This is a genomic window from Zhongshania aquatica (assembly GCF_027257955.1).
Taxonomy (GTDB): domain Bacteria; phylum Pseudomonadota; class Gammaproteobacteria; order Pseudomonadales; family Spongiibacteraceae; genus Spongiibacter; species Spongiibacter aquatica.
The window spans coordinates 115,343-173,013 of record NZ_JANZNQ010000008.1 but is presented as its reverse complement, the minus strand read 5'-3'; the positions used below and the strand labels follow the sequence as shown (position 1 = coordinate 173,013).

The window sequence follows — 57,671 nt, the reverse complement described above, 5'->3', positions numbered from 1 at the left end:
GTTCGCGCTGGTTTCCGGATGCGCCCATTACCAGCGCCAATCGCCTTCGGTTACGCGAGCTAACCGGCCGCTCTCAAGTGCCTTATTTAATTGACCCTAATACGGGGGTGGCGATGTTTGAGTCCAAAGACATCATGGCCTACCTAAACACGCAATACGGCCGCTAGATGCTTTGGCCCTGCTGCATAAGCAGGGTTTTCGCTCTGTAGCGGCTAATCCTTGAAGTTACTGGCAAAATAGCGATAATTGACCGCAAAATTAGCTCCGTCACCGCAGTTTTGGCGAAACTTTTTTGGCGGTCACCACTCCCGCTAATCAGAATATCTCGTCTGGCAGTGCAAGGGGTCGCGTTGATCTACTCTAGCGCTGCGCTAGCCGCACGGTTGTGTTTTCATTAAGGATGTTATGAACCCAATTCCGGTAACAAGCTCCCGGCTTCAGCGCGTCTTCATTGATTTGGCGGTGGTCAATGCTGAGTTCAGTAGCAAGCAGTTTGCAGATAAGCTCGGTGAGTTAATTAGCTTGTCCGACGCGATCGTACTGGCTGAGTCCCTGCGGAGTTTGAAAAAAAAGCCCTTTGTGGCGGCGTCGAGCACGGAGCAGCCCACTGAGTTATTTATGCAGGCGCGCGCGGGGATGCTGGCATTTATAATCAATAGTTTTGTGTTGGAAGGCGACGAAGCGCCGGGTGAAAGCGCGTCGGTGTTTATACTGCCGCGCCCCAACCGCGACACATTAGATGACCCGGACGCAGGGTTTGTCGCCTATCAGCGGTTTTATTCACTGCACCAAAGTGAAATGGATCATCGCGTGGCGACGCTGCGACGGCAGTTACAAAAGATCATGCAGGGTGCGTCGCCAGAGCTTGCCCAGTTAGCAAGCTTAGACGGCAGTATGGCAGACACCATGGCCGATTTTAGCCGGCGAGCTTTTGCGGGTGTTCCGCACTTATTGGCAAAGCGCTTTTATTTTTTGAATCAGCAGTACCGTCAAGCGCGGGCGGAAAATAGCCAATTCAATGAGGCGATTTCGAACTCGGTCCAAGACGAAACCGCACGTTGGTTGCAAAAAGGCGGGTGGTTAGATCGCTTTATTCGCGAGATGCAGGCGGTACTGCTAGCTGAGTTAGAATTGCGCCTCATGCCGGTTATCGGCTTGATAGAAGCGTTAGAATTTGAAGTAGAGACGACATAATGACAAGAATGATTTCGGTGGCCGCGTTTGCCATAGGCGCAACGGTAGTGCTGTGGATGGGGGCGGCTTTTGTTGCTGGCAATATGCTCGCGCTGGGCGTCACGGTATTGATCGCCGTGGCCTATACAGTGGGGTTTGTTGAGCTTCTGCGTTATCAGCAGGCGAGCACAGCGTTGAGCGCGGCGATCGCAAACGTGGACGACTCGCTGCAGGATCTAGAGAACTGGTTGGCTGAGCTGCCTAGCAGCCTGCGCAACGCCGTGCGCCAGCGTGTGCAGGGCGAATATATCGGTTTACCCGCGCCGGTGTTGAGCCCCTATATCATTGGTTTGCTAGTGATGCTGGGCCTGCTCGGCACCTTCATCGGCATGGTCGCCACGCTAAAAGGCGCGGTGGTAGCGCTAGAGGGTACGAATGAATTAGAGGCGGTGCGAGCGGGCTTGGCCGAACCAATTAAGGGCTTGGGCTTGGCCTTTGCGACCTCGGTGGCGGGGGTGTGTGCCTCGGCGATGCTAGGCTTGATTTCAACCCTAAGTCGCCGCGAGCGGCTATTGGTGTCTCGTCAGCTCGACACCAGTATGAGCACGGTACTCAAACCTTTTTCATTGAGTCAGCAGCGTCGTCAAAGTTATCAGGCTATGCAGTCGCAGGCCGAGGCACTGCCTGTTGTTGCGCAACAGCTCACATTACTGGCTGATCGTTTAGGGCGTATGGGCGACGACATGGCGGCGACCCTTGTGCGCAACCAGGAGCAGTTTCACGCTGCGGCGCAAGGCCAATTTCAAGCGCTGGCTGAATCAGTGGACGCGTCTTTAAAGCAAAGCTTGGCCGACAGCGGCCGTATTGCCGGCGAGAATATAACGCCGGTCATTTCCCGTTTTGTCAGCGATATTCGCGAAGATATGAAAGCCAGTCAGCAACAATTACACAGCGCGGCAGCGGCGCATTTGCAGAGTTTAGACGAGCGCTACGCCAGCACATCAGACGATTTTACCCGCGCTTGGCAAGGCGCAGTGACTGCGCAACAGGCGGGCAGTGAGTCATTACTATCAACAATGGATAAGCGCTTCAGCGAGTTGCTTGCGCAATTCGCCAATAGTTCACAGGCTATGGTCGGCAGTTTTAATTCTCTCAGCGACGACTGGTTAGAGAAGCAGCAGTCCGCCGAGCAGGCGCGTCTTGCTAATTGGTCTACTGTGTTTGAACAAAGTGCGGATTTGCTGCAAAGCAATGCCGAGGCCTTAACGAGTAATGCTCGCGCCGGTAGCCAAGAGCTGATAGCAGAGTTCAGCAAATTAGTGGCGGCCTCTGAGGAGTTGGTTGCGGCCCGAGCGCAAAGCGAAAGTAGTTGGCTAGATAGTTATCAGGCGCGCATGAGCGAGATGACGGCGGCCATAAAATCAGAATTGCAAAGCCTATATACCTTGGAAGAACAGCGCGGCGACGCGGCGGTAAACCGGTTGAATGAATTACAGGCTGCGGTTGCCGAACACCTGGCCAGTTTGGCACATGCGATTGAAGAGCCGATGGGGCGTCTTATCGAGTCGGCCTCTGAAACTCCGCGCATTGCCGCTGAAATCATGACTAAATTACGCGCCGAGATGAATGAAAATATCGAGCGTGACAATAGCCTGCTCGACGAGCGTCGCGAGTTGATGAGCCAGTTAAATGCCTTGTCGGAATCTTTGCAGGTGTCGGCGGCAGGGCAACGCGAGGCGGTAGAAAGTATCCTCGGCAATTCCTCAGAATTGCTTGCGACTATCAGCCAAGGGTTTGCTGACAGCGTCAATATTGAATCTAGCAAGCTGTCTGATATCGTTGCCCATTTCGAGGGAAGTAGCGCAGAACTGGCGAGTTTGGGTGATGCCTTTGCTACAGCCGTTAGTCAGTTCAGCGAGGCAAACGGCAGTTTGATCGAGACCTTGCTCAAAGTGGATTCGGACTTGCAGGGCAGTGGTGAGCGCAGCGACGAGCAAATGGCGTATTACGTTGCGCAGGCGCGGGAAATTATTGACCACAATATGCTGTCTCACCAGGAAATCATGAACCAACTGCAGAGTCTGGCTAAAGGCGTTGTGGCTTCTCGTGAGGAAGCGTCGGCATGAGTGTGTCGGAACTGGATAATGGCTTAGATCAAGAACCGCCAATTTGGGCGATTTTCGGCGACCTAATGACCGGGCTGGTCGGCGTGTTTGTGTTGCTACTGGTGTGGGCGCTGGGTTTTCAACTTGAGTTATCGCAGACCCTAGAGAAAGAAATTCAAAAAAGAGAAGTCGCTGAGCAACGCCGTTTGGCCCTGGAGCAGGCTTTGGCTGACCCTCTTGCTGCCGGCCGAGTCACCCTGCGGGATGGCAAAATTGGTATCAGTGGCAACGTTTTGTTTTCTTTAAATTCCGCCGAATTGCAGGACGAAGGCCGAGAACTTTTGCATACCCTGCGAGCGCCCCTGCAAGTGTATCTTGGTGACAATGAGCAATTGCTTATGGTCAGCGGTTTCACCGATGATCTCCCCATTCAAAAAGGCAATTTACATTTTCGCGATAATTGGGAGTTGTCTGCTCAGCGGGCGCTTACCGTCACCCGCGCACTTATCGAAGAGGGCATGCCCGCAGATATGGTGTTTGCCGCCGCCTTTGGCGCGCAGCAGCCGGTGGTGGAAAATAATGATGCTGATAGCCGCTCGCAAAATCGTCGCGTAGAAATGGCGCCAGTGCCACGGGCGCAAGCGGCAGCAGAAAAGGCACCCTAAGCTATGCTGGCAGAGTTACAGCAGGATATAGCGCTATTGCGTGAAGAGATGGGCCATCTCTACGATCCCGCGCGTTTCCGCTTTATTGAATCAATGTCTGAGCGGGCGGCTGATTTGCGCGCACCTGCACAAGAGATTCTGCAAACAAAAATTGCCGATGCCTTAGCGCGCTATCGAATTGATCAAGAGGCTAAGGCCCAGCGCATAGCGACGTCACTGGCCGAGCTTGGTGAAAGTGACCGCGCATTGGCCGAGGCGCTGTTAAACAATGGCGATGAGTTCGCTTTTAAAAAATTACTTCTCACTCATCAAAACAATACGCGCCCAAGCGATAAAGCTATTGCCCAAGTAATGGCCCTGCGGGAATTGCTGGATGAGAAGCCAGTGAGCAGTGATGCGTCGGCGTCTGCCTTAGAGCGGCAATTGCGGGAGCAAGAACGTCAAAGCTTGAGCGGTGCAGCCTACACCGCCGATATAGCGCTTAGCCAAGGTGATACCGAGCTGATGTCGGATCAGCGGCCCTTGCAGGCCAGCCAGAAAATGCAGGTTTTTCAGCAGCGCACCGCAATCGCCAAGCGGGTCGAAATCGCTATACAGCAAGGCCCTGAAAGCCCAGGGCCACTGAACCCACAGATGCTCGCGCTAAAAGCCTTAACGGCCATGCGCGATCTCTCCCCACAGTATTTACATCGCTATGTGAGTTACCTGGATGCGCTGTTCTGGATCGATCACGTTACCGAGCGACCAGAACCGGCAAAGCCCATTAAGAAAACGCGAAAAACCACTCGGAAAAAATAGAGTACGATTTTTTATAAGCTGTGAAATGTCTGAGAACTTTTGCATGTTTGAGGGAGTAGTCGCAATAGCGGTCAGCTGCCAAACTCGTATTCGACAGCACGGCGCTCACTAATTCTGAGGAAATTCGCTTAAGTAATTGATTTTTCTTGATAAGCGATTATGCTCATGGCTAAGGGATTCCACATCGAATGCAGGACGCACACAAATGGAAAAATCATTTCAGGTTTTCTATCACCCTGATTCAAATAGAATTTCCTGTTTAATCACCTCAAAGCTTCGTTTCGCCGTGCACACGAGTTATAAAGCGGAACGCATTTGAATTTGCTGTTAGCCTCCAAAAGGATCGAGATGACTGTAAGGATATCGTTATCAAAAAAAATAAGGTTCGAAGTCTTTAAAAGAGACTCGTTTACTTGTCAATATTGTGGCAATAAGGCGCCTGATGTTTTGCTTGAAGTTGACCACATTAAGCCTGTAGCGCAAGGCGGCACAAACGATATTCTGAACCTGATTACCTCATGCTTTGATTGCAACAGAGGAAAATCAGACAGGGAGTTATCTGATAATACTGTCATCGAAAAACAAAGGGATCAATTAGAAGCGCTACAAGAACGCAAAGAACAGATTGAAATGATGTTCGAGTGGCAAAAAGCACTCATGGACCTCGATGATGAGGTTGTCTCTCAGTTGTCGGATTTTTGGTCTGAGGTTATTCCAGGTTATTCCCTTAATGAGAATGGCCGTAAGTCCCTAATAAAGCTCAATCGAAAATACGAGATAGATGAAATTATGTGCGCAATGAAAATTGCGTCTGAGCAGTATTTAGTAGTTGAAGATGATTCACCTACTAGTGAATCCGTGGAGATGGCATGGAGAAAATTGTCAGGAATTTGCGCTAACAAACGATTAGAAAAAGACAACCCTAATTTATCACGGCTGTATTATATCCGTGGCATCCTAAGAAACAGGATGAGCTACTGCAATGAAGGTGTAGCCCTTCAACTGCTCAAAGAGGCTTTGGAGCTAAACGCAAGTCTTGAGAGCCTGGAAGAACACGCTAAAAGTTCAAAAAACTGGACACAGTGGCGGCAAGGAATCGAATCTTTCATTGGTAGCCAATTAGAAGAAGATGATAGTGCCACAAACGAAGGCTAACAAGCGCATGTTGGCGGACTGGTTTTCCGCTGCGCTCCAAACTAGCCGCAAATGCGAGCGTTGAGACTGTATAAAAACCTACAAACCTCTATCTATCTTGCGATTTTTGACCGCTAGCTAATTGCCAATAGATGCTCTATGCAGTGTTATTTGAGGAAACGCAGCCGTCGCGAAAATGTTCTACTATGTTTTATTTAATATTTTGTTGGTATCCGTATGACAAAGCGCGCTGCGTGTGCAGATTGTGAACGACCTCTAAAAACCTGCCTCTGCGATGTACTTGTCAGCATGGCTTGTCCTTATCGTGTCGTCATTTTGCAAGATGAAAAAGAGGCCAAGCATGCTCTTTCTTCTGCACCAATTCTAGAGAAGTCTATTGTCGGCGCGGTGCGACTGGTTGGTGAGTATTTCGATCCACTGTCGATACTCGGACCTGATTGGCGAGCGGAGGCTGTGCTGGTGTTTCCCGCAGAAAATGCCGTTACTGCCGATCAGCTAGAGCGCAAAGATATTAAAAATATTATTTTATTGGACGGTACGTGGCGAAAGGTCGCACGGCTAATGTATTTAAATTCTTGGCTGGCTGAATTGCCTTGTGTAGCGATTCAAGCGACAAAGACATCGCAATATAAAATCCGAAAATCGCCACGACAAGACGGCCTGTCAACTATTGAAGCGGCGGTCGCAGCGCTTAATGGCTTGGTGCCAGAATCGGATTACTCCGCCATTTTACCGGCGTTTTATAAAATGATTGATCTACAGATCGAGGCGATGGGGGCCGAGACCTATCAAAAAAACTATCCCTCCTGAATCCCCCATTCTCAAGGCCTATTAGTAAATCGTCGCGGTACTCAATTAATTCTCGTGAGTATCTGCGCAAATTCGCCTGTCACAACTAACATGGATGCTCGTTGAGCTGCGAGTGAATGACGAACAGGAGGAAGGCGAAAATGCAAATTGAAACAATTGGCAATGTGGTTGCGTGGTCAGGTGAGTTCCACCGTAATTTCGCTGCTTTTATCGAGTCTAGTGTTGCGGCGTCTGACGATGAACGCACAAAAATGCTTAGCGGCTATATAGCCGATCATGAGCGCCAGCTTGCTAAAACGGTGTCTACTTTTGACCATATTGAAAGTGATAATGCCCTAGGGACGTGGTGCACTGAGTTTTTGAATAAACAGCCTTTGCCAGATACGTCGACCAAAGACGAAGAGTGGGCGACACTCTCGGCTAATCAACTTATGGATCGGGTTAGGGATATCCACGAGCAGTTGATAGCGCTTTATAGTTACTTACTTAGCCGCTGTGGGACGACGCCCGCTGCCGACATGCTGGAACAGTTACTTGATGTGGAGGAGCATCAGCTGATGTTGATGACGCACTCAGCGAATCGCTTAGAGGATTTATAACCGCGCTTGAAAGACTGTTTTGTAAGCGTTTTGAGTCGTAGGGTTTAGATTGCTAATCGTGATGTTGACTCTGACCTTGTCTATTTGTGCCAATATTACGATTAAGAAAAGCTTGCGTAGATATATGCTCTTCTCCTATAGTCGAGGGGTTTTCACCGATTTAAAACGGAAAGTCAAAAATCATGTATTCACTTTGTCCTGTCATGTTTGCTGCAGCCAAACGCAATCTCGCATTGCGCTGGGTGGTATGGCGTGCGGCAGAAAAATGATGCATTGATTTAAAAACGCAAAATTTCTCAAAGGCCGCAGACACTCTCTGCGGCCTTTTCGTTTCTGGCCACAGATAAATGTCTCGGCAAGTATTCAGGTAGACGATCATGCTTGTAAGGTTGACCTATGTATTGGTCATATTTATTTGGGCCACAACGCCGCTAGCAATAAAGTTAGGCGGTGATTCCCTGCAGCCAATTGCGGGTCTAACCATGCGAATTGCGTTGGCCTTTGGCGTGGGCAGCATTATTTGCACCATTGGCGGCTTTGCGGGGCTAGCGATTCGTCGACACTGGAAGTTGTATTTTGCGGCGTCAATCAGTCTTTTTCCGAATATGGCATTGGTGTATTTCGCTGCCGAGTATCTGCCGTCTGGCCTTATTGCTTTGCTATTTGGTTTGACGCCATTTTTTACCGCCGTACTTGCGGGGCCTATTTTGGGTGAAAATCTATTGCAGCCGCGCAAGGTATTTGCGATTGTTTTGGCCGGTTTGGGCCTGCTGTGCATTGTATTTGACGATGTGAGTGTGACGGGAGATAGCTATATCGGCATTGGGCTGATGCTACTGTCCAATGTGCTGTTTTCGGCAAGTGCATTGTGGGTGAAAAAGCTAAACGCAGAAATGGCGGTTGAACCCATTGAACAAGCACTTGGCGCAATGGCATTTGCCTTGCCGGGAATGGCGCTGAGCTGGGTGTTTGTCTTTGGTGTTGAGCCTATTTATATTAGCTCGCAGTCCCTAGGGTCGTTATTGTATTTGTCGCTGTTTGGCTCATTGGTGGGCTTTGTCGCCTACTATTCAATACTGAAACACATGGCTGTTGAGACAGTGTCTCTGATTCCATTGATTACGCCAATCCTGGCAATAATATTAGGTGTGGTGTTGGCAAACGAGACCGTGTCTGTGGCGATTTTGCTGGGAGCGGGTTTGATTTTTCTCGCGCTGGCAATTCATCAGGGCTTTTGGCGTCGAGCCAAAGTGGCGCAGGAGGCGTCAGTGGCGTCGCCTAGTCATTGATCTGAGGCGTGTTGCTTTGTCTGCAGTTTAGATGTTGCCTGGCGGTGCCCTAGGTTTCGCGCGTGCGGTAATCTATTGATAGAGTGTATGAGTGCGGCGATCAATTTAACTAACAAGATTGATTTTTGATATTTAGCAGGAGAATCTTCCAATGGCAGACTTTAATACCTACACGCCACCGGCGGTGTGGAAGTGGGACAATCAAAGCGGCGGCAAATTTAGCAATATCAATCGGCCAATATCTGGTGCTACCCACGATAAAGTATTGCCGGTAGGGGAGCACGATCTGCAGCTTCATTCACTGGCCACCCCCAATGGGGTGAAAGTGACAGTGATGTTAGAGGAGTTATTAGAACTCGGTATTAATGCGGCAGAGTACGACGCCTACACGATCAATATCAGCGAGGGGGATCAGTTTAGCAGCGGCTTTGTGGAAATAAATCCCAACTCCAAAATCCCCGCCTTACTTGATCGAGGTGTAAGCCCGCCGATAAGAGTATTCGAGTCGGCGGCCATTCTGCTCTATCTGGCTGAAAAATTTGATGCTTATTACCCCAAAGATCCTGCTGAGCGAGCTGCTTGTCAGTCGTGGTTAATGTGGCAGCAGGGTAGCGCTCCGTTTCTCGGCGGTGGATTTGGACATTTTTACGCCTACGCGCCAGAAAAGTATCAATACCCCATTGATCGCTACACGATGGAGGTAAAGCGACAGCTAGATGTATTGGATAAGCACCTGTCGCAAAACACCTATTTATGTGGTGACAACTATACAATTGCAGATATGGCGACTTTCCCTTGGTACGGTGCGCTGGCGCAAGGTCGTTTATACGATGCCGCTGAGTTTCTTGATGTTGCCTCTTACCGTCACGTTGTACGGTGGGCAGAATTGATTGCTGAGCGACCAGCGGTGCGGCGTGGGCTTCGTGTGAACCGTCCCTGGGGTGATGAGAAGACCCAGGTAGTTGAGCGGCACAGTGCGGCTGATTTCAAATAGTGCTGCTCAGCGTAGGGGGATGTGTGGCTAGGAATGACGCCTGCGAGTTGCTTAGTTACTGGCTTGCCGCCACAATTTACGAAAATGGGCCGGTGGTTGTAGCTTTGCTTTAGCTTGTGGCGCGCTGATTTACGGGTGAAGTGCGCTAAAAAGGAGTATTAGGCTTAGGATGTTTAAGTTTAACAGTTTTAACATACTTTCATTAGTAGACTCATTTCATTCTAAAACCGGTGGCGGCAATGCGAGGTTGTATCGTCATCGTTTTGTCGCCAGTTTAATCCTTAGCGTCCTGTTTTATGTCTCGCTTATTATTTTTGTTGCCACATATTTTCTTCCTTTGGGAGAGCACAGCGTACATATACTAAGGGTGTTCTTCATCTTCATTGGTGTTGGCGCGCTGCTGTCGATCTATATTTTACGCACATTGAATCAGCGCGTTTTAGCAGTGAATACGCTTATTGCCTCTCTAGGTTTGGCTTTAATCTATCTCGCGATCATGACCGGCGGGATTGAATCTCCGGCGGCTATTTGTCTGATTATTTTCCCTGCCGTTGCTACGCTCAGTATCGATTTCAAGGCGGGAATAATTTGGGGGCTTCTCGCGACGCTATCGTGGTCGCTGCTGTTCGCAGCGCCTTACTTAGGTATTCCGATACAAAATGCGATGCCCGATGTCGATGATGGCCTTGCTTTTTTTGTTAGCATTTTTACCACCCATTTTTTTATTGCCTTTGTTGCGCTTTATTACAATAAAACCTCTAAAAGCTTGCGTACTAAGTTATTGAAAGAGCGGCGCGAATATCATTACTTAGCCAATCACGACGCCCACACTGGGGTGATAAATCGCCGTCATTTTTTGGAATTACTAAAATCAGAAATTTCTCGCTGTGAACAGAGCGGAAGTACATTCTGCTTATTCTTTATTGATTTAAATGATTTTAAGAAAGCGAATGATCAATATGGTCATCATTTTGGCGACGAGATATTAGAAGTGTTCAGTCGTCGTTTGCGGCATCGAGTTCGGGAAATTGATACGGTGGCGCGTATAGGTGGTGATGAGTTCTGCATTATTAGCCGTGACATGGGGAATGAAGAGGACGCGAAGCGAGGAGAGCGACGGATTGAGGAGATCCTGAAGGAACCGCTTTCACTCAAGGAAGGGAAATACACGCTGAAGGCGAGTATCGGCTGGTCTATTTACCCACATCACGCGACAGATTATGAGGCCTTACTTAAATACGCTGATCAGCATATGTATGAAGTGAAGCGGTTAAAGAAGGCAGCGCAAAAATAAGTGTCTTGAGTTTGACGCTGCCTTAATTTTTGAATTACCTATATCGATCAGAGCTTGCTAAGCGAGTTATTAAGCAAAAGTTAGACACGAGAAATTCGGCTCAATACGGCTTTTAAATAGCGCGTTTCAGGTATTGCCGAGTGAACTGGATGGTCGGCTCCCTGCATACCCTCCGCAAGAATTTGGGCGTGGCGATCAATATGACGGGCTGAAGCGCGGACTAAATCTAGCATTTCCTCTCTTGGCATATGCATTGAGCATGAGCCGGAAATGAGAAAACCGTCGTGATTCAACAGTCGCATGGCCATTTCGTTGATACGGCGATAGGCTAAAATGCCTTCTTTCTGATCTTTTTTACGTTTTATGAACGCCGGTGGGTCTACGATAATGACATCAAAGCGCTCGTCAGCTTCTTTCAATGATTTAAGCGTTGTAAAGGCATCACCCTGTACGGTGCTAAGTTTGTCGGCAACACCGTTGAGCTCGGCGTTTTTGTGCACCATATCAAGTGCGGATTCGGAGATGTCGGCGCACCAAACATCGCTTGCGCCAAAAACCGCAGCTTGCACACCAAAGCTGCCGACGTAGCTAAACACATCTAGTACGCGCTTACCTGGCGCTAAGGTGCGCAACCACTCCCGGTTGGGGCGTTGGTCGTAGAACCAGCCGGTTTTTTGACCCGCTGCGAGTGGCGCGAGAAAACGCACACCGTTTTCAATCAGTTCGACTTCATCTGGAACCTCGCCATAGGCAGTGACAACCTCTAGCTCCAGCCCTTCAAGTTTACGAACTGCGGCATCGTTGCGTAACAGAATTGACTGCGGCTGCAGCATGCGCACAAGGGCTTCAATGATAATGTCGCGCATTGCATCCATGCCGGCGGTATTGAGCTGTACTGAGAGGTGGTCGCCGAAACGGTCGACAACGAGGCCCGGCAGTAAATCACTCTCACCATAGATAAGTCGGTAGCAGGGATGTTCATACAGCGTTTCGCGCAGCGCGAGGGCAGATTTGATCCGCTTTTTTAGAAAGTTCACATCGATAGGCCGCTCATCGTGACTCATGAGTCGCGCGCAGATTAGAGACTGCGGGTTTACATAGGCGACGCCCAAGCTCTTGCCCTGTTGGTTTTCTACTACAACGTGTTCGCCCGCTGAGAAATTGCGCAGTGGTGTCGCGCTGGCGTCTACCTCATTGCTATAAATCCATAAATGACCGCTGCGCAGACGTTTGTCTTCGTTCTTGGCGAGGCGGAGGCGTTGAAGTGTCATGAAGGAATCCTAGGATAGTCGCGCTAAAAGCGGGCATTATCTCCGATTGCTGCGTGGCGCGAAACACGTCTGGCAAACTAGTTGTGCGGGTTTGCCTTAAGCACGGCGTTTTGTTGCGCGAATGAACAGGTTTCTTGGCGTAAGTGAGGTGGGGCAAAACTCGCTTAGCCTGCACTCGTATTCATGTTCTTCTAGAAACAAGATGCTGTCGAGCACACAGCGTAATTCTATGGCGCGTCGAAAGGCCATACGGACAAGGTCGATACGCTCGGCAATGTATAGCTGCTGCCAGCCTCGCGCTTCATAGTCATTAATATTGTCGGGAATGGTTATTGTCAGCGGTTTGAGTTTTAGTATGTGGCTTAGCCAATCTAAAAACTCTACTTTACTCCACTGCTGGGGCACGGAAGGCAATGTCGTATTGGCGGCTTGCCCTTGTTCATCTAGCAGAATCCGCAATGCTAAATACCTGGCTTGAAGTTGGCGTCTCGCGGTGATTTCGCCACTGCGCGCTGTACTAGTTTGTCTGACTGCGGTACGTAGATCTTGATTATTTAAGACTAAACCGCTGTGTTTCAATGTATTTGAAAGGCTTCGATACTCGCCATTGTTAAAGCGATGATAGCAGCACGGTGAAAAGCTTAGCTCAGGGCTATTGCTGGTAACGGCGACGTGTAGCAAACGTTGATGAAGTCCGCCGCAGGCATGAAGTGCCATTAATTGTGTTGAGTGATCAATTTGTGCGAATACGGCGTCGCTAAGTACATCGCAAAGAATGATTTCATGGTCGACGTCTGTCGATGCGGCTCTATGATTGCCCGCTGTAACGAGTGATGAGTCTATTTCAAGTCCGACGCTCTTTAGTTGATATCGCTTTGCTGCGGCTTGGCCCAAGTAGCCTTTGCCACTGCACCACTCGATTATCTTTGTCTTGTGGTGAGCATCGCAAGTCGTGTTTTCTTCTGCAGTCTGTAGGGAATTTGCTTCTATATAAGCTTGTATTTGCTGCCATTTTCGACCCGGTATGCCACTAGGCGGCTCGCTGTATCCGTATGATGGGGGGGAATTTAAGGTGATGAGTTGGTGTAGCTCATCTGCAGCGTGAAAGTAGGGCGTTAAAGTCGTCAGCAAGTATTGATCATTCCGTTGCAGTTCGACGACCGCTTCGTCAGAAAGCGCTAGTAGGAAGGTAAGGAGTGCCGGATGCTTGTCTAAATGCGGGGTGCCTAATTCGCTATACGCATTGAATCGCCAAAATGACTGGTGTTGTTCAAGTAATGTATCGAGTTTGAGCGCCCGCTGTGAGAAGTTCATGGTGCGTAGCTATGGCTAGGGTTGCGGCTATTATAAAGTGCTATTACTGCGGGGCGCTATTTGATTAGTTAGATTAATTCAGTCTTGGATGACGCTGTTTCAGTGTCTTGTAAATAGCTCTCAAAGCAGCGGGTGAGGTTTTGGCAGTGTGATGTAAAGTCATGATATAGCTTATTTACTGCTGCACTGTCTCCGGAAGAGGCAGCTTTTTCTAGCTCTGCAGCACATTTATGAAGTTGCATGCCATGGAGCTGTCCTGCGCTACCTTTTACCGCATGAGCAATTGATGAAATCTCATCGAGATTAGACTTTTCATAAGCAAGATCGGCCTGCTTAATTTGCGATTCTATTTGCTCGCAAAATAGATGAAGTAATTTCTTTAATACATCGGGTCGTCCCATTGCGCTATCTAATGCTTTAGCACTTACCCACATAGGTATATCGCTAGACGACTTCGTCAGATCGGTGCTTGCTTTGGGTGGAGTCTGCGCATCTAACGAAATCTCAGGAAGCCATTTTCGAAGTATTTCCACTAACTCATTTGGTGTGAATGGCTTGGAGAGGTAGTCATTCATGCCTGCGCTCATGCATTTCTCTTTGTCACCAGACATCGCGTTTGCGGTAAGTGCAATTACTGGAACATCGCGATAGATATCGCCTGCGCGGCCTTTACGAATATATTTACATACTTGATAGCCGTCCATTTCTGGCATTTGGCAATCCAGAAGAATGAGTGAATAGGGGTTTAAAGTGTCGGTATTGTTGAGCATTTCCAGTGCTCGGCTACCGTTTTCAGCGATATCTGCAGATACTCCAAGTTCATCGAGCGTGCAGCGCCCCACTTCTTGATTTACCGGATTATCTTCAACCAGAAGCACTCTGTACTTGCTGAACTCCTCGTGTTTTAGCGTATTTTTATGAATATTTCTTTCCGTATTGCCCTTAGCTTTTTTATCCTTGGTCTTCGTTAGCGCACCGATACTTCGTGGTGACTTAAAGGTTTTCGTGTCGGATGTAAGTATTAATGTTTCCGTCAAATCAATGTAAGAAAGCGGTTTTAAATAGCATGCATTTACCTTGTCTAATATGTCTATATTGATATTCGCAATATCGATGTTGCTAGCTAAAATGATAACCGAATTTTTGAAGACGCTGTGCTGACGGAGTTGACCTATTAGTGATTCAACCGTTTGAATTGAATGTTTTCTTACGCCGAGGATAATGATGTCCGACGTCGCTGCGTCTGATGCTGAAGGTATTTCTCTAAGTAATTCCTCGCTGTGTTCTATAGGGCTAATATTTACCCCCCACTGCTGCAGTTGTTTGCCAATAGCGGCAGTGAATTCTGTATTTTCGTCAATAATAAAGTAACGTCGCTTGCCCATTGAAGATGGTGTTTGCTCTATGCGCTCCTTACTGTTCCCTTCTTGCAGAATGACACTAAACGTGAATGTGCTGCCTTCGTTATAGGTACTCGCGACCGAAATACTCCCGCCCATGAGTTCACACAGGTTTTTGCATATCGATAATCCCAGACCTGAACCACCAAATTTTCGAGTAGTGCTTGCATCAATCTGAGTGAAAGGTGTGAAGAGTCGCTTCATCTCGCTATTGGGTATGCCAATGCCGGTATCAGTAATAGCGCAATTAAGAAGCAGTTGACCGTGTTTAGATCGCAGTCCGGCGCGTAAAATGATATTACCTTCGGAGGTGAATTTAATCGCGTTGGCGAGTAAGTTGGTAATGATCTGGCGAAGTCGGGCGGGGTCGCCAGATACCCAGCTTTGATTAATTGCCGATTGATCAATGATTAATTCCAAATCCTTTTCTTGTGCATTTAGTGCTTGGCTAGCGGCGATGTCATCAAATAAATTTCGGATATTAAAAACGATATTCTCCAGTTGCAGTTTTCCCGCATCGACTTTTGAAAAGTCGAGGATATCGTTTATTAAATTTAGCAGTGATTGTGCACTGGTTTTAGCAATGTGTACTTTGCGATTTTGATCAGTATCGAGCTTCGAGTTTTCTAATAGATTGAGCATGCCAAGTACGCCGTTCATTGGCGTGCGTATTTCGTGGCTCATTACGGCTAAGAATTCACTTTTTGCGTGAACAGCAGCTTCGGCTTTTTCTTTGGCGTCAATGAGCTCGTCGCGTACTTTTCGGCGGCTGTCTATGTCTTGTGTAGAGCCATAAACACGGATACATTTATTTTGACTAAACTCAGCTTGGCCGGTGATTTGTATCCATGTGTCATGACCGTTTTCTGTGCGAATTCTTATTTCTTCACTAAAGGGCACTCCGTCGGATATCGCTTCTGACATTGCTCTATTGATTCGTTGAAGTGTTTCTTTAGTGTGATAGAACTTCTTAAGGTTTTCATGGCTAGGTATGAAGCTATCGCTGACTTTGAATATTTTTCTTGTCATTTCAGACCAATAGGTTTTGTCCGCACCGACAATATATTCCCACGCACCAACTCGCGCTTGAGCTCCCATTGAGCGCATTAGGGATTGCTGACGCTGCATGATCTCGGCGGTTTTTTTCTGTGCTGAAATGTTTTCGATAATAGACCAAACAAAGGATTTACCTGAGTCATCGCGTATGAGAACACCGCTTAGCCTAACAGGAAACTCGGTTCCGTCTTTGCGAATATAGTTGCGTTCATAGGGGCCGTAGCGACCGTTCTTCAGCAATGCGCGAGTTTGATATTGCTCCGCTTCATCTTTGTTCGTTGCACTGAGCTGCCAGTAATTTAAGGTAATGAATTCCTCTCGTGTGTAGCCAGTGCTGTTTAGTAGTGCGTCATTCACCTGTAAAAATGCGCCGTTTGAGAAATCGCTGAGTGCTATCCCGTTGGGGGATAAATCAAATAGGCTGCGAAGCAGAAGATTGTTTCTTTGCCGGCGGTTTATTTGATGTGATATCACGATAATCATCGAAAAGATGGTTATGCCGGCGAAGATCAGATAAATACGCAGTGTACTGGCGTTTTTGGCGAGCAATGGCCAGCCATTTTTAGGGATTGCCGCAAGTTCCCATTTGTCGCCTGACGGCATTTGTATTGCGGTTATGACTGGGTGAGATTCTGCGTAGAATCCGTTCATATTGCCGAAGAAAACGGCTGAGGAATCTTCAGTTATTTTTCGAATGGCAATATTGAGATTGGTTTTTGTTTCTAGTAGCCCACTGGCGTCGTAGAGGCTCTGCAAGTCGATAACGGCAGAAATAGTCCCCCATAGTTCTGCGGTTTTATCGGTTGAATTCTCAAGTACTACCGGCAATCGGGCGATAAGCCCTTGTCCACCTTGGATTAATTCGAAAGGTCCAGAGATGATAGCTTTACGTGACTGGCGAGCTCTTAGAAGGTCTTTTAGTTGGTCCGCTCGATTTCGATAGTCAAAGCCGACGGCGCTCTCGTTACCCTCTAGTGGGTACATATACAATAATTTAAGGTTTCGAGTGCCACTTATATTCCTAAGTTGCGCACTGCCATCGAACAGGGGTTTTGCGAACTCAGCAAAACCGGCTTGATCAATGGCAGGGTTGACGTTTACCGCTGAGACCATGGCTTTTGCAGTTTGTAGGTTGCCGAGAATATTTCCTTCTAGGCGTGCTGCAATAATTTTAAGTGAATTATCTGCCTGAACTCGCGCTTGAGCTTGGTAGTTGTGATTGTTGAGTTGATCGATGTAGGCGGCAATCGCGATTATTGCGACGGCGGATACCATCCATACCGTATTTCTCAGCCACTCTATTTTGTTAAAGTGCAGGCGATGGGGCGTATTGGGGTGGTCACTGCCTCCCTTTTCATCTTCGTTGCTTGTTAATCGCGCAAAAAGATCCTTCATGCGACAGATCTCTGCATCATTTGACGCTCATCGTTGTTTTTGCAAAGTCCTCAGTCTAGGCGAGGCTAACTAGGGCTGATATTCGTACTTTCCCTAGGGCGGTTCGGCAAGGTGGTAGGATGTGCCTGTTAATTCTGTTGTCTCGTTTAAATCCTGTCGAGAATATGCCTATTCTGTGAGTCGTTCTCTCGATCTCCCAGTCTTTTGCCACGGCATATTGCATGAGTACATCCGACGAGCAAATCGCTACAATACGCAGTGGCTTGATAATACCTGATGGTTTTGGGGAGTGGTGAGGTGACGGTGACAATTTGGGTGGATGCTGATGCCTGTCCTATGGTGGTTCGGGAGATACTGTTTAAGGCCGCAGAACGAACCGGTGTATCTTTGACGCTGATCGCAAATCAGGCGGTGAGGGTGCCGCCGTCGCGATATATTTCAGCGGTGCAAGTGAGCAGTGGGTTTGATGTGGCGGACAATGAGATTGTGCGTCGCGCTGTCGCAGGAGATTTGGTGATTACTAGTGATATTCCACTGGCGGCTGAGGTTATTGAGAAAGGCGCCTTGGCGCTAAGTCCGCGGGGGGAGTTACTTACTTCAGATAATGTGCGTGGGCGCTTGATGATGCGTGATTTCATGGACACCATGCGTTCGTCTGGTGTCCATAGTGGTGGTGGTGCTGCAGCATACTCTGCGACAGACAAGCAGGCATTTGCGAACCAATTGGATCGGTATTTGGCCCGGCAGCGTTAAGACGCTATTTTAAAGGTTCAATAAAGCAGCCGTATTCTTTGTCTAGCTCGATGCTAAATCGATATTGTTGCGGTGCAACGTTAACAATATAACGCCGGAAACCAGGGAGTACATTGATCGAATTTATGGTGGTGTCAAGGGCAAGAGGGATGTCGAGATTTGTGTCGAGCAATCGATTATATTTTCTTATTTTTACCGTGCCAGCCTGTAACCCCTGACTAAAACAATCTAGTGCCTGTAGGGAATTCTTGGTTTGCGTTTCATCAACGCTTTTGTCGTCCGTCGCGTTGTCAGTATCGATGGTTGCATCGTGATATTTGATGCGCCGCCCTTCGCTAGCTTCGCAGGCAATCTGTTCTGTACTGCTATTTAAATCGCAGCTAACCATTCGGTAGTAGGTGAACTTTTCGTCCTGTTCGTGGGCCGCTAGCTTGATGAGGCGTTTTGCGCCGGGGCCGCTTTCGCAGCTGTAAATGGCTTGGCTTGTGGCTTTAGGGCCATAGCGTGAAACAAGCTGGCTCACCGCATTGACGAGTAGTTTTTCGTTAAATATATCTGTGTCTTCGCAGTCTGCTGCATTAACGAACGCGGGCATGGCTGAAAATAGTATGAGAAGGACGCGAAGTTGCATATAAGACTCTGTGTTAGCGCAATTTAAAAATAATTTTTCGCAGTCTAATTATTTGCCTATTGTCTTCGGGCGCTGCGTCGCCGTGCGAGGACTAATACTATCAATATTATGCAGCATATCCCAACGGCAAATGGGAAAAGCACAGTTGCTATGGAGTAGTGGCTTAGCGCCGCGATGACAAGTGCGTTCCGCAGAGCGAAGATGCCAAAAAAAGTGAGGTTTTCATCTAGCGGATGTTGATAAGCTTTACGCAGGGTGGGGCCGAAACCAAGTAAGTCAACACTCGTGAGAATGATCACCGCAATGGTTGGGTCTGAAGCCAAATACCATGCCGGTATCGAAGAAAGTGCGAATAATAAGAATAGCCAGTCGCTGTTAGTAATGTTGATGTCGGCTTTGTGCCTATAGGCTAACAAGGCAATATAAAAGGTAATGGCGGCCGAAATACCAATAGCAATAACACCGCGGCCGCCGTTTGCGCTGAGTTGCGCAAAGAAAACGACGCTTGTTGTAATACCCCAAATTAGCCAAGAGAACATATGGGGGCGGGTATGGCCCCGGTAAATTGCTAGGATGTAGGGCGCGAAACCAATGATGGTAAGGGCAATCGCTAGAAGGCTAAGTATGTCTTTTATTGGCATGTATAGTTGTGTGCTAGTGGTTGGAAGCCATGCTTGCTAGTGTATTGGGGGTTTCGGTAATGTACTAGTTTGGCGTGCTGACAATTACACAAAATAATTATTTGTGCATATGCTGTGAGGCTAAGCAAAGCATCTGTATTCTTGGCACTAAATTTGTTAGATTCGCCACAAACTCGACGGCTCTTTACGAGACTTTTAAGCTCTTGTGGATGTTAAGTTTTAGGGATGTTAGGTGCCACGGATGATACAGAATACGTTTATATTTGCCTTGTCATTGGTGTTTTTACTGTCGCAGCCGCTTTTTGCAGACGAAGCCGCACCTAGCACAGTTGTTGATTCCCTTCAGCCTCCCGCTTTATCGCTTTATGGACATTTACCCAGTCTTGATATGGTTGCGCTTTCCTCATCTGGGCGGCAGCAGGCAATGTTGGCGACGATTCAGGATCGTCGCTTATTAGTCGTCGGTGACGTGGGTAAGGAGATCGCTATAAAAGTCGATATGGGTGACATTAAAGCGCGTGATCTATATTGGGTGGGTGAGCGTTATGTAGTCGTTATTACCAGTTCTACGCAGAATCTGGGTATGTTTTACGGTTATAAATATGAGCTGCTTAACCTCGTTATTTTAGATACCAAATCCAAAGACTTATATTGGCCCATGTCTAAGTCGACCAAGGTATTGAATGCCGCATTCGGCATACACCCGCCAGTCATGTCAGACGAAGGCTGGTTACAATGTATTGATACGTTGCCCTTAAGCAGGAATGCATTTTCCCGGGAATCTTGGATTTCGGGTTTTGAGCTTGAGGTGAGCTGTATTAATTTGGATAAGCGTCGATTAACGGTCATCGCTAAAGGTCGCAAAGATGGGAGTGGTTGGTTGGTGGGGGCTGGTCCGACGATTTTGGCGCGAGAAACCCAAGATAATATCCGCACCGATTGGGAACTGTACGCGGGGAATCACGGTGATCGGCTATTTAAATCTAAAGATCCCTTTGGGCGTAACGGCATTGTTGGGCAGGGGCGCACAGAGGGTACCGTACTTTTTGTAAGTCATGATAGAGATGGCGCTGGCTACTTGTTGGAAATGCCTTTAGACGGTAGCTCGGAGCCAGTGGAGCTGTATCCTGAGGTAAATGTTGATAGGTATGTTTTTAATAAAATAACGGGTCTGTTTAGCGGTGTGGTGATCAGTGGCGATAATCCTCGCTTAGAAATGATAGATGATAAATTAGAGGCACGGGTACGGGGAACACGTAAGGCATTTCCGGGATTAAACGTTAATTTTGAAGCGGCGAGCGATGACTTAAGCCGTATCGTGGTGCGAACTGATGGCGCGGGGGATACCGGCACGTGGTGGTTGGTTGATATTGCCAAGGGCAGTGCGGTGGAAATTGGCTGGCGCTATCCCGGTTTTAAAGCGAGCCAAATTGGGCCGGTAACAAGTTTCCATTACGCGGCTGCAGACGGCTTGGATATCCCAGCGGTTTTAACTTTACCTCCACATCGTGAGGCCAAGAATTTGCCCGTGGTGATATTGCCGCACCGGGGCCCCGAGTCGCGAGATTACCCCGAGTTTAATTGGTTGGCGCAGGCTTTTGCCAGTCGAGGTTACGCGGTGTTGCAGCCAAATTTTCGGGGTTCTAGTGGTTATGGTGTTGGTTTTCGCAATGCGGGCTTTGGTGAGTGGGGCCGCAAAATGCAAACCGATCTTTCTGATGGCGTTGCCGCCTTGGCGAAGCAGGGAACAATTGACCCAAATCGTGCCTGTATTGTTGGTGCTAGTTATGGCGGCTACGCGGCGCTGGCTGGGGTCACCGTGCAACAGGGGGTTTATCGCTGCGCCGTGGCTATCGCGCCAGTGTCGGATTTGAATCTTTTTCTAAGAGATAAGCAGTTTGAGAAAAAACGTAATTCGCTGCGTTACTGGAAGGAGTTTATGGGTGCGGACAGTACTAGCGATGATCGGCTGGACGCCATTTCTCCCTACACGCTTGCAGAGCGCGCTGACGCGCCAATCATGCTAATTCATGGTGATGACGATACCATCGTGGAAATTGTTCACAGCGAGCGGATGGCCAAGAAATTACATGCGGCGAAAAAGCCTTACGAATTTATCGAGATTAGCGGCGCTGATCATTTCATGTCGAAGGAGGTAACGCGACAGCGAATATTGGCTGAGTCAGTGCGATTTGTAATTAAGCATAATCCGCCGGAACTTGAGGCGATACGTGACTGGTCGGGGGAGGAGTAATGCCGTTTAGTTATTCATCTAAACCTCTGTTTTCTATTAAAAGGCTGGTTATTATTTCATTTTTCTTGGGTTTGGCCGCATGCGGAATCGCACCCGTTTCGGAAACCCACTCAAGTGATTCGGCTGTCGCTGCTGATGTCTCAGCTGAAGAAACGCTCATGAAAGACGGTTTCGACGCCCTTATGAACTTTGATCCGCGGGCTGCGATTAGCCATTTTGATACGGTAATTGTGCAGTGTGATCGGCGGTATAGGAATTCGTCGCAAAGGGTGTACGCCTCTCGTAGTCTGATAGAAACTCTTTACTATATGTCCTTAGCGGGGGAGAGCAAAACTGATGCGATAGCCGTCGACTCCCTGTGTTCGCAGGCGCTGTATTTGAAAGCCTATGCGACTATTGAAATGGACGATGTGGATGGGGCTGCTGAGTTGCTGGAACAGGCAATCGCTCTGTCTCCCGCCAACGCGACGTATTTATCGGAGTTGGGGCATGTTTATCACATGAAGGGGAATTGGCAGAAATCCTTGGTCTTGTTTCAAGAGGCAGAAGATTTTGCTGAACGATTTTCGCCGCCGGATGTGCAGTTAAGTGAATTGACGCGAGCGAAGCGGGGCGTGGCGTACAGCCTAATTGAGATGGGCGATTTGGCGGGTGCTGAAAAAAAGTTTAATGAGTGTCTGACGCTAGATCCGAAGGACGATATATCGCTGGGTGAATTGGAATATATTCGACGGCTTCGTGCCGGTGAGCTAGTGGATTAAATTAAAAAGCAGCGACCTGGCGTTAATGCCTCCAGTCGCTGCTCTTGCGGAAAATGAGCAATCAAATTGTCGTTAAACCAGTGTTTAGACTCGATCAGGTAGGGTGATGTTGAGTTCTAACACCGAGCAGTTACCGTTGTTGTCGAGTTGCACTTCCACTTGATCTTGATCGACGTCGACGTATTTTCGAATCACCTCTAGCAACTCCTGTTGTAGCTTAGGCAAATAGTCGGGCTTATTTCGCTGATTGCGCTCATGCGCCACAATAATTTGCAGGCGTTCTTTGGCAATTGATGCGGTATCTTTTTTCGCGCTGCGGAAGTAATCGAATATGCTCATGCGCTCCTCCGAAACAAACGTTTGAAGAGTCCCTTCTGCTCTACACTCATGAAGCGGTGTTCAACTTCTTCGCCAAGTAAACGGCCGACTGCGTCGGAGTAGGCTTGACCCGCTGGACTTTCGATATCGTGAATAACCGGAATACCTTGGTTAGACGCTTTAAGCACCGTTTCTGATTCGGGAATAACACCCAGCAATTTTGTTGCGAGGATTTCTTCCACGTCAGTAACACCTAGCATTTCGCCCTTGGCGACTCGCTCGGGGTTGTAACGGGTGAGAAGCAGGCATTCTTCAACTCGTTCGCCACGCTCTGCACGGCGTGATTTACTTTGCAGAATACCGAGTATGCGGTCTGAGTCGCGTACCGAAGACACTTCGGGGTTGGCAACCACAATGGCCATGTCCGCAAAGTACATGGCCATAAAGGCGCCGTGTTCAATACCGGCTGGTGAGTCGCAGATGATGTACTCAAAACCATCGGCCGCAAGTTCATTTAAAATGCGCTCTACGCCTTCTACTGTGAGTGCGTCTTTATCACGGGTTTGCGAGGCGGGCAAGATATACAAATTTTCTGCGCGCTTATCTTTAATCAAGGCTTGACGAAGATTGGCCTCGCCATTGATGACGTTGACAAAGTCATACACCACGCGGCGTTCACAGTTCATGATGATATCGAGGTTGCGAAGGCCGATATCAAAGTCGATAACGACGGTTTTATGACCCCGCATGGCAATGCCGCTGCTGATCGCGGCGCTAGTGGTGGTTTTACCCACACCGCCTTTTCCTGAGGTAACTACAATTATTTTGGCCAAGGGTTTGATCCTTTTTTGGTCGTTGCGTGTTAAAAATTTATGTGGCGTTCAGCTGTCTCTTAAACAAGCGGAGTAATACACAGAGTGTGCTCGTCGAGGCTGGCTTGAACGGCTGATTTCCAATGATCTTTGCGAAGATCTTCATCGACTTTAAAGTTGCCAGCGATGGAAACGAGTTCTGCTTCCAAGCTCTGACAAAAAATACGTGCGGAGGTGTCGCCGCGAACCCCAGCGAGGGCGCGGCCGCGCAAGGCTCCGTAAATATGAATGTTGCCGTCGGCTAATACCTCGGCTCCGGCAGATACCGACGCCATAATAATCAGGTCGCCGCCCGGAGCGTAAACTTGTTGTCCTGAGCGAATGGGCGTGGTCACGGTTTTTGTTGGGCTGTGGCTAAACTCACTTCGCGCCTCCGCTGAGCGGGCGGCGTTCGGCTCGTCGGTGTCTTCGTTTTTCTCGGCAACACTTGTGTTTTCTGGGGGCGCGGTTTCGGGTTCTGCTTCCGTTACGTCTTTACTTGGTTTAACTCGGCCCACCGGCATAATGGCTAAATCGATATGCTTGGCCTGTGTTTGTAATTCTGTGTTGCTGTTGCGTAAGGCGACCGGTAACAGGCCTTGGGCTTTGCAAATATTGACTAGTTCGCCCAGCGGTAGTGTGCTTATATCGCCGTCGAATTCTTCAAAACTGAGTACGACAGGTGTTTGATTGAAAAAAATCGGCGCTTCGGCTGCCTTGTTTGTTAACTGTTGTTCGAAATCTGCGCGCTCGTAGTGGCTGATTTCTAGCAGTGTAAGCGGGAATAGGCCTCCCTTTAAGCGAAAGGCTGATTTAGATGCTGATGGCTTTTTCGATAAGGATTTTAAAAGTGGCAATCTGCTGTCCTAAGTTATTTGTGATAGCGCTTACTGAGTAAGGATGGCGCAAGTTTACGCGGTTCACCGTCGAGAGTGCGAATTAAAAATGATGGGGCTTAGAGTAAGGGAACGCTAGGATTGTTCAACTGTTTTTCTCATTGTTGGGCGATACTTTTAATGTATTGATGTTTCCTTGGGGCCTTCATTGGCGGTAACCGTATTACCTACCTCTTTTTTACGTGCAGCATTAGGCAAGTAAGTACGCGTTGATCATCTATATGGTAGCGAATGTCCAGTATATTGCGGTCATTGTGCAACACATGAAGGGCTGGATCGAAGCGAAAGCTGAGTATGTTGTTGTCGCTATCGATTGTATGTAATTTGGCGGCGTTGAAGCCAAAATACTGCTGGATCTGTGGGTACAGCCCTTTATAGATAGATTCTTTTGCCGAAAAGCACAGGCTGAGCCCTAGGGCGGCTGACAGGCTACTCTCTGAAATGAGGCGTGACTCAGCACTGTCGATGATACGGGATTGCAGGCGTTCGGCGCGCTCCTCATTGAGGATGTCTTGGGCGTCAATACCGAGCGCTGAGATCTCAGATTTTTCGGCGGTAATACAGGCCGCATAGTTATCGGTGTGGGTGATGCTGCCCACCAGTGTTTTTGGCCACTGCGGACAGCGCTTGGCGTCAGCAAGGAGTTTGAATTGGTTTACTCCGAAGTGACTCATGGCTTGATCGGCAAGGTAGCGACCAACGAAATATTCAGCTTGGCGTTTACGGCTGGCGCGAACCATTGATGGTGGGTAGTAAATAGCCTTTTGCGCGTACATGGCCGGGTCGAAATCGGTGTTGTTAAATTCTCCACTCATCATTGCCGCCGGGGCGTAAAGAGTAAGGTCTTGTTTGGCTTGGATAAATACGTCCATGCTAAGGCTGGGGGACTCGCTCATGACTCGGTTGCCAAATAGAGCTGATGTTGCGGGTTGCTGTACTTATTGGAATTCAATGAATTAAGCATTAAGTGGTGATGCCCGTTTAGACGACTTTAGTGATCTGTTCTCAGTTTGCCTTAGCAGAAAGCGGCCCGCAATGTCTTATGGGTCACATCTTAGGCGTTGCGAATTTGACCCTCGTGGTCCGTTGTCACAAAATGTCGACACTTGTGTACTAGGTAATATAAAAATAATGAGAATGGCGGTATGAATCCTAATCAGGTATTGATTGGCCCAGACGGCCAGCCGACGTATGGCCTATTTGAGGACGGAATTCAGTACATCAATTTTCGGGATTATGACTTGCGTTCGCCGATGGACCGTAAATTAGGACGCCTAGCCAAGCATTTCAAGTTTAATCAGTTTCAGTTTGTTGCACTTGTGAGCCCAGAGTTGATCGTGGGTGTGGCGATTGTTGATTTGAAGTGGGTGAGCAATGCCTTTGTCTACTTATATGAGCCGAAGAGTCAACGGTTTGAAGAGTTCAGCTTTATGCAGCCCTTGGCCAGAAAGACTGATATTGGGCTGCGGCCTGAGAATGGCGCCGCTTCTTTTCACAGTGGCAGAAATAGCATTTCCATCTCGGCAGGATCGGGGCGTCGTGCGCTAAACGTCTCGCTAAGTAATGGTGTCGATATTGCCGCAGTGATTGATGAGTCTGGTTCTTCACCCCTAGCCATGTGCAGTCGCGCGGGGTATCAAGGCTGGGTGTATACCCGAAAAACAGCGGCTCTACCCTGCAAGGGACGTGTTTTGTGGGCGGGGGATGAAATCGATTTGACCCAGATTAAGGCCTTGGCGTCGGTAGATTGGACCGCCGGTTATATGCGCGGCGAAACCTTCTGGAACTGGGGGAGCATGTCGGCGACGTTGGCTGATGGTCGCCGTTTGGGAATGAATCTGGCCGCTGGCGTCAATGAAACAGGGTTTACCGAGAATGCACTGTGGCTAGATGATCGCCTGATTAAGGTAGACATGGTGAACTTTCAATTTAGCCGTTACTTGCCCAATAGTCCGTGGCGAATGCAGTCAGCGGACGGCATTGTGAATTTGCGATTTACGCCGATGGGGCAGCGTAAAGAGAAGATCAATGCACTGTTTATTGACTCTAATTTTACTCAGCATTTTGGCGTATTCGACGGCGAGATTCGTTTGGCGGGCGAGCTTATTCACGTCGAAAATTGCTGGGGCTTTGCAGAGGATCATTATGCGCGTTGGTAGCTAAAACACATTTTGTGCAGTTTGGTAAGTCCGTATTGCTGTTCACTTAGCTGAGCGTTTTCACGTATTTTGAGTTGGTGCAAGGATGTCTTTAATGGTTGGCAGCGAATACCTAAGGGCTGGTCAGTGCAGGGAATGAATAAGGCAGTTTCAATAAATTCGAATAAATGAATAAAAAAAGGTGGTAGGGGTATGGCAGTAATATTACGTGGGCGAGTATTACTCGGCAGTTTAATCATAGCGTCAGTGTCGGCATGTGGCGGTGGCAGTGGCGGTGGTTTAGCGGCTGTTGTCGATGAGGTAGACGCGCAAGTAAGTGCGGTAGAAGCATCGGTGTCAGATGGGCTTACCGCCGGTGAGCCTATTGATGGCCAGTATATTGTTCTGCTCGATAAATTAGATTTGCCCCTCGTTTCCACTTTACCCTTGGGCGACGTTATTAGTGACCTGCTAAATAGCGTGGACGGCGTTTTACTCGGTAGTTTTGAGCACACCGTGCGCGGTTTTGTGGCACAGCTTAGTCCCGAGGCGGCGGCATTATTGGCGCAAAACCCCCTGGTTAGTTTGGTTGAGCAAGATCGCACAGTGACGATTGCTGCCACCCAAAGTGGCGCGACCTGGGGATTAGATCGAGTTGATCAGCCGAGTTTGCCCTTGGATGGAAATTATCAATATGGCAGCAATGGCAGCGGCGTACATATATATGTAGTCGATACTGGCCTGCGAACCAGTCACCAAGAATTTGTTGGTCGTGTTGGTAGTGGTCGCAACTTTGTATCTGGCGGCTTTCTTTTTTCTAGCACCGATCCTGCCGATATCGACGACTGTAATGGACATGGGACACACGTTGCGGGAACTGCTGCGGGTACAACTTGGGGTGTTGCCAAGGGTGCGATAGTGCATCCAGTGCGTGTATTGGGCTGCAGTGGATCGGGCAGTAATTCGGGCGTTATCGCTGGAATAGACTGGCTTGCGGGTAATCATATTAAGCCAGCGGTTGCTAATATGAGTTTAGGTGGCGCTGTCAGCGAGGCCTTAGATCAGGCCGTTAAAGCGGCTATTGCTGCCGGTGTCACTTTTGTAGTAGCCGCCGGCAATGACAATGTCGATGCATGTTCAGGTTCGCCTAACCGCATTGCGGAAGCAATCACAGTGGGCTCGACTAGCTCAAATGATGCGCGCTCGTCGTTCTCTAACAAAGGAAGCTGTGTCGATATTTTTGCCCCCGGCTCTTCAATTACCTCGGCGTGGTATCAGAGTAATAATGACTCCAATACTATTAGCGGTACATCGATGGCATCGCCCCACGTTGCTGGCGCCGCAGCATTAATACTCGGTCAGCGGCCTTCCGCAAATCCCGCCGCAGTATTTACACAGTTAGTTAGTGAAGGTGTTGCGGGTAGGCTTAGTAGTATTGGAAGCGGTTCGCCGAATTTACTGCTGCAGGTCTCGGAGGCCGGCAACGGCAACCCAACAGATTTTCCACCTAGCGCGTCCTTTACCTACAGTTGCGCAGATTTGAGCTGTAGCTTTGATGGCGCAAGTTCGAGCGATGATAATGGTATTGCGAGCTATCAGTGGAGTTTTGGTGATGGCGCTACGGCGAGTGGTATTGCGCCAAGTCATGACTTTTCTTCATCGGGCAGCTACACCGTCGCGCTCACGGTCACTGATACCGCAAACCAGCAAGTAAGCGGTGCTCAAACCGTGAAAGTAATATTGCCAGGTAGTGGCCCCTGTCCGGAGTGCGATCAAACAAGCGGGGCGCTGACGGGCACTAACGCACAGTTTTATGCCCCTAACAGTAGTGGCTTTAGCAGTGGCGCTGGCGAATTCCGCGGATTCTTACAAGGCCCGGCAGCTGCAGACTTTGATTTGTATCTAGAAAAACTCGGCGGCTTTATATTTCAGAGCTGGTCGGTGGTGGCTTCCGGAGCAACTAATGGCTCAGAAGAAACAGTCACCTATAATGGGAGTTCAGGTACTTATCGCTGGCGTGTGAAGTCGTATAGCGGCAGTGGCGAATTTGTTTTATACACCGATAAGCCCTAATATTTTCGCTTAACAACTCATCTTGTATCGCAAAACGGCACTTTTATAGTGCCGTTTTTATTTGACCTATTTTTATATCTGGTTTAAGTGACGGAGGATTGCGCTATTTTGGCGTTGCTCCCAGTATGTGAATATATTGGCTTTGCTTGATCCGGTCGCTAAAAATAACCTTGGTGTGCACAAAATTGGTTTGATCGGTGTTGTCATTGACAACATGACTAAATCGCTATTCAATCGTCTTTAAGACACTTTTTTCTAATATAGTGTAATTGAGTCGAACAACAATAATAATGACGCTAAAATTCATAAAATACAGCTAAATTGCTCCATTTGACGTATAGCCTCGAGTGGTTTTGTTGGGTAATTTAAGAAAAGACAAGTTATTGACCGAGCCGCCTTACACCGTCTAATGATGATGTTATGTGCATTTTGACGCGGCAATTTACGTGATTTGATTAACCCAGAACAGAGAAGGATCGGCGGAATGAAACGACTAGCGCTATTGCTGTGTGTGGTGTTGGCAGCATGTAGTAATGACAATGTCCCTGATGTTAGCAGCGAGAAAGCCGCAGCTGATGCCCTGCAAGTATTGCAGCAGTCTTCCTCTGCCGATGGCAAGGCGCTCTATGCGGCCTGCGCTGCCTGTCACGGTGCCAAGGGCGAGGGCAATGTAGCGTTAAGTGCACCCTCCCTCGTTAATCAGCAAGATTGGTATTTGTTTCGCCAGCTAAACGGATTTAGAAGTGGTTTACGCGGTAGTCACCCGCAAGACGGCTACGGCGCTCAAATGCAGGCGATAGCGAAGACACTTCCTGATGAGGCGGCGGTGAATGCTGTCGTTTCTTACATTGCGAGCTTTAGCGCTGAGCCTGCGGCTAAGACCTTAGATGGCAATATTAAGCGCGGCGCTGATTACTACTCGAATTTGTGTGGTGCCTGTCATGGTCCTGCCGCCGAAGGTAATGACAAACTTCAAGCGCCAGCATTGGCGGGTGTCGATGACTGGTATTTACTAAAGCAGTTCGACCACTTTCGCGATGGTATTCGCGGTGCCGATGAAGCGGATCGTTACGGTTATCAAATGGGCATGATGGGTAAGACTTTGCCCGATGCCGAGACAGCAAAAGATGTCATTGCCTATATCCAGTCTTTGGCTGACTAAGTATGCGTAGACGGATTCTCCCGCTTCTGGTTTTGCTTTTGGGCATTGCATCAATGCCCACCGACGCAGACACAGAGTGGAACTTGAGCGAGGTTTGTCCCGCGGGCTTTCATCTAAAAGATGGCGCCTGCTACTTGCAAAGTTTTTACAGTGATTATGTTTCCTTGCAATCATCGGGGGTTGGCGGCTTAAAGACGGGGTTGCCACTACTGCGTGAGGGTTTTAGCGCTCAGCAAATTGATCTTGGCCGTTTGCTGTTTTTTGACCCGATATTATCGCTTGATGGCGACATGGCGTGTTCGTCATGTCATCAACCGGCGCGAGGCTTTGCCGACGGTTTGGCCGGGAGCATAGGTCGGCATGGTGAGGTAATGCATCGTTCGGCACCCACGCTTTGGAATGTGGGTTTCTTGCGGCAGTTATTTTGGGATGCGCGAGCGTCTTCACTTGAAGAGCAAATGCAGGGTCCTTTGTTTTCGCAAGAGGAGATGGCGAATACTCCGACGCAATTGTTAGCAAGTTTGCAGCAAAACGACAATTACCGGCATTTGTTTAGGCTGGCATTTGGTGAGTCAGAAATTGATCTACAGCAGGTATACACGGCATTGACGGCTTTTGAGTCGTCGCTGGTGTCATTGAGTAGTCGTTACGATTTATACGCTAATGGCTTTCATGAAGTGCTCACACAGCCAGAAATAGAGGGAATGAATGTGTTTCGCTCCTTTGTTGCACGCTGCGCGGAGTGCCATACGCCGCCGGCATTTACCAATCAGCAAATTGCAGTCATTGGAACGCCTGAGCCAGATGGCGTTCCGCTGGATGCCGGCGTGCAGGCGATTACCGGTGATGCGTCGCAGCGCGGTGGCTTCCGTGTTCCTACGTTAAGGAATATAGAGCTAACTGCGCCGTATATGCATTCCGGTCGATTTAAAACACTACGTGAAACCGTGGCGTTTTATACCGGTGGTCGCGGCCATGCGGTGCCGAAAGGCGAGCACTTAAGTTTGCATTGGCATATCTGGGAACCGAACTTGACCGATCATGAATTGGATTTATTGGTGGCGTTTTTAAAGACCTTAACTGATCAAAGTTTTACGCCAGTACTACCGACAAAAGTGCCCTCGGGCCTGCAGCCCGTGGCAACGCAAATATTGACGCATTAATCGTCCAGTCTCTGGATATATAGGAGCACAACAATGAAGAAAATAATCCCCATGGGGCTGTTGTGGCTTGGCCTACTGTTGGCTGTGCCGAGTTTGATGGCGGCTGAAATCTCAGTGAAGGATGGAGATTCGATTCAGAGCGCGGTGAATAAAGCTAACACTGGCGATGTCATTCTAGTGTATCCCGGTACGTATAAAGAGAGTGTTTACGTCGATAAGGATGGCATCACTATTCGCGGTGTCGTCCAGGACGGTGAGTGGCCGGTAATGGAGGGCGAGGGGGTTCGCAACGACGCCATTCTGTATTCTGGTAACGATTTTACCGTTGAATGGCTGACCATTACCCACTACAAGGGTAACGCCATCATGGGGCAGGCCGGTAATAATTTCGTGATTCGGTATAACAAAGTTATCGATACCGGCGTGTACGGCATTTTCCCTCAGTTTGGTAAAAATGGTCTTATTGAATACAACGTATTAAGTGGTATCGAAGACGCGGCAATTTATGTGGGAATGTGCGACAACGTTGATGTTCGTCATAACGAAGTCTTCGACAATGTCGCCGGTATAGAAATCGAAAATACCCGTCATGCCTTGGTAGAAAATAACTATGCCCATGACAATACTGCGGGCTTGCTGGTGTTTATCACACCGGGCCTGCCGATCAAAACAACCTATGACGTGATACTCCGCAATAACTTTGTGGTTAACAACAATACCGCTAATTTCGGTGCGGCGGGTTCAATTGTTTCTAAAGTGCCACCGGGCATCGGCATTGTGGTGATGGCTGCCGACGACGTGATTGTCGAAGGCAATATAGTCTCTGGCAATAAAACCGCCGGTATTGTCATTACTGATTTGGCGTTTATTACGGATATTTCTAGCGATCCAGATTCAGAGCCCAATCCAGATCGCATGGTATTCCTTGATAACTTAATGTTCGATAACGGCGCAGATCCCGTTGCTGATGTTAAGGCCTTAATGTTGACCCAGTTCAGTCGCCGTGGCCCTGATATTCTTGCTAACTTAGGTTCGGCACAAGAGCCTGATAATTGCATTATCAATCGCGAACGCTATACCCGTTTTGGTGTAAAAAAATGGAGCGAATGTGAGCGCAAAGATACCTCTGATATTTTGACTATGCGTATTCCCGGTGGCGCGCCGAATGAAGTGGTAACAACCGAAAATCGCACCAAATTGCTATATCAAGGTATCTGCGCGGGCTGTCACGCTTATAACCTACGAATGATTGGCCCTCCGACATTAACGGTACAGGCGCTATATCGCAACGATGCTCAGGGTATTGCTGATTATATTGCCGCACCGCATAAAGTACGGACGGATTACCCCGCCATGCCGCCGCAGGGGCATTTATCTCCTGAGCTTCGTCGTGAAGTGGCCGAATATATGTTGGGCGTCACCAAGTAAGTTGCTTGGTGTTGCTAATATGTGTAATGCGCCGGTTTGGGTATTGCGTTGATTGTGTGTTTGCGAGAGAGGGCGTTATATGAAATCCATGAGTAGAGGCCACATGGCCTGCGCTGTTGGCCTTGCGGTACTAGGAACACCTTCGGCGTATGCGGCTAAGAATCTAGCCTTGGAAGAGGTGGTGGTCACGGCGCAAAAGCGTGAACAAAGTGCGATGACGGTGCCCGTGACCGTGGACACTTTTACCAATCAAGATTTAGAAAATACCGGCGCACTGAACATGGAAGATATTCAGGCCTATATTCCAGGTTTAAAAGTTGGTGATGGCGTGCGTGGTGGTGGTACTACCCAATCGTCTTTTGTAATTCGCGGAATTGATAGCTCGAACATCAGTACTGGAGGAGACCCCTCGGTAGCGACATTTCTCGATGGCGTGTATTTACCCCGCGCGGCAATTACCGTCCCGTTTTCAGACATGGAAAGGGTAGAAGTATTAAAAGGCCCGCAGGGTACATTGTTTGGTCGCAATGCGGCGGCGGGGGTGGTGAGTTTTATTCCTAATGCACCGAGTTTGGAAGAAAGCGAAGGCTTCGTGATGGCCAAGCTTGGCAATTATAATTTATTTCGTGTTGAAGGCATGGGCAATGTACCGCTGACCGAATCACTGGCGATGAGGGTGAATGTACTGCATAACCAGCGTGATGCGGTCATCGACAATAAAGGCACGGCGTCGCCAGACCCCGGTGAACAAGATAACCAATTCGCTCGCGTTGCCCTTCGCTGGGATACCAACGATAGATTGAGTATGCAATTTGCCTACGATATCGACCGCGTTGATAACGGTCCGCAGGCGCGTATTAGTATTAGTGAAGATTTCTCAAATTATCCCGATCCCACTGACCGAAAATTAGAAACCGACGCCATTGGCGGTGGTGAAACCAGAGATATGCAGGGCTTTACCGGTAAACTCTGGTACGAGCTAAGTGATATTAGTAATCTCACCGTGATAGGCAGTTACCGCGCCTTTGAAACCTATAATTTACAAGACGAAGATGCCACTGGTGATGAGTCGGTTTATGTCGATACCAATAATATTGAAGACTCCGATATTGCATACTTTGAAATGCAGTTAAACGTCGCGCTAGATTGGGTAGATGCGGTATTTGGCGCGAACTACAGCAAGGAGGACACCTATCAGCAAACGGCTTTAACGTTTAGTTATGGCGCAGTGCTTGAGTTGGCCTCAGGTATGGCGGGTATTCCCCAAGGTTTATTAAATACTTTGCTCGGCGGCGCAGTGGCGGGTAATTACGTAACCGAAACTATGACCAATGAAGGTGATTTTGAAAGTTATGGTGTATTTACCGACCTCGATTTCACCATTACCGACAGACTAAATATTATTACTGGCTTGCGTTATAGCAATGATAAAAAGTCGTTCAGCTGGGATGCGCCGCTCACCGACTTTGTGGTGTCGCAGGCGCTAGGTGAAAACTTCTTTTTTAATTCTGATGGTGTGGAGTCGGCGTCGAAAAGCTGGGATAAAATTACCGGGCGTGTCGTTGCCAATTACCAAGTAACCGACGGTGCGATGACGTTTTTGAGTTACTCTACCGGCTATAAGTCCGGTGGCTACGACTCCTTAAATACAGGCACTCGTGAAGCACCTTTAGATCCTGAGGTGGTGAGCAATATTGAATTCGGTGTGAAAGGTGATTTCTTCGATTCGCGTATTCGTACCCAAGTCGCGCTATTCAAAATGATTATCGATGATCGCCAAGAGGCTATTGAGTCGCGCTCGCCAGATAGCAATGGTGCGGTACCAACAGTCATTAATACCGATGAGGATATTCAGGGTATTGAGTTAACCGGTGATTGGTTGGTAACAGAGAATCTTCGGTTTGGCCTGATTTATACCTATCGTGAGCAAGAGTCTAGCCGAGAGGCATATTTCAACGCTCAGGGTGATTTTGTAGTTGCCGATCAGCTCAATGTGACATCGCCGCAGGAATACACGGTTACAATGGATTGGTCGCCGGAAATTAATTATGGTTTGTTGTTACTGCATGTAGATTATATTTATGAGGAAAATACTGAGCCTGAGAACGAGGATCATCAGCCATTTTTTAATACCGTGAATGGCTATGGCGACGACACCAGTTTGCTCAATGTAAGGCTGGCATGGAACACCCCAAGCGGCGCTTACGAAATGGCGTTGTGGGGTAAAAATTTGCTGGGCAATGACCGGGTATCGCAACCTGGCGGTTTAACCGGCACCGATATTGGTACGTATCATGTTGGGATTGTTAATCCTCTAACCTACGGTGCCGATTTTAAAGTTATTTTTTAGCGTTATTTAATACGCAAAAATGCCGGTGTTTAGCGCCGGCATTTTTGATTTCCTACGACGTCGTATTTGTCCGTATTATTTCTCTAGCTGAGTCCGCACTGCCAAACGTTTAGCATCTGCTATTGATGCTAGCAGTCGCGCATTTGCAGATATTTCTCTTAACTCTTCTAGCCAGCGTTGGCGACCCGCGACGGCTTCGTCACCAGCTTTGAGAAGGTCTTGATTTTCTGCAATCTTAATGGCGTTTTCAAAGTAGCTGCCAGACACCGACTCTTCGCAATGAATACGCTTTTGCAGTACCCGCTGCTTGCCGAGTGTTAGAGCGTGATTAATAAGCTGTTTTTGATCACTAATTTCTCCTACTGCTTGCATTCTCAGGGCTCTTGCTAAAACGAGGTAAGCCTCTATAAAGGGGCGAAGAGTGCCGTGGCCGAGAATTGGCTCTAACGCGGTGACCAGTTTGCGAGTTGCTTTATAGCCTTCTCTTACACTGTCTTTCCAGCCAGGTGCGCGTATATCTAGTTCGTGTTCTAGTAATACAATAAAGGCGCTTGAGCCTTCAAAGAAAAATTCGTACTTGAATATGTCCCGTAATCGTAAGGCCTCATTATGGAATTGGGCAATTGCCTCGTCGCCGGTTTCAGTGACGGCCAATAATGCGAGGTCGGCAATGGCGCTGGTAATAAAGAAGTGAATGAGGCCGTTGCGATAATAGGCCGCGGTGCGTCCAGCATCTGTTGGCAGCATGTAAACCGATTCAATGCCGTCGTTAAAAATGTCGATAACACCAGTCGTGCCCAGTTCCTGCAGGCATTTCCTAATTCCTATTTCATTTAGGTTTTGCACATCTAGGGTCGTGGAAAACCCGAGTTTGTCTATTAATTGTAGTAGTTCTTGGATGTCGGTATGCATCTCAGCAAAGGTTATTGCTTTATGACCATGTTCAAGAATAACGTAGCAAATTAAGGAATTGACGGTGATTGGCGTGGCATTGTTAGCATCGACGGCGAGCTCGAACGCGATTTTTTGAATATCCCTTGTTTGCGGCGTAGGACTACTGCGATCGAGATGTTCGCTTATCGTAACGCCCTCGCCGAATCGAACATGTATTTTACCGTGGGGATTTTTAAGGCCGCTGATGTACTCCATAAACCACGATGTCGATTCTGGACGTTTTTTGCCGCCCGCTTGTAGTGCGTCATAGTCGGCTACTTCTGGTACTTGGTCGTAGGTGATGGAAACGGGCATTAATATCAAGTCAGGGGCGTCATCGCGCATGTGCGCGCTTACCACGTAGTTGATGAGCCCAAAGCGCGGTGGCATTAACTTGCCAGTGCGGGAGCGGGTGCCCTCAAGCGCCCACATAAGGGGAAAACGTTTTTCACCGAGATAGTCTATATAGTTTTTAAATACGACTTTGTAGACCGCGTCGTTTTGGAAGCTACGGCGAATGAAAATGGCGCCAGATCTGCGCAAGATAGGGCCAATACCCGGCATATTCATGTTTATGCCGCCGAATAAATGCAATGGTGTTAAGTTTTGGTCGTGAAAGATGGTCATCAGCAGAAAACCATCGATATGAGATTTGTGGGTAAATAAAAATGCGACGGGCTTTTCAGCGAGCAATGTGCGGATGCGCTCGATATCACCCTCGGCATAGTCGATATTATTGTCGAAGCCGCGGGTGTACATAAAGCGTCCGAGTGCCGCCGCAAGATCAGTGCCTAGGGTGGTAGGTTTTGCGGACATTTCATCGAGGCAAAGTTTTGCTTCTTTGATCAGGCTATCCATTGAGCGGCCACTGGACTTGCTGATCTCAGTCAGCGCTTTGATAACAGCGGGTTTACGAATTACTTCGTCTGATAGCAATTGTGGTATTTTGTAGCGTGCCCCTTTTACCTTGCGTTCGGCTTTTTCGAGTGCGAGAAACGCGGAGCGATCAATATATTTAATGAGGTTGTCTTCGCCGCCATGCTTACGTGCATGTTGCGCTGATGCTTCTTTGAGCTGCTCTAGGCTTGCCCCTTGGCCGACGGTAATACTGTGACTGTCACCGCCTTGGCGAAGAATAATTTGCTGCTTGAGCCAGCCCGGGTATTCACGGTTACCGGTGATCAAATCCTTTAGCGACACGCCCTGCATATTTCGTGGTGCTAGGCTTTGCCAGCATACGCGTATAGGCACGAAGTAAGGGTTATCATTCGTCTCACTTAGCCTCAGTAATTGAGTGTTAACGCGCGACGCACTGCTCTTGGTATTACGCAGCTGACGGTGAACAATATGAAAGTCCGCGCCCTTGGGTTGGTTTTTGCGAATGGCACTTTCTAAAAGACGTTTCTCTGTTCTATTTATATTGTCAGCGATAAAAACCACTGTGCCGGAAATGTTTTCTGGCCAAGGGTTGCTGCGTTTTTCCTGCATGTTGCTATTCCTATAGGATGTTACTGATAACTTGGTGTACACAAGCCTCAGTATTTATAGTGCGATTTTGCAAATTATGCCTTAATTACTTTACGGTTTTTATTTGACCGTTACTAAGCTAGGAAATATCTCATTCTTAAATTCTCGCTTCTATCCACGCCTGTATTTCTGCATAGATTGATAGCTTCTCCGGCTCAAGGAATATTTCATGGTAGAGGCCGGGATAAATCTTGATGGCTTTGTCTGGAGAAGAAATACCTGCATACAGTTTTTCAGAACCAGTGGGTGATGCCATTTTATCATCGCCACCGTGCAGTAAAAGCATGGGTAGCGTTATGTTGGCAGCATTGCTTAGTACGCGGTCAGCGGTCCGCAATATCTCGCTAATAAGTCGTACACGGATCTTGCCGGTGAAAACGTAGGGATCATTCTTATAGGCCTCAACGACCGCCGGATCGTGGCATACATCGTTTGCCTCAAGCTGAAGTAGTGGAAGTTTCGGGAGTATTTTCGACAAAATGTTCACTATGGCTTTTTGTATGGGGCTAATCACGTCGCCAGTCGCTAGCGCGGGGCCGGAGAGAATGCATCCGCTGAGCTTTTCTTGGTGCTCAAGTAAGTAGGCGCTAGAGATAACACCACCCATACTATGGCCGATCAGGAAACGTTTGCAGTCCGGGTGTAATTCCGTCACTTCGTCGCAGTATTGATCCAGTGTGCTTAAAAAGTCGTCAAAGTCATTAATATAGCCGCGCAGACCTTGAGAGTGACCGTGGCCTTCATGGTCTAAGGCATAAACAGCGAAACCCTGCTCGGTAAAAAAATTGGCGATATCGACATAGCGGTTGCTATGTTCGGCTAGGCCGTGAGCCAAAATCAATACCGCTTTCGGCGTGCCGCTAGGCTGCCAGTTTTGGGTATAAATACGGCAACCCGAACGACTACTTAAAGTACCTTGCTGGTGTGTCATTTGTTAGCTTCCATTGCGATTTCTGTTCTGGTTTGTTGTGAATCATTAATAAGACGTAGCTCTATATCTCGCAAAATGCGATCAAGAACATGGCTGACGCTAGTCTGTAGGCGTATGGTTTCAATATGCGGCCAGCAGGCGCGCTCGCCATCGCGAATCATCTCCATCACTTCTTCGGTACTGCGTCCTGATAGTAAACCAATTGGGTTGTGCAAACGCCGTGGTGGCAAAATATTTATGTCGCCGGTATATGTTTGCGCGAGCACTGAGCTAGTCATATTTACAAACTTACTAAGGCTTGGGTTTAATCCAACAGGTTTGGCGATAAGCTTTGTGCCAGCTAGCAGCCATTCGCGGGTTGTGTTTCGCATGGCGTGTTTGATAATACCCCAGCCATGTTGTTCTTTCGATTCAGTTACAAAGGGCAGGGCTATCGGATTGGTTTGGCTGACAATGAAATGATTAACACCATACAAGCGGGCTACGCGCTTTATGGGCATGTCGTCGCTAACCGAGCCATCTATCCATTTTCTTGAGGCGAGGTAAGCTTGGCGCTCACCGCGCTGATTCTTGGCAGCCAGCGTGACGGGGGGGAATGCGCCAGGAAATGCGCAAGACGCCATGACCGCTTCGCGAATCATCACGTTGGGGGAGGCTACTGCATTGAGTAAGCGAGATGACTGGTGTTTTTCTGCAGGGGCGACTGAGACATTAATTTGTAGTCCAGTGAGGTGGTAGGCCTCTTGGAAGGTGAGATCAGGTATCAGTCTCTCGTAAAGCTCAACCACTGCTTCTGGCGATATTTTGGTTCGTTTAAACATGTTGAGACCAGCGAGTACGCCGGCTTCTTTTTCCACTTCGAAGCGGATGTATTCCGGCGCAAATATTTTTTTCAGGTCAGCGCGTGAATGGGTGCCAACGAGCGCTGAAATTAATGCGCCGCCACTGGAGCCAGACATAATTGGCGGCAGTAATTGTTGTTCCCAAAGCGCTTTGACCACACCCATATGAAAGTAAAGAAGTGTTCCTGACCCACTCAACATTAACGCCGAGCGGCCGAAGCAATGGCTGGCACGTTGAAAAAACTCAAACTTTTCTTCAAGACTAATATCGTCAACAGCGTCACTGGCCAAATGCAACAGTGATGAACCTATCTCTTCTATGTATTCAACAATTAAGCGTTTAGTGCCGAAGCGGGCTTTTTTATACAGGCTGTTGCGGCCCATGCCGCCCATATTGCCGTGAATGCCTTCGTTCAGGGAAAATAATAGACCTTGGTTATCCCCACGAGTACGCAGCTCTCTCAGTCGCTCTAAACGTTGCCGAATAGATTTGTAATCATAGAGCCCACTGCGGTCGACGTTCTTCCAATAGTCGAGCCCAGTTATTTCGTCACTGCGGATTGCCGCCGCTTTCCATTGCTCGTAGTTCTCGGCCTTCTCAATTTCGTTGTCTATAATTTCGTTATATCTAGCCATAATTCATTTTTCCGGTCAGTGACTACCGATCCTGTGTTTTTTTGAGGCTATTCAATGCATCGATGGTCTGGAGCCTATAATTTCTAAAACAGGCGATGCGATTATTGATGTGGTTCATACTAAAAGCCGCCTGGAAGCTTCGACTGGTTGATTTGTCGTCAATCGCGGCATACTGAATGCTGGCGTTCAGCGGAAAGTGAACGGTCGAGTCAGTATTCTTATGTGCATTGTCAATTTTATTGACCGGTTTGACAATACAGAGTTTCCATGTGCGCGCAGTCATCCTGTCTGAATCAGTAGTTGTGCTCAGGTCAAGGTGGAGCCTCGCTAGTGTGCGGTTTGGCATGGTGTCTGTCCGGAACCGGTTTTGGGAGCGCATTTTTGTCGATGGCATAGCTATTTCTTCACGGCTGTCAGTCTGCTCTGGATATGTGAAGATCATAAGTATCTTCGACTACTCGCTCTTGATTTCCGAGTCTGTAAATTTCCATTCCTCCGCTATTGGCAGGGGCTTGGTAAATCAATTATCGGGATTTCGCGTTTGTACGTTACCACCTAGTACCAGCGATATCATCGCCTTAGTTGTTTCTTCGGCTCGTCGTATTTCGCTGTCTTCGCTGCTGTTTAAGAGTAAGCAGTTTCTATGCCGTTTTACCTTTTTGCAGTAAATAAGTGGGGGGATTAAGAGCGTATTCTTAAAATTAATACCGTGTTCTTAGTCTGATATTGGTCCACGCAAACCTGTACTGAAGGAATGGGATCGCTTTGATTGTCGCAATATGGAGTGAATTGACCCACGCTTTAACGTCTCCGGTGACTTTTCGACAAGGTTTGATAGGGTTTGCGTGCCTACACCGATAATTCCTTGCTTGGGTTGCTACTAGCTTCGGTAACGTTGAGTTTCGCGCCGTTTTGGCGATAATTGACGATTATGCTTTGCTTTTCGTCCGTTTAGTCTGTGGCTTCTATGCTGGGGCGTGTTGAGATTGCGTCGGGGAGATGACGATTGCTATCGAATCCTTTATTGTACGCCCCTTTATAATATTGAGAGCGCCTAATAATGGATGACTTCGCTGAGATCCGGCCTTATCGCGACGATGAGGTCGTGCCGGTATTAGCCAAGTTGCTGGTCGATCCTGAATTGTTAAATGTGGTCGCTAATTTGCGATTACAGAAACTCAATCGCTACTTGCCTTGGTTGGTTCGTCCATTTATAGCGTGGTATCTGCGTCGCGAACTTAGCGGTGTCGATACCGTGGCTGGTTTTCAGTTTATTGTTAAGCGTTATATGGACGCGATGATTGAGGATCATACCTGCAGTTTTACTGTTTCCGGACTTGATGCCTTAACGTCAGATACTGCTTATTTATTCATCAGCAATCATCGTGATATCGCCCTTGATCCAGCGTTTGTTAACTATGCCCTATATCACCATGAGCGTAATACCGTGCGCATTGCCATAGGTGATAACTTGCTGTCTAAGCCCTTTGCCGCCGATCTAATGCGGTTAAACAAAAGTTTTATTGTTCGGCGTTCTGCCCGTGGCCCTCGTCAGATGCTTGCAGCGTTTAGGCAATTGGCGAACTATATTCGGTTTTCGTTATTAGAAGAACGCAGCTCCATTTGGATAGCTCAGCGGGAAGGCCGCGCCAAAGATGGTAACGACGCCACCGAGGCGGCGGTGATTAAAATGATTGGTATGGCCCAGCAAAAGCCGGAAGAGAGCTTTTCTGACTACATCAACAAACTAAATATTGTCCCGGTTTCTATTTCATATGAATGGGATCCGCTGGACGCGGCTAAGGCTCAGGAATTAGTGCACGTGGAGCGCGACGGTGCTTATTTGAAGGCGGAGCACGAAGATCTAAAGAGTATTGCGATTGGCGTGTTGGGAAATAAGGGGGATGTTCATGTCGCTTTTGGCGCGCCATTAAAAGGTGAATTTGCTGACGCGGCGATGGTCGCGGCAATTTTAGACGAGGCGATAATCGATCAGTATCGTCTACATGCGAGTAATATTCTCGCTTACAAACGCTTATATAACGATGATAGCTGGCGCAGTTTGAATGTGCCCGACATTAGCGATGCTGATGTTGCAGATTTTGAGCAGCGCTTTGCAAAAATACCGCAGGAATTTCGTGTGAAGGCGATGGAAATCTACGCTAATCCAGTGCGGAATCAGCTACGAAGCCGTGATTTGCGGGAAATAGAAGAGGCCGTTTAGGTGCTTACTGACGCACTTAAAAAGGCGATTCAAGACGCATATCGACAATTTCTTGATGTAAAAAACCTCAAGCCTCGCTACGGCCAGCGGCTCATGATCGCACATATTGCAAGAGTGTTGGGCGGCGTTAAGCGTAATCAAGAATCTCAGCGCGGCGGTGGCGATCATCTCTGTGTCGTCGAAGCGGGCACCGGCACGGGTAAAACCCTCGCCTACGCGGTTGCTGCCATACCGATCGCTCAGCAAATCAACAAGACCTTGGTGATTTCTACGGCAACGGTTGCCCTGCAAGAACAAATTATATACCGCGACCTCCCCGATATTCTTCAGCACAGCGGACTTCAATTTAGCGTTAGTTTGTCGAAGGGGCGCCGTCGCTATATTTGTCTTTCAAAACTTGATCAAACTTTGTCAGGTGGCGATGCTAAGGTGCTGCCTCTTTATTTAGATGAGCATATGGCGGCACCCGATGCTGAAAGCCTTTCGTTATACACCGATTTTGCGCAAAAGATGGCGACTGGGAAATGGGCCGGTGATCGAGACGACTGGGATACCGTGATTGCCGATGATAAGTGGACCCGGGTCACGACTGATCACGCCCAATGCACTGGGCGACGCTGTAGTCATGTTAAGCAATGCAGTTTTTTCAAAGCACGTGAATCACTCACCCAGGCGGATGTGATCGTGGCTAATCACGACCTTGTTCTTGCGGATTTAGCCCTGGGTGGTGGCGCAATACTGCCGCCGCCGGAAGAGTGCATCTACATTTTCGACGAGGCTCACCACCTGCCAGATAAGGTGATAAACCATTTCAGTGCCAATTTTAGAGTGGCGGCGACCGAGCGTTGGTTAGAGCAAATAGAGCGTGCCTTGACCGGCATGATCGCCGTGCCGGCGATGGATGTGAGCGCAAAGGGGCAGCTAGAGAGTTTACTGACCCAGCTTATTGCCGTGCGGCGTGGTTTGGCACCTCTCCGCCCAATATTAGAGACATTACTAGACGACGCGGAAGAACGGCAGGGAACCAAAAGCGTACGTTTTCCCGATGGCGTTGTACCTCCTGACCTTGCCGCGCATGCGAAAAGCTTGGTTGATGGTTTTAGCGGGGTCATTCACCAAGCAGAACGGATTGTCGATACCTTTCAAGACAGTTTAGATGGCAATCAACTCATGGCCAGCCGCGAAGTGACTGAGCAGTGGTTGGCAACGGTATCGTCGGCGCGTTTTCGCGCCGAGACGGCATGCGCGCTGTGGCGCTCTTACGCCAGTGATGCCAGCAAAGAAAAACCACCCAATGCACGATGGATGGCCCTCGTGGAGACTGGTCAGGGTTTGTTTGATATCGAGCTCAATGCCAGCCCTATACTTGCCGCCAATGCGCTTAAGTCTGCGCTTTGGTCGCGGTGCTATGCTGCGGTACTAACGTCTGCCACTCTTACTGCCTTAGGTAGTTTTAATCGCTTTAGTATGCGTGCGGGTCTAGATACCGATGCCAGCTTTGAGGTGGTGCCTAGTCCATTTGCCCACGCCGAAGCCGGTGAGCTATATGTGCCGGCAATGAATTGTGATGCGGGTGATGCAGAGGCCCACACCGCAGCGCTCATTGCTATGTTGCCGGAGCTGATGGAGCAGTCGGCCGGTAGCCTCGTTCTGTTCTCATCTCGCAAGCAATTGCGTGCGGTGCGCGAAGGCATGCCAGCCCAGTGGCAGAGCAGGATTCTCGCTCAGGATGATTTACCTAAACACGAAATACTAACGCGTCATCGCGCTGCCTTAGATAAGGGTGATGGCAGTGTGATTTTTGGTCTCGCGAGCTTTGCGGAAGGGGTGGATTTACCCGGCAAGTATTGCTCGCATGTGTTGATCGCCAAAATCCCCTTCGCGGTGCCGGAGGATCCGGTGGAAGAGGCACTTGCTGAGTGGATTAGCCGCAATAATGGCAACCCTTTTATGGATATTACAGTGCCTGATGCGGCGGTGAAATTGATTCAAGCCAGTGGCCGTTTACTGCGCAGTGAGTCAGATGTTGGCCGCATAACTATACTCGACAGACGGATTGTCACGCGGCACTACGGGCGTAAAATGTTGGCCTCTATGCCGCCCTATCGACAGATCATAGAGTAATAGTTGGGTTAGTCGAATGTGGAAGGAGAGATGAGTAGATACCATGATGTGGCTTCAATATTAATTGATATCGAAGCCGAGCTGCGGCGTATTGGATGTTGGGATGCGAAATCGCCACCGCCTAATGCCCTGCGAAGCGAACAGCCATTTTCTATAGATACCTTAAACTTTGCCCAGTGGCTGCAGTTTATTTTAATTCCAAGGATGGGTTTTTTGATCGATCAGCAGGAGGTGTTGCCGAGTGCAAGTGGTATAGCGCCTATGGCAGAGGAGTATTTTAGTGGATTGGGATTACCGGCCGCTAACTTAATCGCTACCCTGCAGGCCATGGATGCCTTACTGGGTAGCGACGGTAATCACTATTAGCTAGCGCCAGCTTCTTCTGCTGCCATTACCATGCGAACCAAGTGAGCAAGCGAGCGCACGCCCATTTTTTCCATCACGCGGGCGCGATGTATTTCTACCGTCCGCTGACTGATATCTAAGTCGTAAGCGATGACTTTGTTCGCTTTGCCCTCAATCATCAGTTCCATAACTTGACTTTCGCGGGGTGTCAGATCTGATAATTTAGCCCGGATTTTATGTTTTTCTTCAAGATCCGCGCGGTTTTCAGCGTCGGCCGCAATCGCTTGCTGGATTTTGCCGAGTAACTCTTCTTCACGGTAGGGCTTTTGTACAAAGTCCACCGCGCCGCGTTGCATGGCGTCAACGGCCATAGGGACATCGCCGTGGCCAGTCACAAAAATAATCGGCAAAATAGAGTTTCTGGTATTGAGCTGACGCTGCAGTTCCATACCGTTCATGCCGGGCATACGTATGTCCAGCACCATACATCCCGCCATTTCTGTGGTGTAATCCTCTAAGAATGTATCGGCCCGCGAGTAACTAATTACCTTGTGGCCAACTGATTCCAGCACCATTTGTAGTGAGTCTCGTACCGCTTCGTCATCTTCTACGAGGTACACCGTCGCTTCTTTAGTCATTATTACGTCCTTGCGGTTACCGTTTTATATACGTTCAGGCTACCATGAAATTATAATACAGTGGCATGCTTAATCAGTGATTTAGTCGATTGATACTGGCGGGAAGCGCCAAGACTGGATAAGCTTCCGCCTAATAAGCCGCAACGCACCATGCGATTGCCACACAACAACAAGGGTTGCGCATGCGAACTAAGCGCAGTTTAGTACAAATTTATCTCCTCAGCCTAGTCGCATTGTCTGCGATTCCTTTGGCGATTTTCGGCTACATCTGGATTGCCAAAGAGTACGAACGATACACGCAGCAAAGTGAAGCGTGGCGTGATACTTATGTCGAGTCTCGTCGTGAGCTATTACGCAGAGAAGTCGGTAAAGCGGTTGAGTATTTAGATTTTAAGCACACCCAGATGAATCAGCAGCTGTACAACGATTTGCGCCAGCAGGTCGCTGTCGGTATTTCCCTCGTTGAAGATACGCGTAAAGAGTATGTTGGTGAAACCAAGGCGCAGCAGATCGCGCGCTTGAGGGCGACTATGACGTCGCTCCGGTTTTTAGATAACAAGGGCTTTTTCTTCTTATTCGATGGCAACGGTAAAACCCTGTTGCCACCGATTAGTCCCGTCGCCGAAGTACGGATGTCTGACAGTGCGACTAATAACGCCTTTTCCGCTCAGATTCGAGCATCGTTGAAAGATAAAAAATACGACTTTCTCGAGTACCGTTTTACCGACCCCAGCAATCGAGTAGTGACGGAGCGTAATTTTAGTTTCGTTTATTATTACAAGCCGCTAAATATCTATATGGGGGCGAGTATTTATTTACGCGATGAGCTAAATCGGCTTCAGCGCGAGGTCGTTGAGCGTATTGCTGCAGTACCTATTGATCCAGATAACTCGATTTTATTTGTGGTCGACAAGGACGGACGGCAATTAGTAAATGCCTACGATCCGCGCAATGTTGGCGTCATCATGCCAGACATTGTGAATGTTAGCGCCAGAGTTGGTGGCGAAGACCACAGCTTATTCACTGAACTGAGTTGGGTTGATCGCGACGGTGAGAAAAAACCGGTTATATCCTATATTCGCCGATTCGAACCCTGGGGCTGGGTGTTGGGTTCCGGGGTGTTTTTGGATGAGCTTAACGTAAAATTAAGTCAAGAACGCGCAGCCTTGCAAGAACGGGTTAAAGAGCATGTTCGTTTCATTGTTATTATTGCCTTTGCGTTAATGGTGTTTTCAACCATTGCGGCGCGTTGGCTAGCACGCCGAAGCGCCGACGGTTTTCATATCTTTCAACAATTTTTTGCCGACGCTAGTAAGCGTTCAACAGCTATAGATGTTAACCGTCTTCCCTTCGCTGAATTTCAGCGGCTCGCAGAAGATGCTAATTTCATGGTTGAACGGCGAACCGAAACAGAGCGTGCGCTAAAACTTAGTGAGCGCAGGTTTCAATTGGCCTTAGACGCCGCTCAAAACCATCTCTGGGATTTAGACTTACAGACCGGCTTGGTTACCGTTGGGGAAAGCTTCTTTCGTATGCTGGGCTACAGAGCGCCGGCTAAACCCTATCCGGTTGGTGCGTTTAAAAATATTTCTTACGCCGATGATTTACAAATTATTGCCTCGGCAGTTGATAGCTGGCTGGGGTTAGCCACCGGGAATAGTGTTGAGTTTAGGGTAAAAGATCGCGCGGGTAATTTCCGCTGGATCTACAGTCGCGGTGATGTAGTAGAAAACGATCAGAATGATAAACCCATTCGCGCTATGGGGATCATGACCGATATAACCGACCGCAAGCGGATTGAACAGGAACTGGTCAATGCGCGCATTGCCGCTGAAGACGCATTGCATGCGAAAAGTCAGTTTTTGTCTAGCGTGAGCCATGAGTTACGTACGCCGCTCAATGGTGTGCTGGGGTATGCGCAGTTGTTGCAGCGGGATACCGGCATACCTACCGGCAGCCAGGAATATTTACGAGCAATCGAAAGTTGCGGTAAACACCTGCTGACACTGATCAATGACGTACTTGATTTGGCGAAAATTGAAAGCGGCAATATCGACATCGTTTGTCGACCCAATAAGCTTGACGATATTGTGTCAAACGTCAGCGATATTGTTGCTCATCGAGCTAAATCAAAAGGCTTGGAGTTTATTGTTGATCGCTCACCGAATTTGCCCGAGCAAGTGCAGGTAGATGAGGTGAAATTGCGCCAAGTGTTGGTAAATTTACTCGACAATGCGGTTAAATTTACTAGTGTCGGCAAGGTTGTTTTAAAGCTGCACGCAGCGCCAGAAACAAAACAACTGATGTTTTCAGTAACCGACAGTGGTATGGGTATTCCGGCAGAGAAATTGCGGGATGTGTTTGAGCCCTTCAGACAGGTTAATCCGCAGGACGGAAAGGGAACGGGCTTGGGCTTGTCTATTTGTCGTCGTTTGGTCGAAGCCATGGGTGGAAGCTTGAACGTTAGCAGTGAGTTCGGCCAAGGCAGCTGTTTCTACTTTGATATCCCGTTGCTTGAACTAGATGCTTCTTTGGATACAGACGAATATTTGCTAGAAGCGCTTGATCCTATCCCGCAATTGTTGGCGAGCGCGGGTGAAAACCCTGCAATTATTGTTGCCGATGATGTTGCTGTGAATCGCCATGTATTGCTGAGTATGCTCGAGGACGTTACCACCGACATTCGTGAGGCTGGCAACGGTCTTGAAGTGATTGAACATTTAAAAGAGCGTACAGCGAAGTTAGTTTTGATGGATTTAAGAATGCCGGAAATGGATGGCATGGAGGCAACACGGATTATTAAGCAGGAAATGAAGATGACCGACGTTGCCATTATTATGGCATCGGCAACCACTGATGAGGAAATGATGGAGGAGGCAATAGAAGTGGGTTGCGATGGTTTCTTGCCTAAACCGATAAGTATCGGCGACCTTCTTAAAGTGGTGGCCACTACCTGCGGCGTGACGTCTAACATTACTGCTGCCGAGCCTGCAGGGGAAGATTCGATGCTGCCCTGCGATTTGATGTTACCTCCCGGTAAGGATTTACAGGAATTAAGCACAGCGGTTGATCTTGGTGATGTAACGAGCCTGCGGGAGCTTTTGCAGCAGCTACGTAAGCGCAATCCTGAGTGTGATGGCTTTGTGACCGAGGCAGAAGAATATTTACGGGAGTTTGATTTCGATAAGCTGACTCACTTGGTGGTGCAGGCGTCGCGTGAGGCTAGTTTGAATGATGCCTGATCGCGGTAGCGAACAAATTTTATTGGTTGATGACAATCCAACTAACTTACAGGTCTTATTTAAAACCCTTGAGGGCAGTGGTTACCGCCTATTAGCGGCACGTGATGGTGAGGCCGCCTTATACACCGCTAAACGAGCTCGTCCAGCCTTGATTCTACTTGATGTCATGATGCCGGGAATGGACGGTTTTGAGGTTTGTGAGCATTTAAAAGCCGACCCTGAGACCGCAGACATTGCGGTGATTTTTTTATCCGCGCTGACCGATAGCCAGTCTAAAGTTCACGGTTTGGCGATTGGTGGCGTGGACTATATTGCCAAGCCATTTCAGACCGACGAAGTTTTGGCTCGGGTCCGAACACATATTAAGATTCAACGTTTAGAGCGGGCATTAGCGCGTCGTAATACCGAATTAGAAGATGAGAACCAGCAAATTTTAAATGCGGTCGAAGAAGGTATCGTCGGTTTAGATTTGGCAGGCAGAGTTACCTCAATGAATGCGCAGGCGTCGGCGATTACTGGGTGGGCGACGGCGGATTGTGTTGGCGAGTTATTTTCAAAACTTAATTTATTTGCCGGCGACGAAGCGCTCAATCAGTCATTAGCGTTACTTTGTGAGGGCGGGGTTGGTCTACGTAAGGAGCACGTTAGTATTAGCGCTCGCACTGGTCAAATCTTACCGGTAGCGCTAATGGGTTCACCACGAGCAGAAGGTGGTGCAGTTTTAGTGTTACGGGATATTAGTGAGTGGCTGCAAAACCAGTTTGCCCTTGAGCAAGCGCGAGAAGAAATGGATACTCAGCGTCAGCATTTAGCGCATATAGAGCGCCTAAGTACTGGTGGAGAAATGGCGGCTGGTATTGCCCATGAAGTGAATCAACCGCTTACCGCTGTGACGAATTACTCTCGAGTAGCCCAGCGCCTGCTGCTTGATTTACCCGAAGATCGCCGTCAAAAAATGGAAGAGGTACTGTCTAAAATTATTATTCAGGCTGAGCGCGCAGCAGCAGTTATTCAGCGCATGCGTAGCTACGTTAAAAAGCCCTCTGGTGGACGGGAAGTCCTTAATATCAATGAAGTACTGGAAGATGTTCTTGCGCTTGCCGAGGTTGATTCGCGGGTGAATGCTATCCCAGTACACTTAAATGCCGGAGAAAATTTGCCGCCGATTTTTGCGGACGAAGTGCAGTTGCAGCAGGTTGCCTTAAACCTGATTCGCAACGCAATGGAATCAACGTCTAATGCAGAGCACAGTAATCCGGTCGAGGTGAGTACCTACCTCCAGGGCGGCATGGTGTGCTTCAAAGTGAAGGATTTTGGCGCAGGTTTAGCGCCAGAAATAGAAGAGCAATTGTTCAGCCCTTTTGTCACCTCAAAAGAGGGTGGGATGGGGATTGGCTTGTCGGTGTCTAAATCTATTATGCAGGGACACGGTGGTGATATTCGCTTTCAAGCCAACCCTGAGGGTGGCGCCATTTTTAGCTGTGAATTTCCAGTTCACCACTAGTATTAGCGATGTTGAAAATAAAAAAATATAAGCGCGCTGTCGAGTTACGCAGTCAGCAATTTCTTCAGTGCCGAGATCAGTCCGTCCCCATCACCGTTATTCGCAGTCGACGTCGGCGTTCTAAATTAACGTTGCAAGTAGGCCGAAAAGGGGTGGTTTTACGGGCTCCATTTGCGACGTCTACAGTCCACATAGATACAATGCTGACACGGAATCGAGAGTGGATTTACGAGCGTCAACAGCAGTTCTTAAGTCAGCAAGACGCGGCCTTGAGCTATATAGCGGGTGAACACCATGATTTTTTAGGCGAGTCGCGGGAATTGAAAATCCTCGTTGGTAAAGGCCGAGCGAAAGTGGGGGTCGATGGCGACAAGATAGTACTTACTGGCGAGCTCGAAGATTCAGAACAGATAAGTCGGGCCCTTCAACGCTGGTATCAGCTCCAAGCTCAGCAGGTGTTCTCTGCACGGTTATCCCATTGGGCTGCACTCTTGCCGTGGGTTGAAGACATACCCGTTTTGCGATTGAGGCGTATGCGTTCTCGGTGGGGAAGTTGCTCAGCAGATGGGCGCATTTGTTTGAATACCCATTTAATCAAAGCCAGCCAAGTTTGTATTGATTATGTGATTGTTCACGAGCTCTGCCATTTACAGGAGTTTAATCACAGTCAGCAATTTTACGCCCTGATGGCGGAGGCTATGCCTGATTGGAAACAGCATAAGGCAGAGCTAGAGTCGGTTGGGGGGCGATTGATTCGTGAGTAGCGAATTCACTTCGACATGGACGCGTTATAACTTGTGGCGGCAATAAATAAAAACAAACTGCTTTCAATAATGCTATCGACCGGTTCCCGATAGTTATTCAGTGCCCAGCGCCGGGCAATTTGTAGCACTGCGCCAACTAGGCCCGCGTATACCATGCCTTGGTCTGGTATTTCTGACATGTCAGCGATACCTAATGACTCTGTTAGGGTTCTCACCAACACGGCAAACTCTTCCATTGCCTCGTAATACAACACGTCTATTGTGTCGCTAACGCCAAGAATTTCAAAAAGTAATAAACGGGCGACTTCGGGGTGTTCATACAAGGTGTCGAAAAAAGCTTTTAAGCCTGCGCGAGAAAAGGCAGTGCTGCTGCGTTCAGATATTTCAAAGGCAGCGAGCATCCGCTCCTTCAAAAAACGAGTTTGGGTTTTATAAACCTCGGCTAAGAGCGCTTCCCTATTCGCAAACGACTCATAGAAGTAGCGTTCTGTTAAACCGGCTTCCGTACAAATGCTTTTTACACTGGCGGCGGCATAGCCGTTGCTGCCAATGACGCAGAGTCCAGCGCTAAGTAATTGCTCGTAGCGCTCGTTGCGGCGTTGGTCGCCGCTGCTGCCACGATAGCGGCGAGTCGGCTGCTTGCTGTCAGACGATGGTTTTGCTGTGGTTTTTGAGGCAGATTTTGACATGCGGAAATTTTGACATGAGTTGATGTCAGATGTAAAGTGACATGACATATTGTCAAATTAACGCAGCCAGACACAGCTACCGATATATCGTCGGTTTTGCTGAGCCGTTGGCGACGATGAAGGTGTGATTGATCGTGGAATACGATGTAGATTATTTGGTGGTTGGCTCTGGTTTTGGTGGCTCTGTGTCTGCTTATCGGCTAACACAGAAGGGCTACACCGTCGCGGTGATGGAAATGGGTAAACGCTGGAGCGAAGAATCATTTCCGCCGTCTAACTGGCATTTTCATCGCTGGTTATGGCGACCTATGCTGGGATTAAAGGGCTTTTTTAATATCAAATGGTTTAAGCATGTGCTTGTTTTGCACGGTAATGCAGTGGGTGGCGGCTCAATTACCTATGCAAATACCTTGTTAGTACCGAAGCCAGTAATATGGCAGCAGGGCAGTTGGGCTGGCTTAAGAGATTGGGAGCAGGTGATGCCTGCTCATTACGCCACCGCTAAGAAAATGCTCGGCGTTACTGAAAATAGAATCATCGGTCCTGCGGACGATATGTTGAAAGAAGCCGCAGAAGACTGGGGCTGCGGCGATACCTTTTATAAAACTCAGGTTGGTGTGTTTTTTGGCGATGAGGGCGAACCGCAGGGCAAGTCCTATCCAGATCCCTATTTCGATGGCGACGGCCCAGTACGCAATAGTTGCATTGGTTGCGGTGGCTGCATGGTGGGCTGTCGTTATAACGCAAAAAACTCCTTAGATAAGAATTATTTGTACCTAGCCGAAAAGCAGGGCGCAGAGGTATTTGCCGAAACCAAAGTGATTGATGTTGTGCCTCTTAACGGCAAGGCCGATGGCGAAGACGGTTATGAGGTTACGACGGTTAGCAGCACTGCATTTTTGTTTCGTAATAAGCGTCGCTGGCGTGTTAAATCAGTCGTCTTTGCGGGATCGTCATTGGGTACGCAGGAACTGCTGTTTAAGCTACGAGACAAAAAATCACTACCCAATATTTCCCAGCAATTAGGTCGTCGAGTTAGAACAAATGCCGAGTCACTGATTGGTGTTCGTTTACCCGACGCCGATAATATGGACGCTGGTATTGCGATTGGCTCGGGTATTTATCTTGATGATAAAACCCATATTGAGGCAACTCGCTACCCGCGAGGGTCTGACGCCATGGGTTTGCTGGTAACGGCAATGATCCGTGGAAAGACCGATTGGCGTCGAATTTTTAATTGGATATACACCATGCTGCGTTTGTTGCTGCGTAATCCGAAACAAGCGATCGGGTCACTAATCCCCTTTGGGCTGGCTAAGCAAACAATTATTTTACTGTGTATGCAAACCTTGGATGGGCATATCGATATGCTCTATAAGCGCCGTTGGTATTGGCCATTTAGTAAGCGTATGGTGAGTTTTGGCCCGAAGATACCCGCGCACATCCCTGAAGCCAGCGAATTCGCTCTAAAGGCTGCGCGGCGGAGGGGGGGGATGGCGGGCAGTTTGATAACCGAGGTGTTGTTTAATATTCCGGCGACAGCCCATTGCATGGGTGGGGCAGGTATGGGGCGCACAGCGGATGAAGGCGTGGTCGATGTTCAGAGCAGGGTGTTTGGCTATAAGAATATGCTGATTTGTGATGGTTCGACATTATCTTCGAATCTTGGCGTGAATCCCTCGCTGACGATCACCGCAGTAAGTGAGCATGCCATGTCATATATACCGGATAAACAATGATTGGGGTTGCGCACACAGCATAGCCGATTATTAAAGGGGTAGCTGAAGGCTGCCGCTGCCGCCAAACTCACGTGGGCCGGCGAAGCTAAAGCCGGCTTCAATTCTAAGTAGATCACCCACGGCGTAGCGAAACCCAAGATGTGGGAGATCCGATTGGTCATTGCTGTCTATCCATTGGTAACCGAGCATGAGCCCGAGTTTTGTACTTACTGGGAGCAAGAAGCGAATATGATAATCTTTATGGGAAGAAAGCTCGCCGAAACCCTGTTGCGGTGTAATGTCTGCGTTGATTAGGACGGTGCTCCAATTGCTAGCGTAACTTATACTGCCGCTGAGGTGACTGCGTTGCTGATAGGTCGTTCCGTTTGGCCCTTTAAATTTTTGCTGATAAATATCCGCAGCATTCACGCCAATAACCCATGAGTCGAATTGATGCTGAATACCTAAATCCGCATTCAGTTGTACTTTGCTCCCTACGTCCCGACTTTGGTCGAAAAGCTTGTCTTCGTCGTATTCGTCAATAAAAATTGCTCGCTCTATAAGGCTTATGCTCTGGAGTTTTGTTGTGAGTCCAATGCGGGTGTCGGGCAGGCTGTCTAGTTGGTAGCGATAGTTAAGGCCGAGATAGTTTTTCCATACCCCGGATACATTTACTGTAGACTCTAAATCTCCGAGTCCAAATAGCCCCAGAACGGTTGCAAAGCGCAGCCGATTTGCGTCGTTGTCGTCGTAATTGAAGCGTCCGCTAGCATCAAATACCGAACCACCAACCACAATCCAATCATTGCTTTCAGTGAGTAAAGCGAAATGACCGCCAGCAGAAAAGCTTGTTTTATCATTTTCAGCATTTTCTAGTTGTTCAACCAATTCAGCTTCATCGCCAGGGATAACCAATAAGCCTCGGGACTTTCCCTCTAAGACGAGTCCTTTTTCATACATACTTTTAAGATTATCGAGCAGTCGATCTTTGTCGTTTACGAAGACGTATCCTCCGGCTTGTTGTGTATAACCTTCATATTGGTTCTTTGCGGGAAATGTTGCCGTACTGTAGTGCAGTGTCCTTAGACTATTATTATCGGCAGAGACGTCAGCTATGACCGAAAATGATAAGAACAGGAGGCTTGCTATTAATAATGGATGTGGGTTCGCTTGAAATCGTCGCAAGTGCTTATTCTTCCTATGCTTGATATTGTTTAGCACAATGTTTTTATGATTTTGCAGAATAGTGGAGCAGGGCGGGTGCGGCAAGCACATTGGGCTAGATTTGTGTAATATCGCCCTATGATATGTAGCCAATATGTAGATGATATGCCCAAAAGTACCTTGAGTCCCAGTGGTGGGCCCTTACACTGCTGCTGTCGCTAATTTCCTGAGTTTACAGCTGGTATCAACGTAAAAGGTGATCTGCAGCAATTACTTAGCATTTCAGTTGCGTTTTATCCGCTATCGCAGGGTTATTATTTTGCGCAGGTTCACCTGTTATAAGGTGACGGCTATAAAGAGATAGAAATAACAACGGAGTGCCGCTATTTTAGCGGCGATTAAGAGCCCGTTTCGGCTTGTTAAGGGGTGGAATAGCGACCGCAAATGGTTGGTGCTGGGCAAATTATAAAAAACAGATTGTGAAAAGGACGTATTTTTTATTGAGGAGCTATAGTTAAGGGGTTTCTCACAAAGACTAGGTGGAACACACAGTGTTTTTGCACGGGTAGTCTTGCTATAAAAGTAGACCGCATGTCGAGTTGTGTGTTCTTTAGCACAGGCTTATGACCGTAGCGGTTGATTAGGGAACGAACATAGCCATTGGATTAAAGAAATGTCAGATTTTATGAGTTTTCTGCTTGGCCCAGAAATGCCTCCGCATGGGCACTGCTACCTGTGGAATGAAGATTTGGTGCGATTACACGTTTGGAGTGACGCGCTAATTACCATTTCGTATTTCACTATACCTATTGCCTTGGTGTATTTAGTTCGCAGGCGTGACGACTTAAAATTCAATTTTATGTTCGTGATGTTTGCGATATTCATTTTTGCCTGCGGTGCCACCCATCTCATTAATATTTTTAACGTTTGGTACGGCGCCTACTGGTTAAGTGGTTTGGTGAAATTGATAACAGCCATTGCATCGGTTGGAACTGCCGTCGCGGTTTGGCCGTTAATTCCTAAAGCATTGGCATTACCAAGCAATCAGCAATTATTAGATTTGAACCAGAAGTTGCGCGACGAAGTAGAAGAAAATGCTAAACAGCGTATGGAGGTGGAGCGTTTAACCCGCGATTTGCAGCAAGTGGTTGACGAGCGAACTGAAGAGCTGGCACAAACACGGGTAATGAAACGGTTGCTTGAGCAGAATCATGCGTCGCTTGAGCGTTCCAACTCTGCTCTGGAGCAGTATGCGTCTATCACCGCTAGAGATATTAAAGAGCCGTTGCGCTCTATTGCGGTGTTTGGTGATTTATTATCAGAGCGATTGGCCGATCGCTTGGCGGAAGACGAAGCGAAATGGTTGACGATGATTGTGACATCGGCAAAGCGCACAACATCGATGATCGATGATTTATATGAGTATTCATTACCTCAGCCGGTGAACGATGGTGAGTCATCGTCCTTGGATGCGGCGCTCGACCAGGCTTTACTCGCGAACGCGGATGACATTAAGAAGTATGGGGTTGTATTACAGCGAGAAGCCTTAGATATGGCGCGCATGCCAAGTGAACCTTTAGCAAAACTAATGTCGCAATTAGTGAATAATGCAATTAAGTTTAGCCGTAGCGAGGACGTACCAAAAATTGAAATTGGTCCCTTAAATGACACTGAAAGTGGCGAGATCGGCTTTTATATAAGAGACAATGGCATCGGCATTGCTTCGCACTACAGTAAACGCATTTTTGGTGTGTTTGAACGTTTGCATACAGAGCAAGACTATGAGGGCAATGGAATTGGTCTCGCTATCTGTCGGCGTATTCTTGATGAGTACGATGGTCGTATAGTACTTTTTAGCGAGGACGGGGCTGGAGCAGAGTTCAGGGTCTATTTACCTGCTGTTTAGTGTGCGTCCTTTGTTGACGTCGCGGGCTGAATACGAATAGCTGCGACGTAGTTTTTAATAAACACTAAGGGTTCGCGTCGTTTTTGTTCTTAGCTGCAGCAATAATCCGCGAAAATATAAGGTCGCTGGTTCCCTCATCACTGCGCCATACTTGCTGAGCGATGGTGGCACCTGTTTGTCGACTGCGATCCAGGTGGCGATTAAAGCGGCGGCAATGGCGACAAATTATCAGGTGCAAGCGAACTTCGACACGTTTCCAGCCGGTATGCTCGTGGTCGATGTGCTCGCTGGCAAGATCGGTAAATTGCTTACAATTTAGCATTCTCCGGTCTCCTGATAATGATTAATGGTTTTCATAAGTTGCAATCGTGCACGGTGCAAAATCACCCTAACATTTGCCTCGCTCAAAGAAAGTAACTCGGCGATATCGTCCAAATCGCGTTGCTCAACGTCGCGTAGCAAAAAAACTGCCTTTTGATTTTCGGGCAATATGGTCAGAGTGTGCTCAATACAGTGTCTTAGTTGATCCTCCTGAAGCATAAGCTCCGGCGTGTTAATGTCCCAATGTGCTGGTGGATTTACCCAGTGTCCGTTGCCGTCGAAGTTTTCCGCAGCAACCTCAGGGCGCACCTCGTCAATATCGCCAAAACTACTATGACGTTTTTCCCGCCGTAATCTCGACTTCGCTTCGTTACTGACGATCTGAATCATCCAAGTCGATAAGCTGGCGCGACCTTCAAAGTGTCCAATGGCTTTATATATAGAAGCCCAGGCTTCTTGGGCGACGTCTTCAGCAAAGACGTCGCCGACAATAGCCCTCGCAACGATCACTAATTTCAAGTGATACGCGCTGATAAGGTGCTTGAAGGCATTGTTATCGCCAGCTTTAAGACGGGCGATAAGCTCCTGCTCGTTAACGGCCAATGACACGTGTTAATCCAAACCATGGTTAAGACTCCTAGTGTCTCTGATTCCGGACCGCGCAGGCAAGAATTCACTGCTTCTCAGTCGTACTTTGTGTTATTTACTTGTGGGTATTTGCTTAGCTATCCAATAATCTACGCTAAGAAAACGGCCACCTCCCAACACCATGAGCGCAAGTAACATAATCAAATACGTGACCGCGAATTCGATACCGTTATTGAGTATCACGAATTTTCCGCTGGATGTAAGCCAGTCGTAGTTGCCATGTGCTTCTAACAAAGATCGTGCTGCGGCGAGCTTGTCAACGGAATCAACAACGCGTTCATTGGCGAAGGGCGCGCTTGCATCGGCGATGGCTTGCCAGCCGTTTTGCCAGTGAACGGTTGTGGCCGCAATTAGCATGGTGATAGCCAGTGGAATAGATATCCAGCGGGTTGCGAAGCCGATAAGAAGAAAGACCGCACCGATGATCTCGGTGGCGGTTGCTAAAAAAGCCATAACAAGGGGGAAGGGAAGTCCTAGGCCCCAGTCACTATTGCCAAACCATTCCACGGTGTCGGAAAAATGCCTCATTTTACTACTGCCAGCCATCCAAAATATTGGTACTAGGTAAAGTCGCAGGGCAAGCGATGGCAAACCATCTAGCGGTGTGACGAGTTTTCCTAGGCCGTTTTGAATGCTTTGAAGTTTACTGAAAAAATCTACCATGAGGTTTGCCTCGTATGACATGGGTGATTACATTGCAGCCGCTTGGCGGCGTAATCGTGTTATATGTATATGCTGGTAAGACGTACCGCGACAAATCTTGTTACAAAGGAATGTG

Annotated in this window: 46 protein-coding genes (1 of these 46 cut by a window edge); 28 read left to right on the top strand and 18 right to left on the bottom strand. The window is 48.3% G+C overall.

The genetic code is table 11. The annotated features are described in order from the left end of the window. The 11 genes from O9X78_RS10400 to O9X78_RS10350 all read left to right on the top strand — a co-directional run. On the top strand, nucleotides 1-167 hold the 3' portion of the coding sequence (locus O9X78_RS10400) for a glutathione S-transferase N-terminal domain-containing protein (RefSeq protein WP_269619612.1). Its footprint begins 601 nt before the window's first position; 167 of the gene's 768 nt are visible here — the last part of the coding sequence; its start codon lies off the left edge, out of view; it ends in the stop codon at nucleotides 165-167. Nucleotides 168-405: 238 nt separating this feature from the next. Next, the gene (locus tag O9X78_RS10395; RefSeq protein ID WP_269619611.1) at nucleotides 406-1,194 is read left to right on the top strand and encodes a DUF3348 family protein; all 789 of its coding nucleotides are present in this window, start codon (nucleotides 406-408) and stop codon (nucleotides 1,192-1,194) included. Continuing rightward, nucleotides 1,194-3,299, top strand: a complete 2,106-nt coding sequence (locus O9X78_RS10390) for a hypothetical protein (protein WP_269619610.1) — start codon at nucleotides 1,194-1,196, stop codon at nucleotides 3,297-3,299. Before O9X78_RS10395 ends, O9X78_RS10390 begins: the two co-directional genes overlap by 1 nt. Continuing rightward, the gene (locus tag O9X78_RS10385) at nucleotides 3,296-3,943 is read left to right on the top strand and encodes an OmpA family protein (RefSeq protein WP_219044386.1); all 648 of its coding nucleotides are present in this window, start codon (nucleotides 3,296-3,298) and stop codon (nucleotides 3,941-3,943) included. The genes O9X78_RS10390 and O9X78_RS10385 overlap by 4 nt, the downstream gene beginning before the upstream one ends. 3 nt (nucleotides 3,944-3,946) lie before the next feature. Continuing rightward, entirely contained in the window at nucleotides 3,947-4,741 is a 795-nt protein-coding gene (locus O9X78_RS10380; RefSeq protein ID WP_269619609.1) for a DUF2894 domain-containing protein, read from the top strand. A 348-nt stretch (nucleotides 4,742-5,089) separates the two neighbouring features. Further along, nucleotides 5,090-5,896, top strand: coding sequence for an HNH endonuclease (locus O9X78_RS10375; RefSeq protein WP_269619608.1), 807 nt, complete (start codon nucleotides 5,090-5,092; stop codon nucleotides 5,894-5,896). A 216-nt stretch (nucleotides 5,897-6,112) separates the two neighbouring features. Next, nucleotides 6,113-6,706: a tRNA-uridine aminocarboxypropyltransferase gene (locus O9X78_RS10370; protein WP_269619607.1), complete on the top strand. Its 594-nt coding sequence runs from the start codon at nucleotides 6,113-6,115 to the stop codon at nucleotides 6,704-6,706. A gap of 140 nt (nucleotides 6,707-6,846) precedes the next feature. Then, on the top strand, nucleotides 6,847-7,305 hold the full coding sequence (locus O9X78_RS10365; RefSeq protein WP_269619606.1) for a hypothetical protein: 459 nt from the start codon (nucleotides 6,847-6,849) through the stop codon (nucleotides 7,303-7,305). A gap of 377 nt (nucleotides 7,306-7,682) precedes the next feature. Next, nucleotides 7,683-8,594 (top strand): DMT family transporter, encoded by a 912-nt coding sequence (locus tag O9X78_RS10360; RefSeq protein ID WP_269619605.1) that lies wholly within the window; start codon nucleotides 7,683-7,685, stop codon nucleotides 8,592-8,594. 151 nt (nucleotides 8,595-8,745) lie between these two features. Next, nucleotides 8,746-9,588: a glutathione-dependent disulfide-bond oxidoreductase gene (yghU, locus tag O9X78_RS10355; RefSeq protein ID WP_269619604.1), complete on the top strand. Its 843-nt coding sequence runs from the start codon at nucleotides 8,746-8,748 to the stop codon at nucleotides 9,586-9,588. A 169-nt stretch (nucleotides 9,589-9,757) separates the two neighbouring features. Beyond that, entirely contained in the window at nucleotides 9,758-10,882 is a 1,125-nt protein-coding gene (locus tag O9X78_RS10350; RefSeq protein ID WP_269619603.1) for a diguanylate cyclase, read from the top strand. 80 nt (nucleotides 10,883-10,962) lie between these two features. Here O9X78_RS10350 and O9X78_RS10345 read toward each other — a convergent pair whose 3' ends face one another. From O9X78_RS10345 to O9X78_RS10335, 3 genes are all read right to left on the bottom strand, one after another. Beyond that, nucleotides 10,963-12,153, bottom strand: coding sequence for a class I SAM-dependent rRNA methyltransferase (locus tag O9X78_RS10345; RefSeq protein ID WP_269619602.1), 1,191 nt, complete (start codon nucleotides 12,151-12,153; stop codon nucleotides 10,963-10,965). Nucleotides 12,154-12,249: 96 nt separating this feature from the next. Further along, entirely contained in the window at nucleotides 12,250-13,467 is a 1,218-nt protein-coding gene (locus tag O9X78_RS10340) for a methyltransferase (protein WP_269619601.1), read from the bottom strand. A 68-nt stretch (nucleotides 13,468-13,535) separates the two neighbouring features. Further along, on the bottom strand, nucleotides 13,536-17,318 hold the full coding sequence (locus O9X78_RS10335) for a response regulator (RefSeq protein ID WP_269619600.1): 3,783 nt from the start codon (nucleotides 17,316-17,318) through the stop codon (nucleotides 13,536-13,538). A gap of 303 nt (nucleotides 17,319-17,621) precedes the next feature. Between O9X78_RS10335 and O9X78_RS10330 the strand changes: the two genes are divergently transcribed. Further along, complete coding sequence (locus O9X78_RS10330) at nucleotides 17,622-18,071, top strand: YaiI/YqxD family protein (protein ID WP_269619647.1); 450 nt, start codon at nucleotides 17,622-17,624, stop codon at nucleotides 18,069-18,071. Between the two features lie 4 nt (nucleotides 18,072-18,075). Here O9X78_RS10330 and O9X78_RS10325 read toward each other — a convergent pair whose 3' ends face one another. Further along, nucleotides 18,076-18,702 (bottom strand): hypothetical protein, encoded by a 627-nt coding sequence (locus tag O9X78_RS10325; protein ID WP_269619599.1) that lies wholly within the window; start codon nucleotides 18,700-18,702, stop codon nucleotides 18,076-18,078. 56 nt (nucleotides 18,703-18,758) lie between these two features. After that, nucleotides 18,759-19,343: a hypothetical protein gene (locus O9X78_RS10320; RefSeq protein WP_269619598.1), complete on the bottom strand. Its 585-nt coding sequence runs from the start codon at nucleotides 19,341-19,343 to the stop codon at nucleotides 18,759-18,761. 241 nt (nucleotides 19,344-19,584) lie between these two features. Between O9X78_RS10320 and O9X78_RS10315 the strand changes: the two genes are divergently transcribed. Together O9X78_RS10315 and O9X78_RS10310 are read left to right on the top strand one after the other, a co-directional pair. Then, nucleotides 19,585-21,597, top strand: coding sequence for an alpha/beta hydrolase family protein (locus O9X78_RS10315; protein WP_269619597.1), 2,013 nt, complete (start codon nucleotides 19,585-19,587; stop codon nucleotides 21,595-21,597). After that, complete coding sequence (locus O9X78_RS10310; RefSeq protein ID WP_269619596.1) at nucleotides 21,597-22,358, top strand: tetratricopeptide repeat protein; 762 nt, start codon at nucleotides 21,597-21,599, stop codon at nucleotides 22,356-22,358. The genes O9X78_RS10315 and O9X78_RS10310 overlap by 1 nt, the downstream gene beginning before the upstream one ends. An 84-nt stretch (nucleotides 22,359-22,442) precedes the next feature. Here the strand turns inward: O9X78_RS10310 and minE are convergent, their stop codons facing one another. From minE to O9X78_RS10290, 4 genes are all read right to left on the bottom strand, one after another. Further along, entirely contained in the window at nucleotides 22,443-22,697 is a 255-nt protein-coding gene (gene minE / locus O9X78_RS10305; protein WP_219044372.1) for a cell division topological specificity factor MinE, read from the bottom strand. Next, complete coding sequence (gene minD / locus O9X78_RS10300; RefSeq protein ID WP_269619595.1) at nucleotides 22,694-23,509, bottom strand: septum site-determining protein MinD; 816 nt, start codon at nucleotides 23,507-23,509, stop codon at nucleotides 22,694-22,696. Before minD ends, minE begins: the two co-directional genes overlap by 4 nt. A 59-nt stretch (nucleotides 23,510-23,568) precedes the next feature. Next, on the bottom strand, nucleotides 23,569-24,384 hold the full coding sequence (gene minC, locus O9X78_RS10295) for a septum site-determining protein MinC (protein WP_269619594.1): 816 nt from the start codon (nucleotides 24,382-24,384) through the stop codon (nucleotides 23,569-23,571). Nucleotides 24,385-24,590: 206 nt separating this feature from the next. Further along, entirely contained in the window at nucleotides 24,591-25,319 is a 729-nt protein-coding gene (locus tag O9X78_RS10290; protein ID WP_269619593.1) for a 4'-phosphopantetheinyl transferase family protein, read from the bottom strand. Between the two features lie 249 nt (nucleotides 25,320-25,568). Between O9X78_RS10290 and O9X78_RS10285 the strand changes: the two genes are divergently transcribed. The 6 genes from O9X78_RS10285 to O9X78_RS10260 all read left to right on the top strand — a co-directional run bounded on the left by O9X78_RS10285 (nucleotide 25,569) and on the right by O9X78_RS10260 (nucleotide 34,737). Further along, nucleotides 25,569-26,582 (top strand): DUF2804 domain-containing protein, encoded by a 1,014-nt coding sequence (locus tag O9X78_RS10285; RefSeq protein ID WP_269619592.1) that lies wholly within the window; start codon nucleotides 25,569-25,571, stop codon nucleotides 26,580-26,582. Nucleotides 26,583-26,774: 192 nt separating this feature from the next. Next, nucleotides 26,775-28,634, top strand: a complete 1,860-nt coding sequence (locus O9X78_RS10280) for a S8 family serine peptidase (RefSeq protein ID WP_269619591.1) — start codon at nucleotides 26,775-26,777, stop codon at nucleotides 28,632-28,634. A gap of 484 nt (nucleotides 28,635-29,118) precedes the next feature. Beyond that, the gene (locus O9X78_RS10275; protein WP_269619590.1) at nucleotides 29,119-29,796 is read left to right on the top strand and encodes a c-type cytochrome; all 678 of its coding nucleotides are present in this window, start codon (nucleotides 29,119-29,121) and stop codon (nucleotides 29,794-29,796) included. Nucleotides 29,797-29,798: 2 nt separating this feature from the next. Next, nucleotides 29,799-30,959, top strand: a complete 1,161-nt coding sequence (locus O9X78_RS10270) for a cytochrome-c peroxidase (RefSeq protein WP_269619589.1) — start codon at nucleotides 29,799-29,801, stop codon at nucleotides 30,957-30,959. 33 nt (nucleotides 30,960-30,992) lie between these two features. Continuing rightward, the gene (locus tag O9X78_RS10265) at nucleotides 30,993-32,387 is read left to right on the top strand and encodes a parallel beta-helix domain-containing protein (RefSeq protein ID WP_269619588.1); all 1,395 of its coding nucleotides are present in this window, start codon (nucleotides 30,993-30,995) and stop codon (nucleotides 32,385-32,387) included. 79 nt (nucleotides 32,388-32,466) lie between these two features. Continuing rightward, nucleotides 32,467-34,737 carry a TonB-dependent receptor gene (locus tag O9X78_RS10260; protein WP_269619587.1) on the top strand — a complete coding sequence of 757 codons (2,271 nt, stop codon included), beginning with the start codon at nucleotides 32,467-32,469 and terminating at the stop codon, nucleotides 34,735-34,737. A gap of 75 nt (nucleotides 34,738-34,812) precedes the next feature. On the opposite strand, the gene O9X78_RS10255 is transcribed toward O9X78_RS10260, so the two are convergent. From O9X78_RS10255 to O9X78_RS10245, 3 genes are all read right to left on the bottom strand, one after another. Next, nucleotides 34,813-37,158, bottom strand: coding sequence for a 1-acyl-sn-glycerol-3-phosphate acyltransferase (locus O9X78_RS10255; RefSeq protein WP_269619586.1), 2,346 nt, complete (start codon nucleotides 37,156-37,158; stop codon nucleotides 34,813-34,815). A gap of 136 nt (nucleotides 37,159-37,294) precedes the next feature. Next, nucleotides 37,295-38,128: an alpha/beta hydrolase gene (locus tag O9X78_RS10250; RefSeq protein ID WP_269619585.1), complete on the bottom strand. Its 834-nt coding sequence runs from the start codon at nucleotides 38,126-38,128 to the stop codon at nucleotides 37,295-37,297. After that, complete coding sequence (locus O9X78_RS10245) at nucleotides 38,125-39,606, bottom strand: DUF3336 domain-containing protein (protein ID WP_269619584.1); 1,482 nt, start codon at nucleotides 39,604-39,606, stop codon at nucleotides 38,125-38,127. Before O9X78_RS10245 ends, O9X78_RS10250 begins: the two co-directional genes overlap by 4 nt. A 1,060-nt stretch (nucleotides 39,607-40,666) precedes the next feature. Here O9X78_RS10245 and O9X78_RS10240 point away from each other — a divergent pair. From O9X78_RS10240 to O9X78_RS10230, 3 genes are read left to right on the top strand one after another with little or no spacing between them, the layout of a single operon-like run. Continuing rightward, nucleotides 40,667-41,830: a 1-acyl-sn-glycerol-3-phosphate acyltransferase gene (locus O9X78_RS10240; RefSeq protein WP_269619583.1), complete on the top strand. Its 1,164-nt coding sequence runs from the start codon at nucleotides 40,667-40,669 to the stop codon at nucleotides 41,828-41,830. Further along, on the top strand, nucleotides 41,831-43,954 hold the full coding sequence (gene dinG, locus O9X78_RS10235) for an ATP-dependent DNA helicase DinG (RefSeq protein ID WP_269619582.1): 2,124 nt from the start codon (nucleotides 41,831-41,833) through the stop codon (nucleotides 43,952-43,954). It abuts the gene before it with no gap. Nucleotides 43,955-43,984: 30 nt separating this feature from the next. Continuing rightward, nucleotides 43,985-44,320: a YqcC family protein gene (locus O9X78_RS10230; protein WP_269619581.1), complete on the top strand. Its 336-nt coding sequence runs from the start codon at nucleotides 43,985-43,987 to the stop codon at nucleotides 44,318-44,320. Here O9X78_RS10230 and O9X78_RS10225 read toward each other — a convergent pair. After that, nucleotides 44,317-44,937 (bottom strand): response regulator transcription factor, encoded by a 621-nt coding sequence (locus O9X78_RS10225; RefSeq protein WP_269619580.1) that lies wholly within the window; start codon nucleotides 44,935-44,937, stop codon nucleotides 44,317-44,319. The genes O9X78_RS10230 and O9X78_RS10225 overlap by 4 nt on opposite strands. A gap of 182 nt (nucleotides 44,938-45,119) precedes the next feature. On the opposite strand from O9X78_RS10225, the gene O9X78_RS10220 reads away from it, so the two are divergent. The 3 genes from O9X78_RS10220 to O9X78_RS10210 are packed head-to-tail and all read left to right on the top strand — an operon-like array spanning nucleotide 45,120 to nucleotide 50,447. Then, nucleotides 45,120-48,179: a cache domain-containing protein gene (locus tag O9X78_RS10220; protein WP_269619579.1), complete on the top strand. Its 3,060-nt coding sequence runs from the start codon at nucleotides 45,120-45,122 to the stop codon at nucleotides 48,177-48,179. After that, entirely contained in the window at nucleotides 48,169-49,683 is a 1,515-nt protein-coding gene (locus O9X78_RS10215) for an ATP-binding response regulator (RefSeq protein ID WP_269619578.1), read from the top strand. Before O9X78_RS10220 ends, O9X78_RS10215 begins: the two co-directional genes overlap by 11 nt. A gap of 8 nt (nucleotides 49,684-49,691) precedes the next feature. Then, entirely contained in the window at nucleotides 49,692-50,447 is a 756-nt protein-coding gene (locus O9X78_RS10210; protein WP_269619577.1) for a M48 family metallopeptidase, read from the top strand. A gap of 5 nt (nucleotides 50,448-50,452) precedes the next feature. Here O9X78_RS10210 and O9X78_RS10205 read toward each other — a convergent pair whose 3' ends face one another. Further along, nucleotides 50,453-51,136, bottom strand: a complete 684-nt coding sequence (locus O9X78_RS10205) for a TetR/AcrR family transcriptional regulator (RefSeq protein WP_269619576.1) — start codon at nucleotides 51,134-51,136, stop codon at nucleotides 50,453-50,455. 134 nt (nucleotides 51,137-51,270) lie between these two features. Here O9X78_RS10205 and choxAB point away from each other — a divergent pair, with 134 nt between their 5' ends. After that, a complete protein-coding gene (gene choxAB / locus O9X78_RS10200) occupies nucleotides 51,271-52,875 on the top strand; it encodes a cholesterol oxidase (RefSeq protein WP_269619575.1) in 1,605 nt (534 codons plus the stop codon). Nucleotides 52,876-52,905: 30 nt separating this feature from the next. On the opposite strand, the gene traF is transcribed toward choxAB, so the two are convergent. Next, nucleotides 52,906-54,039 carry a conjugal transfer protein TraF gene (gene traF, locus O9X78_RS10195; protein WP_269619574.1) on the bottom strand — a complete coding sequence of 378 codons (1,134 nt, stop codon included), beginning with the start codon at nucleotides 54,037-54,039 and terminating at the stop codon, nucleotides 52,906-52,908. 652 nt (nucleotides 54,040-54,691) lie between these two features. On the opposite strand from traF, the gene O9X78_RS10190 reads away from it, so the two are divergent. Further along, entirely contained in the window at nucleotides 54,692-55,924 is a 1,233-nt protein-coding gene (locus tag O9X78_RS10190; protein WP_269619573.1) for a sensor histidine kinase, read from the top strand. 64 nt (nucleotides 55,925-55,988) lie between these two features. Here the strand turns inward: O9X78_RS10190 and O9X78_RS10185 are convergent, their stop codons facing one another. The 3 genes from O9X78_RS10185 to O9X78_RS10175 form a co-directional block, all read right to left on the bottom strand. After that, nucleotides 55,989-56,246 (bottom strand): zf-HC2 domain-containing protein, encoded by a 258-nt coding sequence (locus tag O9X78_RS10185; RefSeq protein WP_269619572.1) that lies wholly within the window; start codon nucleotides 56,244-56,246, stop codon nucleotides 55,989-55,991. Beyond that, a complete protein-coding gene (locus tag O9X78_RS10180) occupies nucleotides 56,240-56,854 on the bottom strand; it encodes a sigma-70 family RNA polymerase sigma factor (RefSeq protein WP_269619571.1) in 615 nt (204 codons plus the stop codon). The genes O9X78_RS10185 and O9X78_RS10180 overlap by 7 nt, the downstream gene beginning before the upstream one ends. Before the next feature lie 90 nt (nucleotides 56,855-56,944). Further along, nucleotides 56,945-57,556 carry an HvfX family Cu-binding RiPP maturation protein gene (locus tag O9X78_RS10175; protein ID WP_269619570.1) on the bottom strand — a complete coding sequence of 204 codons (612 nt, stop codon included), beginning with the start codon at nucleotides 57,554-57,556 and terminating at the stop codon, nucleotides 56,945-56,947. Between the last annotated feature and the right edge of the window lie 115 nt (nucleotides 57,557-57,671).

What these genes read in the sequence shown, in the direction of transcription:
- O9X78_RS10290 (WP_269619593.1), bottom strand. Translation starts at nt 25,319, where the DNA reads ATGAGCGAGTCCCCCAGCCTTAGCATGGACGTATTTATCCAAGCCAAA.
- O9X78_RS10280 (WP_269619591.1), top strand. Translation starts at nt 26,775, where the DNA reads ATGGCAGTAATATTACGTGGGCGAGTATTACTCGGCAGTTTAATCATA.
- O9X78_RS10245 (WP_269619584.1), bottom strand. Translation starts at nt 39,606, where the DNA reads ATGGCTAGATATAACGAAATTATAGACAACGAAATTGAGAAGGCCGAG.
- yghU (WP_269619604.1), top strand. Translation starts at nt 8,746, where the DNA reads ATGGCAGACTTTAATACCTACACGCCACCGGCGGTGTGGAAGTGGGAC.
- O9X78_RS10340 (WP_269619601.1), bottom strand. Translation starts at nt 13,467, where the DNA reads ATGAACTTCTCACAGCGGGCGCTCAAACTCGATACATTACTTGAACAA.
- O9X78_RS10390 (WP_269619610.1), top strand. Translation starts at nt 1,194, where the DNA reads ATGACAAGAATGATTTCGGTGGCCGCGTTTGCCATAGGCGCAACGGTA.
- O9X78_RS10240 (WP_269619583.1), top strand. Translation starts at nt 40,667, where the DNA reads ATGGATGACTTCGCTGAGATCCGGCCTTATCGCGACGATGAGGTCGTG.
- O9X78_RS10215 (WP_269619578.1), top strand. Translation starts at nt 48,169, where the DNA reads ATGATGCCTGATCGCGGTAGCGAACAAATTTTATTGGTTGATGACAAT.
- O9X78_RS10220 (WP_269619579.1), top strand. Translation starts at nt 45,120, where the DNA reads ATGCGAACTAAGCGCAGTTTAGTACAAATTTATCTCCTCAGCCTAGTC.
- O9X78_RS10360 (WP_269619605.1), top strand. Translation starts at nt 7,683, where the DNA reads ATGCTTGTAAGGTTGACCTATGTATTGGTCATATTTATTTGGGCCACA.
- O9X78_RS10275 (WP_269619590.1), top strand. Translation starts at nt 29,119, where the DNA reads ATGAAACGACTAGCGCTATTGCTGTGTGTGGTGTTGGCAGCATGTAGT.
- O9X78_RS10395 (WP_269619611.1), top strand. Translation starts at nt 406, where the DNA reads ATGAACCCAATTCCGGTAACAAGCTCCCGGCTTCAGCGCGTCTTCATT.
- O9X78_RS10325 (WP_269619599.1), bottom strand. Translation starts at nt 18,702, where the DNA reads ATGCAACTTCGCGTCCTTCTCATACTATTTTCAGCCATGCCCGCGTTC.
- O9X78_RS10185 (WP_269619572.1), bottom strand. Translation starts at nt 56,246, where the DNA reads ATGCTAAATTGTAAGCAATTTACCGATCTTGCCAGCGAGCACATCGAC.
- O9X78_RS10370 (WP_269619607.1), top strand. Translation starts at nt 6,113, where the DNA reads ATGACAAAGCGCGCTGCGTGTGCAGATTGTGAACGACCTCTAAAAACC.
- O9X78_RS10375 (WP_269619608.1), top strand. Translation starts at nt 5,090, where the DNA reads ATGACTGTAAGGATATCGTTATCAAAAAAAATAAGGTTCGAAGTCTTT.
- O9X78_RS10345 (WP_269619602.1), bottom strand. Translation starts at nt 12,153, where the DNA reads ATGACACTTCAACGCCTCCGCCTCGCCAAGAACGAAGACAAACGTCTG.
- O9X78_RS10270 (WP_269619589.1), top strand. Translation starts at nt 29,799, where the DNA reads ATGCGTAGACGGATTCTCCCGCTTCTGGTTTTGCTTTTGGGCATTGCA.
- O9X78_RS10320 (WP_269619598.1), bottom strand. Translation starts at nt 19,343, where the DNA reads ATGCCAATAAAAGACATACTTAGCCTTCTAGCGATTGCCCTTACCATC.
- O9X78_RS10365 (WP_269619606.1), top strand. Translation starts at nt 6,847, where the DNA reads ATGCAAATTGAAACAATTGGCAATGTGGTTGCGTGGTCAGGTGAGTTC.
- O9X78_RS10225 (WP_269619580.1), bottom strand. Translation starts at nt 44,937, where the DNA reads ATGACTAAAGAAGCGACGGTGTACCTCGTAGAAGATGACGAAGCGGTA.
- O9X78_RS10175 (WP_269619570.1), bottom strand. Translation starts at nt 57,556, where the DNA reads ATGGTAGATTTTTTCAGTAAACTTCAAAGCATTCAAAACGGCCTAGGA.
- minE (WP_219044372.1), bottom strand. Translation starts at nt 22,697, where the DNA reads ATGAGCATATTCGATTACTTCCGCAGCGCGAAAAAAGATACCGCATCA.
- O9X78_RS10350 (WP_269619603.1), top strand. Translation starts at nt 9,758, where the DNA reads ATGTTTAAGTTTAACAGTTTTAACATACTTTCATTAGTAGACTCATTT.
- O9X78_RS10250 (WP_269619585.1), bottom strand. Translation starts at nt 38,128, where the DNA reads ATGACACACCAGCAAGGTACTTTAAGTAGTCGTTCGGGTTGCCGTATT.
- O9X78_RS10265 (WP_269619588.1), top strand. Translation starts at nt 30,993, where the DNA reads ATGAAGAAAATAATCCCCATGGGGCTGTTGTGGCTTGGCCTACTGTTG.
- O9X78_RS10190 (WP_269619573.1), top strand. Translation starts at nt 54,692, where the DNA reads ATGTCAGATTTTATGAGTTTTCTGCTTGGCCCAGAAATGCCTCCGCAT.
- O9X78_RS10285 (WP_269619592.1), top strand. Translation starts at nt 25,569, where the DNA reads ATGAATCCTAATCAGGTATTGATTGGCCCAGACGGCCAGCCGACGTAT.
- O9X78_RS10310 (WP_269619596.1), top strand. Translation starts at nt 21,597, where the DNA reads ATGCCGTTTAGTTATTCATCTAAACCTCTGTTTTCTATTAAAAGGCTG.
- O9X78_RS10315 (WP_269619597.1), top strand. Translation starts at nt 19,585, where the DNA reads ATGATACAGAATACGTTTATATTTGCCTTGTCATTGGTGTTTTTACTG.
- O9X78_RS10230 (WP_269619581.1), top strand. Translation starts at nt 43,985, where the DNA reads ATGAGTAGATACCATGATGTGGCTTCAATATTAATTGATATCGAAGCC.
- O9X78_RS10260 (WP_269619587.1), top strand. Translation starts at nt 32,467, where the DNA reads ATGAAATCCATGAGTAGAGGCCACATGGCCTGCGCTGTTGGCCTTGCG.
- O9X78_RS10255 (WP_269619586.1), bottom strand. Translation starts at nt 37,158, where the DNA reads ATGCAGGAAAAACGCAGCAACCCTTGGCCAGAAAACATTTCCGGCACA.
- O9X78_RS10385 (WP_219044386.1), top strand. Translation starts at nt 3,296, where the DNA reads ATGAGTGTGTCGGAACTGGATAATGGCTTAGATCAAGAACCGCCAATT.
- O9X78_RS10210 (WP_269619577.1), top strand. Translation starts at nt 49,692, where the DNA reads ATGTTGAAAATAAAAAAATATAAGCGCGCTGTCGAGTTACGCAGTCAG.
- O9X78_RS10335 (WP_269619600.1), bottom strand. Translation starts at nt 17,318, where the DNA reads ATGAAGGATCTTTTTGCGCGATTAACAAGCAACGAAGATGAAAAGGGA.
- O9X78_RS10380 (WP_269619609.1), top strand. Translation starts at nt 3,947, where the DNA reads ATGCTGGCAGAGTTACAGCAGGATATAGCGCTATTGCGTGAAGAGATG.
- O9X78_RS10205 (WP_269619576.1), bottom strand. Translation starts at nt 51,136, where the DNA reads ATGTCAAAATCTGCCTCAAAAACCACAGCAAAACCATCGTCTGACAGC.